Below are 56,000 nucleotides of genomic sequence, written 5' to 3'. Positions count from 1 at the left end.
GGGCCGCCGGTGGCCGGGTCCAGGGCGGCGGCGCGCAGCGCGGCGGCCAGCCGCAGGTCGTCGCGGAGCACGGGGAAGACGAAGCGGTGCCACACGTCGGGGGCGACGCCGGGGGGTACCCCGTCGAAGCCCTCGAGGATGCGCATCAGCTCGTCGTCGGTGGCGTCGGCCGCGAGGGCCGCCCCGCCGAAGACGTCGGGCGGCGGCACCGCGCCTATCACCAGCAGCGCGGGCAGCGGCAGTCCGGCCTCGTGCAGCGCGTGGGTGAGCGTGTAGGCGACGAGCCCGCCGAGGCTGTGCCCGTACAGGACGTACGGGCCGGGCGGCTGCTCCTTGAACAGTTCGCGCAGGTCGTCGAGGAGGGCCTCGCGGGTGGTCACGCGCGGTTCGCGGCGCCGGCCGTCACGGCCGGGCAGCAGCTGGGGCTCGGGGGTCACGCCGGGGCCGAGCAGATCGCCCCAGCGGTGGAAGGCCGAGGTACCGGCTCCCGCGTGCGCGAAGCACACCAGCCGCACGTCCTGTTCCCGTGCCATGCCCCGTCCTTCCTCGCCCACCGTAACCACCCCACCCTGAACAGCCCCGCTCGAGTCCGGCTCGAGCACGACCCGGATCCGGGTCACGCCACCGCGGACCGCGGCCCTCGGCCACCGCCCGCGGTCCCGGCGTTCCCGTGCCGCATCTCAGGCCGCGTACAGGTCGAACGTGGACCCGCGGCGCGGCCCGGCCGCCACGTCGAGCGCCGGATCCACCGTCAGCATCGCCTGGTGCAGGCGCTGGAGCTGCGGCGAGGGTTCCACCCCGAGGTCCTCGATGAGGCGCATCCGCAGCTTGCGGTAGACGTCCAGCGCCGTGGCCTGGCGGCCGGAGCGGTAGAGCGCCACCATCGCCTGCGAGTGCAGGCCCTCGTGCTGCGGGTGCCGGGCGATCAGCTCGGAGAGCTCGGCGATCAGCTCGGTGTGCCGGCCCAGACGCAGGTCCACGTCGATGCGCCGCTCGACGGTCACCAGGCGGCTCTCCTCCAGGCGCATGACCTCGATCTCGAGGATCGGCCCGACGCGCACGTCGACCAGCGCGGGCCCCTGCCACAGGGCCAGCGCCTGCCGCAGCTTGGCGGCGGTGCGCTCGTCGTCGCCCTCCTCGAAGGCGCTCTGCCCGTCGGCCACCAGCCTTTCGTACTCGTGGACGTCCACGCTCTCCGGGGCGATCTGGAGCAGGTAGCCGCCGTGCCGCGTGGCCAGGACCTCCTTGGCCCCGTTCGGGTCGCCCGGCCCCATGGCGGTGCCGAGCCTCCTGCGCAGCTGCAGTATGTAGGTCTGCAAGGTGGTGAGCGCGCTCTGGGGCAGGTCGGTGCCCCACACCTCCTCCATCAGAGTCGGTACGGGCATCACCCGCCCCGGGTAGAGCGCGAGCAGCGCCAGAATCTGGCGCGGCTTGCCGGCCGTCGGAACAATCGAGCCCCCGTTGACTTCGGCACTCAACGGACCCAGAACCTGAATCTTCACGGTTTCCTCCGCACGTCGTCGAGTTCCCATCGATTTCAAGCCTTCGACTGAGGCACAGTAGCGGGATCCAGGGCAACACCCCTCAATTTCTTGAGCGGCTGTCGACCACATCTCCAACTTCGACGTTTGCGCACTTCAGTCAAACTGTTAGATTCCCTTGCGGGACGACTCCCGGAACGTAATTCCACGTCCGGCCGTACAGGTCTTTCCGCGATTCCCACCGGATCGCTGGGAGGAGTGACCGATGGAATGGGCAGCAAGTCAGAGCGACGGCCTGGACTTCCGCGTCCTGGGCGCCGTCGAGGTGCACGACCACCGGTCGGGCGCCCGCATCGCGCCGTCCGGCGCCAAGCAGCGCGCCCTCCTCGCGGCCCTGGTCGTACGGGCCGGGGAGGTGCTCTCCGCCGACCGGCTCATCGACGAACTGTGGGGGGACCGCCCGCCCGCGGGCGCGGCCAACGCGCTGCAGGCCCATGTGGCCCGGCTGCGGCGGCTGCTGGCGCCCCTCGGCGGGGACGGCCCCGGCCGGGCCGCCATCACCACGCACCCCCTCGGCTACCTGCTGCGCCTCGGCTCCGCCCGGACGGACGCCCAGCGCTTCCACCGGCTCTCCGCCCAGGGCCGGGCGGCGGTCGTCGCCGATCCCGTGCACGCCGCCGAACTGCTGTACCGGGCCCTGGAACTGTGGCGCGGCCCCGCGCTGGAGGGCAGCGGACGGGGCCCGATCTGCGCGCGGGAGGCGGAGCGGCTGGAGGAGAGCCGGCTGACCGCCCTGGAGACGTACCACGAGGCGAAGCTGCGCGGCGCGCGGCACGAGGAGGTCACCGGGGAACTGGAGCGGCTCACGCAGTCCCACCCCACCCGGGAGCGCTTCTACGACCTGCTGATGCTCGCCCTGTACCGCTGCGGGCGCCGGTCCGAGGCCCTGGGCGTGTACGAGCGGGCCCGCCAGCGGCTGCTGAGCGAGGTCGGGATCGGGCCCGGGCCGGCCCTGCGGGACCGGATGGAGTCCATCCTGCTGCGCGAGCCGGGGCTGGACTCCGCCGCGCCGCCGGCCGCACCGGCCCCGCACACCGCCGTGCTGGACCTGGGCGGGGAAATAGCCCGCCTCCGGGAGCGCATCGACGCCATCGGCCGCGAGCAGGAAGAACTCGTACGCCGTTTCACGCTGCTGTCCGAGGGGATCGGAGAAGTTCCGGCCATACGGTGACCGAATAGCATCGGCGGCCGCCGCATAATCGGTGATCCGGCTCGAGATGTACTCCAGTGCTATTCCAGCAGCAGTGGATACGGGCCGGTCCGCAATAACTCCGGAAATACGGCGGCCGAATTCACGCACCCCGGTCACACTCCGGCGAGTTCCGGCAGCACCAGACGGCGCGGAGCGGCCCGACCCCACGGAAATCCGTGGTGCAGGTGGACCGCCGGCGGGCGGGCCGCGTCGACCTCGACCGCCACCGCCGCCAGCACCTCCGGCACCGGCTCCATCTCCAGGAACCGCCAGCGCCGCGCCGAGTCGTCGGCGGGCGGCCGGAAGGAGAGCACGCCCTGGTCCTCGGCCAGGGTGAACACGAACGAGTCGAAGGGCAGGGCGAGTCCGAGGCCCCGCGCCTTGGAGTACGCCTCCTTCAGCGTCCACAGGCGCAGGGCGCGCCGGTCGCGCGGCCGCCCGGGGGCGGCGCGGGCGATCCACTCCTGCTCCTGGGGGGCGAACGTCGCGATGATGTTCTCCAGGCCGCGCTCGCCGCGGTCCAGCCGCTCGACGTCGACGCCGATGCGGTGCTCGCGGGAGACGCCCAGCAGGTTGTAGGCGTGGGCGTGCGAGAGGTTGAAGTCGAGCGTGTCGGCGCCGCGCGGCAGCCCGCCCGCGGGCAGCTGCAGGAACGGGCGCCCGCGCGAGGAGCGCCAGATGATCGCCTCGGCCTCGGGGATGCCGGTCTCCAGCGCCAGCACCCGGCGGACCAGGGCGTGGGCGACGAGGTACTGGCGGCGGTCGCGTTCGAAGAGGAAGCGCCCGGCGACCTCCTGCTCGTGCTCGTCCAGCCAGTAGGAGGCCAGGGTGGCGGCGATCCCTGGGGCGAGGTCCTCGTTGGGACAGAACCACAGGTTCACCGGGCCGGGTCTCTGCTCGTCCGGGCCGTGGGCCCCGTCGAGGGCGACGGCCCCGGCGGGACCGGAAGTCGGCGTGGTCATGCCTGTTCCTCCTCGCCGCCCAGCCACAGCGGCGTGCGCAGGAACGCGGACGCGGGCAGCGGTACGGCCACGGCGCCCGCCCCGTGGGCCTGCTCCAGCGCGGCCCAGTCGACGTCCAGCCCGGACAGCCACAGGCTCCGCACCTGCTGCAGGTGCCCGGCCCGCCACAGTGCGGCGAGGTAGTCGGCCGTCTCGGGCACGGCGCCCATGTCCAGCGGGTCGGAGCCCCCGCCGCGCAGGTCGGCGTACGGGCCGCCGTCCGCCGCGAACCGCTCCAGGGCCGCCACGAGTTCGCCGGTGTCGCCGACGACCGCCGCGAAGCGGCAGTCCATGGCGGCGCGGCCGGTGCGCAGGGCGCGGGTGAGGACGCCCAGTGCCGGCACCGGGCCCGGCCCGGCCAGCAGCTCGGCGAACCGGCGTGCGGTGGCGGTGAGATGGGCGGGGGTGGGCGCGGACAGCACGAACAACTCGGCGGCCGGGGCGGGTGCGGCCTCTGCCGCGGGTCCGGCGGCCCCCGCGTCTGCGGCAGCCCCCACGGCTGCGGCGGCTCCCGCGGCCGGGAGGTACTCCTCCAGGATCACGTGCGCGGCGGAGCCGCCGGCGCCGTGCGCCCCGACGGACGCCCGGCGGGGCGCCGGCTCCCCGCCCTGCCAGGCCTGTGCCTCGGCGCGGCCCGGCCCGGGCACCAGCACCCGGTGGCTCAGCTGGAGCACGGCCCGCGTCAGCGCGGCCGCCGCGGTCACGGCCCCGGCCTCGCCCACGAACGCCCGTACGGAATCGGCGTCCTCGTGCACGGCGACGGTGGAGGCGTCCACCCCGGCCGCCCGCAGCGCCGCGCGCAGCACCCGCTGCCCGGGGGCGGCGGCGTCACCGGCGACGGCCCGGGATCCGCGGCCGGGACCGGCGGCCGGGCCGTCCGCCGCACTGTGGCCGACGGCGCTGCCCCGGATCACGCAGTGGACGGTGTCCCCGTCGGCCAGGGCCCGCGCCAGGGGCTTGAGCAGCAGCGCGCCGACGCCCTCCCCCGCGCCGGGGCGGCGGCTGGAGGGGTGCAGCAGCAGCTGGACGCCGCCCACGAGCGCGGCGGCGCATTCCCCCGCGCGCAGGGCGGCGGCCGCCAGGTGCAGGGCGACGAGCACGGAGGACTCCGCCGTGTCGACCGACTGGCTGGGGCCGGTGAGGCCGACCAGGGCCGAGAACCGGTTGGGCAGGCTCCAGTGGCCGCCGCGGGGCAGCCGGACGGGCCGCTCTCGGGTCCAGGTCCGGGCCGCGAGCAGTGCGTAGTCCGCGGTCCCCGCGCACGTGAACACCCCGACGCTGCGCGGGGTTCCGTCGGCGGAGGCCAGGGCGTCCAGGCGGCCGCCGGTGCAGCCGGCGTCCTCGAGGGCTTCCCACGCCGTCTCCAGGAACAGCCGTTCCTGGGGGTCCATCAGGGCCGCCTCGGCCGGGTCGATGCCGAAGAACTCCGCGTCGAAGTCCTGGACGCGCTCCAGGTAGTGGCCCGGCTCGTCGCCGGGCCGCCCGGCCGGCGGCGCTCCGGCGCTGCCGTGCCCCTCGCGCGCCTGCCGCCAGAACGCGCCGAGGTCGCCGGCGCCCGGGTAGCGTCCGGCGATCCCGACCACGGCGATCCGCTCGGTGGCAGAGGGCCGGTCCGCGGAGGCCCGCTCCCGTACGCTGTCCGGCCGCGGAAAGGCCACGGGCACCGGCACCGTGCCGGCGCCGAGACCACCGGTGCCGAGACCGCCGGCGAGGCCGGCTCCGGCGCCGAGTCCGACTGCGGGTCCGGCTCCGGGGCCCGCACTGCCGCCCGTACCGGGACGGGCGGCGATGCCGGCGCCGGAGCCGGTCAGCAGCGCGGCCGCCTGGGCCCGGTCCAGATGACCGTTCTTGAACCGGGTCAGGACTTCCTTCTCGTCCATCTGGACGCGCTCCTTCTGGAATGGGACGGCTCAGCCGCGACGGGCGAGCAGCACGAGTGCCTCGTCCACGCTGAGCCGGTCCTCGCGGACGGCGTCCAGCAGGACGTCGAGGTCGCCACGGGCCGCGGGACGGGAGGCGAGCTCGGGCGCCCGGACGGGGGCGGCCTCGTGCCCGGAGGCTCCGGTGCGCACGGCGATGTAGGCGGCCATGGCGGCGATGTTGGGGTGTTCGTAGAGCAGGACGGACCGTTCCCGCATACCGAAGGTGCGGTTGACGGAGGCGATGAACTCCGCGCCCACGATGGAGTCGACGCCCAGCGCGTTGAACGGGGCGGTGGCGTCGATGTCCCAGGCGTCGCAGCACAGGATCGCCGCGAGCTGCTCCCGCAGCACCTCGGCGATCCGCTGCGCCGCGGGCGCCGCCGCGAGGGCCGCGACGGGCTCGGCCGCCGCGGGTGCCGTCACCGCGGCCGGGGCGGTTCCCGCGGCGGGGGCGGGAGCGGCGGCGGCCAGGCCCGCACGGGAGGCGAAATCGGCTCCGGAGGCGAAGTCCGCGCCGGGGTCGGTGAACGCGCTCGCGGCCGGTCGGGCCTCCCCGCTGCTCATCGCCCGCTTGACCTCCCGGGCGAAGGACGCCGGCGTGGGGTAGTCGTACAGGTCGGTCGCCCGCACCCGCAGTCCGTACCGGCTGTTGACGACGGCCACGAACTCCACGACCAGCAGGGAGTCGAGCCCCAGGGTCCGGAAGGTCTGCTCGGGGTCGATCTTCTCCGCTTTGATCCGCAGGACGTCGCCGAGCACTCCGACGATGTCGTTCAGCACGTCAGCAGGATGGTCGTTCGTCATCGATTGCTCCTCCATGCCTTCAGTGGCACACGGTCCGGTATCGGTGGTCCGGCGCGCCGCCCGCGGGGCGGACCGGGAGATCGGGTGCCGGCTCCTCGGAGCGGAACTCCCGCACCGCGCCGTCGGGCACCAGCATCGGCAGCAGCAGCGACCACAGTCCGGAGACCCGGCGCTGGAGTTCGGCGTAGGGCATCGCGGTCCCGGCCATCGACTCGATGCCGCAGGCCGCCGCGGCCACCAGCGATTCGACGCTCTCCCAGCGGCTCCCGGTGCGCAGCTCGCCCGCGTCCCGTGCCTGCCGCAGCAGCCCGCAGACCGCCGCGAGCCAGATCTGGTGGAAGTCGGCGAAGGCCTGGGGGAGCCCCGCGCATTCCTTGGTGAGGCGGAAGCTCGCCGGGATCGCCGGCTCCTCCCGCAGCGTGCGGGCCATCCAGTGCGTGGTGTCGACCAGCGTCTGGAGCGGAGAGAGCCCGGCTTCGAGCCGTTCGCGCACCGACTCGTCCAGCAGCGCGCGGCCGCGCAGCTGGACCGCCTCCGCGAGTTCGTCCTTGGAGGCGAAGTGGAAGTACAGCGCCCCCTTCGTCACTCCGGCGAACGCCGCGATCCCCCCGAGCGTGGCGTTCGCGTAACCGTTGCGGTGGAACATCTCGGCCCCCGCGTGCACGAGCTTCCTGCGGGTCCGCTCCGACCTCTCCTGCACCGCGGTTCCTCCTCGGCCCCGACCTGTGGCTGTCCGGTCGCGCGGCCGCACCTCCGGGCCGTCCGCGGCGTGCCGGATGTCGTGTGCGGGCATCTCAGCCCACGCGTACGAGTCGTTCGTTGCCGCTCTCCGCCACCCCCGCCGGGCTTTCGGGGCCCGCCATGAGGATGGAGCGCTGCAGCCTGCGCAGCGAGGCCGACGGCTCGAGCCCGAGCTCGCGCACGAGCACTCCGCGCAGCCGCTGGTAGACGTCGAGCGCCTCGCCCCGGCGGCCGGAGCGGTGCAGCGCCAGCATGAACTGGCCGTGCAGGTTCTCGTGCGTGCGGTACCGGCTGGCGAGCACGGTCAGCTCGGCGAGCAGCTCCCGGTGGCGTCCGATCCGCAGATCGGCCTCGATCCGCTGGTCGAGCGCGCACAGCCGGGTCTCCTCCAGCCTGCGGGTCTCCATGTCGAGCTGGATGCCGCCGTGCACGTCGGCGAAGGCCGGCCCCGACCACAGGGCCAGCGCCTCGCGCAGCAGCCGGGCCGCGCCCGGGAAGTCCCCCGCGTCCATGGCCCGGTAGCCCATGCCGGCGAGCCGGTCGAACTCGCGGACGTCGCTGGTCCCGCCGCCGCTGTTGAGCAGATAGCCGCCGGGCAGCGTGACGAGCACGTCCTTGGCCGTACGCCGCCCTTCACCACCCTCGCCGCCCTCGCCCTGCTCCAGGGCCGTCGCGATGAGGGTCCGCAGCTGCAGCACGTAGGTCTGCAGCGTGGTGCGGGCGCTGCGCGGCGGCGTCCCCGCCCACAACTCCTCGATGAGGGCCGACACCGGGACGACCTGGTCTGCGTGCAGGGCCAGCAGTGCCAGCACCTGTCGCGGCTTGGGGGCGGTAGGCGTTACGGAGACTCCCTGCTCCCGCACCGCCAGTGTGCCCAGTACTTCGATGTCCACGCCGTACTCCCCTGTCCGTGGATAAGCCTGACTCAGTAAAAAACAGGACTGGCGGTTTGTCAATACGAAACCGACCGCGCTGTTTTTATTTCTTAGCCCACCTAACGAACCCTCAAACGCCCGCTTGACCTGCACAAACACACATCGTGCCACCGAGCGCCCACCTCGCAGCCCACTCCGCCTCCCCTCTAGAGCCAGCCTAGAGCGGGCCAAACAAACCAGCAGGTCTTGAACATGAAGAAGCCCCGGCCTTCATGCGGATGCACGAAGGCCGGGGCTCAGGGACTTCCTACAGGGGGCAGGTCCCCTCGGCGTCGAGGACCGCGTGGAGGGCCGCCGGCACGACGGTCGGCAGCAGCAGCCGCCAGAACCGGGTGACAGTGGAGGCGGAGAGCCACTCGGCCTCCCGCACCCCCAGCACCTCGAAGCCCACGGTGGCGGCCACGACAGCGCTCACCACATCGGAAGCGGTGACGTCCGGACGCAACTCCCCCTCCGAGTCGGCCTGTTTGAGCGTCTCCTCGACCCAGCGCCGCCACCACTCGCGCAGATCGGCGTGCGAGGGGCGGGACATCTCCCCGCTCAGCTCGAATCCGGCCCGCAGGACCACGTCCACCCTCAGTGCGCCCGCCAGCCGGTGGGTCACGTCGACCAGGAGCTGCATGCGGCTCGCCCCGAGCGGCAGGACCGCCTCGGTGAGGGCCAGCAGCCGGGCCAGCGCCGCCTCCTCGACCGCGTCGGTCAGCGCCGCCTTGCTGATGAAGTGATGGTGCAGCGCCCCGTTGCTCACCCCGGCCTGCGTACTGATCGCGGTAAGTGACGCCACCGCGAATCCCTCCCGGTCGAAGATCTCGGCCGCGGACCGGATCAGGGCGTCGCGCGTGCGCAGCGCGCGTTCCTGTTTGACCATCAACTGCTCCGTCACTGCGAGGGGTTGCCATGCCTGCGGAAAGGCAGGCAGGCCGGGGAGGCTTCCACGGAGCGGCCGAGGAAGGATCGCGATGGCGCCCCCGGCACCACTTCCCTCACAGTCACACCAGACGATCCCCCGCGAGGCGGCCGGCTCCGTTCTACCACTCTAACAAACCGCTTACGCGGTTTTTGATCGGTATGCCGTCGCTCTTCCGGGTTGGTCACAGGGTGGGCCAGTCCACGGCCACCCTCGACACCTGCACTAGAGAACGACTCGCGCCCCTCTCGACACACAGGCGAAATGAAGGATCCTGATACCACCCCTTGAGTGCACGGAGCGTTCCAGAGGCCCCTGAGCTGGGGGAATCGCAAAAAGGAACAGACCAGTCCGCTTCACCACTAGGCGGAGGCTCGTGTACCGCTAGAAATTAAACCGGTTGGTATGTATCTTTCGAGCCGGGGGGATGCACGCCCCCCACTCGTCAGCGGAGCCCAGGGGGAGCAATGTCTGCGAGCACGTTCCACATCGAACGCCCGGCAATAGCCGCCTACCAGGGGGCCTTCACGGCGGAGGCCCGGCCCTATCCGGCCGCACTCCGCTGTGCCACCCTAACGACCACCGTGCCCAAGGAACTGGTGCACCGGGCGGCCGTGGCCGAGGTCATGCTCACAGGCTGGCACCGAGAGGACGACACCCATTTCCGGGTGGAAGCACAGTGGCCGCGCAGCCACAGCTTCTTCGTCCCCATCGACGGCGAGTACCACGACCCCCTCATGATCACCGAGACGATCCGCCAGGCCGGCGTCCTCCTTTCCCACACCGAGTTCGGCGTGCCCCTGGGCTACCAGTTCCTGGTCCGGGAGATCGGCCTCACCGTGCATCCGGAGCACCTCGAGATCCACGACACCCCGGCCTCCCTGGACATCGAGGTCACCTGCTTCGACATGAAGTTCCGGGGAGAGCGCCTGTCGGGAATGAGCTACGACGCCGTCGTCCGCCGCGAAGGACTGACCGTGGCCACGGGGCGGATCACCTTCACCTGCGTCAGCCCGGCCGTCTACGAGAGGGTCCGCCCCCGGCGGGTCTTCAGCGCGGACCACCGCACGGTCGCGCTGACCGCGCCCACCGCGCCGCAGAACGTGGGCCGCACCTCGCCGGCCGACGTGGTCCTCTCGCCCATCGGCCACAGCAACCGCTGGCTGCTCCGGCTCAACACCCGCCACCCCGTGCTGTTCGACCACCCGGTCGACCACGTCCCCGGGATGCTGCTGCTCGAAGCCGCCCGGCAGGGCGCGGCCGCCGTACTGAACCGGTCCTCTTTCCTCCCGCTCAGCGTCAGAACCCAGTACAAGCAGTACACGGAGCTCGACGAGCCCTGCTACATCGAAGCCCACCGGATCGGCCCCGCCACCCCGGGAGGGGACGAAAGGGTACGCATCACCGGGTATCAGGGTGGAGAGCTCACCTTCAGCTCCCTCGTCACGGCAGCTTCGGACCCCGTCTGATCCAGCGCCGGGAGCTCGACGGGACCGCCACTCGTCGCACAGCCCCCGACCTGTATCTTCTTTGGATTTTTCACCGTCTGCGCCGCTCGCCGAGCTCGCGCTGCCACGGCACACCGCCCCAAAACCACCGGCACCGGCGCGACCTCGCGCACCGGATCGCGTGACGTCCGCCACAAAGGCCCTCTCGGGGGCCCTTGATCGGCAGGACATGCCCAAGTCGGGCATGTGTTGGTTGGCTCCGGGTAGGTCCGCGGTAAGATACGAACTAGACGGTTTGTATACGGAGCCTTTCCCGAGGGTTCGTCAACCATGTGGAGGGCACTATGGCGGAGCAGGAACGGGCCATCCGCACGCGTGGGGCCATCTTGCTGGCCGCGGCAAAGGTCTTCCAGGAGCGCGGCTACCAGACCGCGACGATCTCGGAGATCCTCTCCACCGCCGGGGTGACCAAGGGCGCCCTCTACTTCCACTTCCAGTCGAAGGAAGAGCTGGCGCAAGGGGTCCTCCACGCCCAGCACCAAGACCTCGTCATCCCCGACCGGACGACCAAGGTCCAGGAGATCGTGGACATGGTCGCGCTGCACACCTACCGGCTGCAGACCAATCCCATGGTCCGGGCCAGCGTGCGGCTGGCGATGGACCAGCGCGCGGCCGACCTCGACCGCAGCGGCCCTTGGCAGGACTGGGTCGACGGCGTCCAGGTCAAGCTGGAGCTCGCACAGGCCCAGGGCGAGCTGCTTCCCCAGGTCTCGCCCGCCGAGACCGCCGCCGTCATCGTCGGCGCCTACGGCGGTGTCCAGTCGATGTCACAGGCGGTCAGCGACTACGAGGACCTCGTGGTCAGGGTCTCCGCACTCCTGCGCCACCTGCTGCCCAGTATTTCCCAGCCCTCCGTTCTGCCGTCCCTGGACCTCTCCGAGAGCCGGGGAGAGCGCGTCTACGAAGAGGCCCTTGAGTATTCCAAGCAGCTGGCCGCCGCCGGCTAGGCGAGCGAGGCACGCGCGCACGTGCAACCCTGCCCGGCCAGGCGGAGGTTGACCCCCCGGCTGGACATAAAAATACCGCGTGTCCTGTTCTTTTTCAACAGTGGATCATGAACCGCGCTGTCACGGCATCAGCTCCCGCATCGCCGACGACATCGGGCCGCCCTCGGAGCGCTCCGTCTTGCGCCCTTTGCTGCCCGGTGCCAGGGTCCGCGCGTCCACCGCCTCCGCCGGCGCCCCCGTCGCGTACAGCCCGTCGGGGTCGGTGTCCCGGTCGTGCGGGAGCAGCCAGAACACCCGCCGCCGGAACGTGCCGGAGGAGCGGGAGGGCTTGGCGCCCGGTCCCAGCAGCGCGTACCCGACCATCCGACCGTCCCGGTGGTAGGCGGGCCTGCCGCGCCGGGTCGGCAGCCGGTCCAGGCTCTGCCGGACGTAGTCGAGCCCGCTGATGTCCTCGAGCCAGACGAGGTCCACTTCGTGGACGATCTCGTCCTCTGCGATGAGGGCGCTCATGCTGTCTCCTCGTCCGCGAGCAGGCCGATGCCCGGGTAGTACTTGCGCTGGTTGGACAGGATCATTTCCTTGGGCGAGGCCAGTCCCACCACCTCGCGGACCCGAGCCGCGAAGGCCCGGGACGAGATCGCCGGGGCGCCCTCATTGTGGCACCAGCCCCTGTAGGCCGCGTAGAGAGTGGCCTGCTCGGCCCGCAGCTCGGGGTCGAGCCGGCAGGCCTCCCCGATGAAGCGCCCGGTGTGGTCCTCGGTCTCGGCGTACGCCGTGGTCGCGATGCGGACCCGCTCGGGGCCGGTGAGGTCCTTGTCGCCACCCAGGTAGCGGCGGGCGCCCTCGATGAGCCAGTTGAGGATGCCGGGACCCTCCTGGGTGACGAGGACGTCCGCCAGGTTGTCGATCTTGCGGTCGTCGGAGACGACCCGCTCGAACGGGATCAGCCGCATGCGCCGCCAGAACGCGAACCCGCCCGTGCCCACCTCGGGACGGTGGTTGCCCAGCAGCCACAGCTTGTGCGTCGGCTCGAAGCTGAAGAAGTCCTGGCGCATCCGGCGGGCCTTGATCCGGTCGCCGCCGGTGAGCAGCTTGACCCGGGCCTCGTCGAAGCGGTCGCCCGGCTTCACCTCGCTGCACACGATCACCCGCCGGCCGTGCAGTTCGGCGAGGTCGGTCGGGTGGCCCTCGTAGGGCCGGGCCATCAGGAACCCGGGCGGCGCAGCGTCCGCGTAGTCGCCGAGCAGCTTCATCAGGACGTCCAGCAGGACGGACTTGCCGTTCTTGCCGGACCCGAACAGGAACGGCATCACCTGGGCGCCGACGTCCCCGGTCACGGAGTAGCCGAGCAGCAGCTGCAGGAAGTCGATCATCTGCGCGCCCTCCGGCCCCTCGCCGAAGGTGTCGGTCAGGAAGCGGTTCCAGCGCGGCGTGGGCATCGGCTGCGGCGCCGCCGAGGTGGAGCGGGAGTGGAAGTCGTGCGCGGGGTCGGAGGGACGGATGTGGCCGGTCCGCAGGTCCACCACACCGGCGGGCGTGCACAGCGCGTACGGGTCGGCGTCCAGCCGCGCCGCGTTGAGCACCATGCCGGGCGCGGACTTCGCCTGCGCGAGCATGGCGTTCATCCCGCTGGTGCTGAGCGCGCGCCGGCGGTGCTGCTGGAGCGCCGCCGGGGTGTACACGCCGCGGGGGTCGGTGGTGGCGATGGACTCCGCCAGGTCGCCCGCGGCCCACACCGCGGTGTCGTCCTCGTCGATCTGCCAGCGGGTGCAGTCCCAGCGGAACCAGCCGATCCCGGGGACGTGCCGGTAGTCGTTGGAGTAGAGCTTGACGAACAGCTTGGCGTTGCCGCGGTCGGTGAGCGTGTCGGGCAGCAGCCCGTCCGCCGTCGCCTCGCCGTCGGAACCCGCACCACCGGAGCCCAGCACGGCGGACCCCCGCGCCCCGGAAACCGCGACCGGTTCCCCGCCGGCGCCGGAGAACGCCACGGGCACAGCCGCGGCCACAGCCCCGGACAGGCCACCGGCCACAGCCCCGGTCACCGCCCCGGCCTCCCCCGCCTCCCGCGGCGCCGGAACGGCGGGCTGCGCGAGGATCTGCGCCGCCACCGCCTGCACGTCGAACTCGGAGAGCACCCCCTCCTGCTCCCGGCTCATGCCCTGCCCCCCGGCGCCAGCGGGCGCGCGAGCCCCGCCCGCAGCCCGCCGCGGATGATGGCCCCGCAGCGGCCCTCCTGCCCCGGCCGGGCCCGTTCGGCCTCTTCCCGCAGGGCCCGCGTGGCCGCGGCCTCGGTCAGGTGCCCGGAGGCGACCAGTCCGCCCGCGGTGTAGGCGGCCCGGTTCAGCTTCTCGGAGAAGGCGGCCCCCTCGGGGACGCCCGCGCACGCGGCGACCTCGGCGAGCACGCCCGCCAGGACCCGCTGCGCCGCACCCGAGCCGCCGCCGGCCGCGAGTACGGCCTGCCGGGCCCGGGGCGGCACGGCCCGGGGCCCGGTGGCGGCCGCGGGATCGGGCGCGGCCGCGGCCGCGGGATCGGGCGCCAGGTGCCCCGTGCGCTCCAACTCCCGCGCGAGCCAGTCCGGCAGCGGCGCGGGCTCCCGTACGGGCCCCACGGCGCGGTAGGCGCCCGCGCGGGTCACGGTCCCCGGAGCCACGATGTAGCCGCCGCGTGCCCGTACGTCGACCTGCCAGGCCAGGGCCCGGCCGGAGCCCGAACCGGTCGAGCACTGCCAGCGCCGTCCGCCGCCCTGGTACCAGACGTGCAGCCCGCCCGACGGCGTGCGCACGCGCAGCGTCGAGGCGTCCTGGGCCGGGCTGCAAGCACCGCGCAGGGCGGCCAGCACACCGAGCGTGTGGAAGCCGTTGGCGAGGCCCGTCAGATCGATCCCGGCGGAGATCCCGATGCCGGGCAGCAGCCGGTCGCGGCCGGGCAGTTCCCGCTGGTGCGCGTCGACGTCGATGACGACGAGGTCCGCGGGTCCGGTGGCCACGCCGACGCCGAGATCCGGCCGGGCACCCCACCACTGCTCGATCCGGTCCGCGTCGAGCGTGGCCGCGTGGAAGCCGTGGCACCAGCGGCCCGCCCGGAGGCAGCCGCATCCCGCGCGGTCGTGGCCCGGCGCGCGGCACGCCTCGCAGTTGCCCACGGGCGTCTTGCGGCCGGCGGCCAGCGGATGGACCGGCCACCCCTGCCGGGCACACCACTTGGCAGTCGTCACAGGGAGCCCAGCGACCGGCGCAGTTCTCGTGCACTGCGCTGGGTCGCTGCGGGAATCCCGCAGCTCAGCTGCCATTCACATCCCCCATCAGCGACTGAAGCGACTCAACGCCGAAAAATCAGATTAGCGAAACTCCTGGTAGGCGAGGGGCAGTTGAGCCAGAACAGATGTACGCCTCCCCCAGCCGGGCCAGCGACCGGCCGACCCCCCGCCCAGCGACCGGGTCTCCTCCGGTCGCTGGGCGGGTTGCTCACAGAACACCAGGTCACAGACGTACGCAAGCAACGACAGCGACCGAAGCGACCGAAGGTCCGTATATATGACGCACACACACGCACACACGCACGCGCAGGAATGTCCTCATATACCGAAGACTTGGGTCGCTTCAGTCGCTGAGAAGCCCACTCCACCCCTCTGACCTGGGGTTTCTTCCGTACGTACGGAGCGACCGAACGGGCCCCCGGTCGCTCGCTCCCGGTCGCTACCCACCCGTAGCCCCTCTCCGGGCCTGCCCTAGCCCTCCTGGTCCGGGCCTTGAGCGGACAGCGAGCCGCGGCGGCCGAGCGGGCCCGCCGCGACTCGTTTTCGGCCAAGTCCCCCGCCCGGCCTGCGCCCTGTCCCCGGCCTGCGCCCTGTCCCCGGCCGGAGGCCACCACCCGTGCCCCTCAGCCCGCCTGCGCCCCGGCTTCCCCCGTCAGCAGCAGCTTCTTCTGCGGCTTGCCCATCGCGTTGCGCGGCAGCGCCGCCACGAACCGGACCTCCCGCGGGCGCTTGTGCACGGACAGGTGCGCCGCCACGAAGTCGGTGAGCTCCGCGCCGGTGACTCCCTCGGCGACGACGAACGCGACGATGCGCTGGCCGAGGTCCGGGTCCGGGACGCCGACCACGGCCGCCTCGGTCACCTTGGGGTGGTCCAGCAGCGCGTTCTCGATCTCGCCCGCCCCGATCCGGTAGCCGCCCGACTTGATCAGGTCGATGGAGGCCCGGCCCACGATCCGGTGCACCCCGTCCGACTCGTCCACGGCCGCGATGTCACCCGTACGGAACCAGCCGTCCTCGGTGTACGCGGCCGCGGTCGCCTCCGGCCGCCCCAGGTAGCCGGCGAACAAGGTCGGCCCGGTGAGCTGGAGTTCCCCGATCTCGGCGCCCGGCTCGGCGACGATCCGGGTACGGATCCCGGGCAGCGGGGTGCCGACCGTGCCGGGGCGGACCTCCCCGCCCGCCCGGCCGCTGATGGTGATCAGCGTCTCGGTCATGCCGTAGCGCTCCACGGGCCGCAGCCCGGTCAGCCGCTCCAGGTCCCGGAAGACCGGCGCGGGCAGGGCGGCGCTGCCGGAGACCAGCAGCCGGGCCCCGGACAGCGCGGCGGCCGCCCGCGGCGCCCCCGCGATCCGGGACCACACGGTCGGCACCCCGAAATACAGACTGCCGCCCGCCGCCGCGTAGGCCTCGGGCGTGGGCCGCCCGGTGTGGACGAGCCGGCTGCCGGTGCGCAGGGCGCCGAGCACGCCGAGCACCAGGCCGTGTACGTGGAACAGCGGCAGCCCGTGCACCAGGGTGTCCTCGGCGGTCCACTGCCAGGCGCCGGCCAGCGCGTCCAGGTCGGCGGCGAGGGCCGCGCCGCTGAGCACCACGCCCTTGGGCGCGCCGGTGGTCCCCGAGGTGTAGAGGATCATCGCGGGGTCCTCGGGAGCCGGCTCCTTGCCCGACCAGCCGGGGGAGCGCCGGGCGAAGTCCACGTCGACGAGGGCCGCCCCGGAGTCGCGCAGGATGTGCTCGCGCTCGGCCGGCCCGGCGTCGGGCGGCAGCGGGACGAGCGGCACACCGGCCAGCAGCCCGCCGACCGCGGCGGCGACGGTCTCCAGCGAGGCCGTCGCGGTCACCGCGAACGCGGGGGCCCCGGCCACGTCGGCCGCGACCGCGCGGGCGGCGCCGAGGAGGTCCTCGTAGGAGGCGGAGCGGCCGGCGACGGTCACGGCGTCCGGCCGGTCCCCGTACGCCCCGTCGAGCGCGGTCAGCATGGTTGGCATGGTCGGCAACTCCCCTTCGTACCTGGCCTGCACGGCCTGCACGCCGCGCCCAGACTACGGCCGGGGATGCCCCTATGATCGGCGGGACTTGACCGTTCGACGACTGCTCGACGAGCGCTCCGGCGCGAGCCGGGCGGGTGCTTCGACGACTGTGGGGGAGACCGACGTGGAAACGGCACGGTTCGCGTCCTTGATCGCCGCGACGATCACGATGGGCCTCGTCAGCGGCCTGTTCTACGGGTTCTCGGTGTCCGTGATGCCGGGCCTGCGGCGCACCGACGACCGGACGGTCGTCGAGGTGATGCAGCGCATCAACGTGGCGATCCTCAACGGCTGGTTCCTGCTCGGCTACGTCGGCTCCCTCGTCTTCACCGGGCTGGCCCTCGCCCTCTGCCTCCCGGCCGGCGGCCGCGCGGTACTGCCCGCCGTGATCGGCGCGTTCGTCTGCTGCGTCCTGGCGATGGGCATCACGGCCCGGGTGAACATCCCGCTGAACAACGCCCTGGAACAGGCCGGCCCGGTCGACCGGATGGCCGACCCGTCCGCCGTCCGCCAGGCCTTCGAACAGCCGTGGGTACGGGCCAACGTGTGGCGGACGGTGCTGTCCACGGCGGCGTTCGGCCTGCTCGCCTGGGCGCTGGTCCTGCACGGGCAGAGCAGCTAGCCCGTCCCGGTGCCTCCAGGCTCGGGAGAAGTCTTACGCTGAACCCATGATCAGCATTTCAACCTGCCGCCTGGAGCCCGTGACCGCCGCGAACATCGACGCGGTGTGCGCGGTGCAGGTGCGCCCCGATCAGGCGCACCTCGTCTCCCCGGTGGTCAAGTCCCTGGCCGAGGCCTACGTGCACGGGGACGTCGCCTGGCCGCGTGCCGTCGTAGACGGCGATGAGGTGGTCGGCTTCGTCATGGCCTTCCTCGACATCCAGTGGAATCCGGCCGCCGACCCCGCCGACCGGCGCTCCGGCATCTGGCGCCTGAACATCTCCCCCGCCCACCAGGGCAAGGGCTACGGCAGCTTCGCGGTCTCCGCGGTCGTCGAGGAGCTCCGCCGCCGCGGCGCGGCCCGCGCCTACGTCACGTGGGACACGGGCCAGAACACCCCCGAGCCCTTCTACCTGGGCCTGGGCTTCCGCCCCACCGGCGAGCTCAGCGGCGAACAGCGCGTCGGCGAACTCCTCCTGTCCGGGGGCCCGTCCGCCTAAGCGGTCTCGGTGAGCACCACGGTGCGCGGCAGCCCGCACGCGGCGGCCGCCGTCGTGGCCGCCGCCCCCGACCGGAACTCCTGCGGGCTGACGCCCCGTACCCGCTTGAAGGCCGCCGACAGCGCGAACGCGCTGCCGTACCCGACCCGGCGGGCCACCGTCGCGACGGTGGCGTCCGGTTCGCGCAGCAGGTCCGCCGCGAGCGCGAGGCGCCAGCCGGTCAGATAGGCGACCGGCGGCTCGCCCACCACGTCGGTGAACCGCCGCGCCAGCGAAGCCCGGGAGACCCCGGTCCGGAGGGCGAGCTCCTCCACCGTCCACCCGTGCGCCGGGTTCTCGTGCAGCAGCCGCAGCGCCGGGCCGACCACCGGATCGCCCTGCGCCCGGTACCAGGACGGGGCGCCCGATCCCGGGGCCGCGAGCCAGGCCCGCAGCACACCGATCAGCAGCAGGTCGAGCAGCCGGTCCAGGACGATCTCCTGCCCCGGCTCGTCCCGGGAGATCTCCGAGGCGAGCAGGGCGATCAGCGTGGAGTCCGCGGCCCCCGCCGGACGGACCACGATCGTGGGCAGCGCGCCCAGCAGCCGGCGCCCGATCTCGCTCGGCGCCTGGTAGGTGCCGCTCAGCATCACCGCCGAGCCCTCGTCCGGGGGCCCCTCGCCCCAGGTCCGCACGCCCAGCAGCATCGATTCGCTGACGTCCTCGCCCGCCCGCGTACTGCACCGCTGGTCCGGCCCCACCAGGATCTGCACCGGGGTGCCCGGGGCGTCGGCCACCGTGTACGGCGCGGGCCCCCGGACGAGCGCCACGTCCCCGGGGCTGATCCGCACCCGCTCCCCCGCGTCGGGCAGCAGCCACGCCGAGCCGCGCACCATCGTCACCACCGACAGCGGGGCCTGGTCCTCGATGCGCATCGCCCACGGCGGGTTGAGGACGGACTTCTGCAGGAAGGCGCCGCGGGCGCTCGGACCTTCGAGGAGGCCGGTCAGCGTGTCCATATCAGGACCGTACGTCCCAGACCCCGGTCGCGGCCGCCTCCCGGGCGAAGTCGGCGAAGTCCCGGGGCTCGCGCCCCAGCACCTCCCGCACCCCGTCGGCCAGGTGCGCGTTGCGCCCGTCCAGGATCAGGGTGAACAGGTCGGCGAACTCCTCCGGCAGGCCGTTCTCGCGCAGCACCGCCCGGTAGTCCTCGTCGGAGACCGGCACGTAGGCGATCTCCCGCCCGGTCACCTTCGACAGCTCGGCGGCGACGTCGGAGAAGCCGAGCAGGCGCGGGCCCGACAGCTCGTACGTCCTGCCGATGTGCCGGTCGTCGCCCAGGGCGGCCACGACCACGTCGGCGATGTCGTCGGCGTCGACGAAGGGCTCGACGGCGTCCGCGGTCGGCAGCGCGATCTCACCGGCGAGTACGGGCTCCAGGAAGAAGCTCTCGTCGAAGTTCTGGTTGAACCAGCTGGCCCGTACGACGGTCCAGTCGGCGCCGGAGGCCTTCAGGGCCTCCTCGGCACGCTGCGCGGCCTCCTCCCCGCGCCCGGAGAGCAGCACCAGACGGCGCGCCCCGGCGGCCACCGCCGCCTCGGCGAACGCGCCGACCTGCTCGGCGGCGCCCGGGAACCCGAGGTCCGGGTAGTAGGTCACGTACACCCGGTCCACGCCCTCGAGCACGGCCGGCCAGCCGGCGGGCTCGTTCCAGTCGAAGGCCGGGGCCCCGCTCCGGGATCCGATCCGGACCGGCCGCCCCTGGGCGCCGAGCTTCTCGGCGACGCGCCGCCCGGTCTTGCCGGTGCCCCCGATGACGAGGGTGGTGTGCTGTGCGGAGCCCTGCGTGGGGTTGTTCGTCGTCTGCGTCATGAGCACAGTCAAGTCCAGCCACCCGAGACGGAACATAGGCGAAAAGCTCAACTCCATACGCGAGCGTCTCACCGCAGCCCGGACAGCGGCCCCGGCTGCTCCTGCTCCGCCACCACCGGTCGTGGACCTCAAGGTTGGTTGAGGTCAAGCAATATGATCATATGGTGGCATGACCACGAAGACTCTCTACCTGCTCTGCTCCGCGGCCCCGCCCGTCTTCGACGTAGCCCATGTGATCGAGGACGCCCAGGCCCGCGGCTGGGACGTCTGCCTGGGGCTCACCCCCACCGCGGCGCACTGGGTGGCCGGGAGCCTCGACGGACTGGCCGCCCTGACCGGCCACCCGGTGCGCTGGCAGTACAAGATGCCCGGGGAGGACGACGTATGGCCCGCGGCCGACGCCCTGCTCTTCGCCCCCGTCACCTTCAACTCGGTCAACTCCTGGGCCCTCGGCCTCACCGACCGCTTCGCCGTCGGCGTCGCCGCCGAGGCCATCGGCAAGGGCACCCCCGTCGTCGCCATGCCCTGCACGAACGCCGCCCTCGCCGCACACCCCCAGTTCGACCAGTCCCTGGCCGTCCTGCGCACCGCCGGAGTCGAACTCCTCTACGGCGAGACCGGCTTCACCCCCGGCCCGGCCGGCCCCGACGCCCCGCCCCACTTCCCGTGGCAGCTCGCCCTGGACGCCGTGACCCGCGCCGCCGCCGCGCCCCAGTCCTGACAGCGGAGCCCGGGCGCCCGCAGGCCTGTCGCCCCGGGACCTACTCCCCCGTCACCCCGTCGATCGCCTCGCGCAGCAGGTCCGCATGCCCGTTGTGCCGGGCGTACTCCTCGATCATGTGGGTCAGGATGTAGTGGAGCGAGTACGCCTGGTCGCCGAAGTGCCCCGTCACGTCCAGGGATTCGGCGGCCTCCACGATCTTCCGCGACCGCTCACAGGACTCCGCCCAGATCCGGAGCGACTCCGCCGGATCCGCGTCCTCGACGTGGAACTCCGTCCACTCCCCCGCCTCGGTCTTCGGGAAGTAGCCGCCCACGTCCTCCCCGGCCAGGACGTTGCGGAACCAGCCCCGCTCCACCTCCGCCAGATGCCGCACCAGCCCCAGCAGGCTCAGCCCGGACGGGGCCACCGCCTTGCGCCGCAACTGCTCGGCGGTGAGGCCCGCGCACTTCATCATCAAGGTGTCCCGCTGCCACTGCAGGACGCTGGTCAAGGTGGCCCGCTCGTCGCCGTCCAGTACCGGCCGGGTCCTCTGTTCGTCGATCATGGGGCGATCATGGCATCTGCCGGAAGAAGGCGCGCACGTCCCCCACGAGCAGCTCCGGAACCTCCATGGCGGGGAAGTGCCCGCCCCGGTCGTACGAGGTCCAGCGCACGATGTTGTCGGTCCGCGCGGCGATGTGGCGCAGCGGGATGAAGTTGTCCCGGGGGAAGTCGGCCAGCGCGGTCGGAGTCCGCGACACCTCGGGCGGCTGCCCGAAGTAGTCGGCGTGCGCCCGCTCGTAGTAGATCCGGGCGGCGGAGCCGGCGGTCCCGGTCAGCCAGTACAGCGCCACGTTGGTCAGCATCTGGTCCCGGTCGACCGGGCAGCGGGGATCGCTCCACTCGGCGAACTTCTCGCCGATCCAGGCGAGCAGCCCGACCGGCGAATCGTTCAGCCCGTACGCGAGGGTCTGCGGCCGGGTCGCCTGGATGTCGGCGTACCCCTGCCGCTCCCGCGCCCAGACCCGGTACCGCTCCCACGACGCGAGGGCCCGCTCCCGCTCGGCCGGACTCAGCGCGGCCAGCTCCGCCGCGCCCGGCGCCTCGGTCGCCCCGCCCCCCGGCAGCAGGTTCAGATGCACCCCGACCACGTTCCGCGGCCGGATCCGCCCCAGCTCCCGCGAGATCGCGGCTCCCCAGTCGCCGCCCTGCACCCCGTACGCCTCGTACCCGAGCCGCTCCATCAGCACCCCGAAGGCCCGCGCGACCCGCTTGAACTCCCAGCCCGGCTCGGTCGTCGGCCCGGACAGCCCGAAGCCGGGGATGCTCGGCAGCACGAGGTGGAAGGCATCGGCGGGATCCCCGCCGTGCGCCCGCGGATCGGTCAGCGGACCGGCGACCCGCTGGAACTCGACGAACGACCCCGGCCAACCGTGGGTCATCAGCAAGGGCCTGGCCCCCGGCTCGGGCGACCGCAGATGCGCGAAGTGCACCCGGGCCCCGTCGATGACGGTGGTGAACTGCGGCCACCGGTTCAGCCGCGCCTCGGCCGCCCGCCAGTCGTACTCCACGCGCCAGTACTCCACGAGCTCGCGCAGCTCGCCGAGCGGGTAGCCGTACGCCCACCCGACCCCGGGCAACTCGTCGGGCCACCGCACCCGCCCCAGCCGCTCGCCGAGGTCGTCCAGCTCCCCCTGCGGCACATCGAGGCGAAACTCCCGCAGCCCTTCCCCAAGATCGCTCATGCCCCTGATGCTAGGCCGCGCCCTCCCCACCCCGTTAACGCCGTTAACGCTCCGGACCGTTAACGCCGTTAACCCCCGTCGACCGCCCCGGACCGTTAACGCCGTTAACGCCGTTAACGCCGTTAACGGCGGGGCGGACAGCGGGGGCGCGCCTGCGGACCGTTAACGCCGTTAACGGTCCGCGCCCGCAAAAAAACCTGTCGACTGGTATTTTTAACGCCGCCCTGCCTACATTGGCCCCCACGGGGGCCGATCCCGCACAACCCTCAGGAGACGCACACGTGGCACGGGCCAGGCAGGAACGGGCGGAGATCACCCGGCAGGCGATCCTGCACGGCGCGGCCATCGCCTTCGACCGCGCCGGCTTCGACGGCACCAGCCTCAGCGACGTCGTCCGGCACGCCGGGGTCACCAAAGGCGCCCTGTACTTCCACTTCCAGTCCAAGGAAGCCCTCGCCCGCACCCTGATGGACGAGCAGTTCCGGGTCTCCCAGGACGTCCCCGCCATCGAGAACCCCGGGCTCCAGACGGTCATCGACCTGACCCACCAGATGGCGTTCGGGCTGCGCACCAACGTCCGCATCCGGGCCGGCATCCGGCTGGTCGTCGAGTTCGGCTCCTTCACCCGCCCCGACCCCGCCCCGTACGACACCTGGATCGACACCTGTGTCAGCTGCCTGACACCGGCCCAGGAACGCGGCGACGTCCTGCCCTCGCTGAATGTGCGCGTCGTCTCCACCTTCCTGGTCGGCGCGTTCACCGGCATCCAGGTCGCCTCGCACGTCCGCAGCGGCCGCGAAGACCTCCACGACCGCGTCCTCGATCTGTGGAACCTGGCGCTGCCCGGGATCGTCCCTGCGGACAGGATCCCCCAGTTCGATCCGGCGGGCTCGCCCGAGTGCCGGGCCGAACTCGCTCTGCCCGCCTGACGGCGACTCCAGGGCGGCCTCGCACACGCCGTGGTGAACCACGGGGGTGCTCGCTACGGCGTGTGCGAGGCCGCCCTGTCGCGCATCCGGAACCAGAAGCGCGCCATTTCGTTAGCAAAACCCAAGCGTGGCGCTCACGCGCACCCCTGAACGTTAGTAAAGTCCCTCCCATGACTTCGCCCTCGTCTCAGAGCGACCGAGAGAAGGTCGTCTCCAAACTTCCCCCGTGGCTGCGCCAGGAGTTGAAAATCCGCACCGCCCAACTGCGGGTGGACATCCAGGACGCCGTCCACCAGGGGATCAGCCACTGGAGCGCGCTCGCCTCCGCCCCCTCCCCCGTCGACACCTCCGGCGCCGAATCGTTCTCCACCTGGCTCCCCGCAGGCCAGTGGGAGTCCTTCCGCACCGACTCCAAGCACCGCGGCGTCTCCCTCATCCAGGGACTCGCCCAGGCCGTCAGCCTCTGGCTGGAGCTGAACCCGGCCCCCACGGTCAAGCGGCCCTCCGTCGTACGCCGCATCATCGTGTGCAACCAGAAGGGCGGGGTCGGCAAGACCGCCATCACCGCCGGCACGGCCGAGGCCCTCGCCGAGGACCCCTCGACCCTGCACCCGGTGCGCATCGCCCGCCAACTCGCCCGCCTCACCGCGGACGAGGAACAGCAGCCGGACCCGGCGCCCACCACCCCCCTGGACCTGGAAGACCTCCCGGGCCTGGGCATGCGCGTGCTGCTCATCGACTTCGACCCCCAGGGCCACCTCACCAAGCAGCTCGGCCAGCAGCCGCTCCCCATCGGCGGCGACAGCCTCACCTGCCACATGGCCGGCGAGGCCAAGGGCCCCCTGGCCGACCTGATCGTCCCCATCGCGGACGAGCGCTTCGGCGACCGGCTGCACATCCTCCCCGCCTGCACGGACGCCTTCCTCCTCGACGTCCGCCTCTCCACCGTCCGCGCCCGCGAGGCCGCCCTCGAACGGGCCCTGGCCCCCGTCGAGTCCGACTACGACGTCATCCTCGTCGACTGCCCCCCGAGCCTCGGCCTGAGCATGGACGCCGCCATCTACTACGGGCGCCGCCGCGACGCCGAACAGCCGGGCGCCTCCGGCGCGCTGATCGTCGTACAGGCGGAGGACTCCTCGGCGGACGCCTACGACCTCCTCACCTCCCAGATCAACGATCTGCGCGACGACCTCAGCCTCGACATCGACTACCTCGGCCTCGTCGTCAACCTCTACGACGGCCGCCGCGGCTACATCGCGACCTCCTCGCTCCAGGCCTGGATGGACATAAAGGATCCGCGGGTCGTCGCCATCGTCCCGGACCTCAAGGAACAGCGCGAAGCCGTCCGCGTGAAGCAGCCCCTCTTCGTCTACGCCCCCAAGGGCGACCAAGCGGTCGCCCTGCGCGCCCTCGCCCGGGAGATCTCATGAGCAGCAAGGCCGACAAACTCGGAGTCTCGGCATCCTTCGCCCGGGCCCAGCCGGTCGGCGTCAGCTCCCGCCGCGCGGCGATCGCGGAGGCCACCGGCGCACCCACCTCCGGCGTGGTCCCCCCGTCCGAGGTGCCCATCGAGGCCCTCGCCCACAACCCCTTCAACCTCCGCGAGGACCTCACGGAGATCGACGAGCTGGCCCAGTCCCTCATCGCCCGCGGCCAGCTCCAGCCCCTCGCCGTCGCCACCCGCATGGCCTTCATGGAGGCCCATCCGGGCGCCACCGACGGCCTGGGTCGCGCCCCGTACGTCGTGATCGACGGCAACCGCCGCCTGGCCGCGGCCCAGCTGGCCGGCCTCAAGACCCTGCACATCCACGTGAACGACGCCCTGTCCGCGTCAGCGGCGGACATCCTCGAGTCGGCCCTGATCGCCAACGTCCACCGGGTGGACGTGGCGCCGATGGACCAGGCCCGCGCCCTCCAGGAACTCGTCGACGTCCACGGCTCCCAGGCCCAGGTCGCCAAGCGCCTCGGCAAGACGGCGGCCTGGGTCTCCCAGCGCCTGACCCTCCTGAACCTCACCCCCACCCTCCAGGAGAAGGTGGAGACGGGCGAGCTCAAGGTCGAACCGGCCCGCCGCATCGGCCGCCTCCCCCAGGAGGCCCAGGAGGCCGCCGCGGAACAGACGATCAACACGGTCAATCCCCCCCGCCAGCGCACCCCCCACCCCGTTAACGGCGTTAACGCCGTTAACTCCCCACCCACCCCCTCCACTCCCCCCACCCCCGCCCCCACCCCCCGCATCACGATCTCCACGATCTCCCCGGAGACGATCGCGGACGCCCTCACGGCACACCTCACCCCGGACGACCTCAAGGCCGTCACGGAACTCCTCATGCAGCGCATCTGAGGGCACCACCCACGCCGGGGGCGCTGACGGCATTAACGCCGTTAACGCCCCCACGTGTGTTTCATGTGCGTTCAGCGGTGCGATTCGCATAGGCTGCCCTCCGGAGGTACCCATGCCGAACGAACAAGAGAGCCTCTTCGCAGCGGTCGACGCACTGCTCGAGGAAGCCGCCCAGGACCCGCTCCCGCACCCGGACGAACGCAAACGCCTCCGCGAGGCCGCGGGCCTGAGCCAGGACCAGATCGCCAAGGCCCTCCTCGTCCGCCGCGAAACGGTCACCTCCTGGGAAACGGGCCGCACCGCCCCCCGCCCCCCGAAGCGCGCGGCCTACGCCCGCCTCCTGGAGGGCCTCTCCACCCTCCACCCCGTTGACGCCGTTAACGCCGTCAACGGCGAAACACACCCGCACTCCCCCACCCCCATTAACGGCGTTAACGCCGTTAACACCGGGACACCCCCGCAGCCCTCCCCCGCCCTTAACGGCGTTAACGGCGTTAACGCCGTTAACGGTGAAGCCCCCCCGGCCCCGAGCACTGAAGCCGAGCCCCCCTCCCCCGCCCCCACGGGCGCCGGGGCGCAGCCCCCAGCCCCCACCCCCGGCCCGGAGGGCCAGCCCTCCCCCCCGGGGTCTGGGGCGGAGCCCCAGTTTCGGGAAGGGGCGGGTAGGGGAACAGCGCCGCAGGCCCCCGCCCCCCACCCAGCCCCAGCCCCGGTACCGGCACCAGCCCCGGCCAAGGCACCGGCCCCGGCCCCGGCCAAGGCCGCCAAGCCCCCCACCCCCCCGGGAGGCCACGGCCCCCTGGCCGTCCTCGACGGCACCGGCCAAGCCCACACCACCGGCGGCCTCATCCTCGACCACCCCGCCAAGGACCTCCCCGCCCTCATCACCTGGGCCCTCGGCCCCACCGCGGACCTCCGCTCCCCCCGACTCCACCGCAACGGCCGGGACGGCGACCCCCTCCTCGTCCTCACGGCCCCCGCCGTGGAACAGCTCGGCCTGCCCCTCGCCCTAGAGGACCGCCGCGGACTCCGCCTGCCCGACAACCACCCCGTCATCAAGCAGCTCACCAAGGCCAAGTGGCAGCTCACCCGCCGCGGCTTCGGCCCCTGGGCGCGCATCTACCGGCCGGCCACCCCCACCACCGGCCGCCAGTGCGTCCAGCTCGCCGTCCTCCCCTGGGGCGCCCTCGACCCGCGCGCCTGGGGCGAGGACACCGCCGACCTCCCTGCCCCCGAACTCGCCGCGCTCCTCACCACCTACGCCACCCGCGTCCTGACCCCCCGCGGCTCCACCGCCGTCACCGGCCTGGAGCTCATGACGGCGCTGCGTCCCCCCACCCGCGCCGCCCGCAACCCCGCGACCAACACCTGGGAATCGGCCCCCGTCGCCGGCTCCCTCACCCACCCCGTCGACCCCGCTCCCCCGGAGGCCCCCGACGAGCACCCGGTGGTCGCCGCCCTCTACCCGCGCTCCCACCAGCGCACCCCGGACCAGGTCCTCGACGAGGAGGCGTACGACTGGATCCGCGACCCGGAGCTCCTCACCGACGCCGAGTGCGCCCGCACCCACGCCGTCGGCATCGACGTGAACATGGCCTTCGCCGCCGCCGCGAACCGCCTCACCGTCGGCCTCGGCCCCGCAACGCACCGTACGAGCCCCCGCTTCGACCCGAAGACCCCCGGCTGCTGGCTCGCCGACCTCTCCTCCCTCCGCCTCGACCCCCGGCTGCCCAGCCCCTTCACCCCCCACGGCAAGCCCCCGACCGGCCCCGCCTGGTACGCCACCCCGACCCTCGCCTACGCGCAGGAGCTCGGCCACGAGGTCCACCCCGCCGAGGCCTGGCTCCGCCTCGACCACGGCCCGTACCTCGACGCCTGGTACACCCGCCTGCGCGACGCCTACATGGCGACGATGGCGGACCTCGGCATCACCCCGGCCCTCACCGAGGAGGCGTTCCTCCAGGCGATGGAGGCCCGCGCGGACCACCACAGCCCCGTCCCCGCAGCGGTCCTCTCGGCGATCAAGTCCACCGTCAAGGGCGGCATCGGCAAACTCCGCGAACGCCCCCAGGGCGCCGGCTACCGCCCCGGCGAGCGCTGGCCCGCCCTCGAACGCCCCACCTGGCGCCCCGACATCCGCGCCGCGGTCATCGCCACGGCCCGCGTCAACATGCACCGCAAGATGAACAAGCTCGCCACCACCGCGGGCCTGCACCCCATCGCGGTCCTCTCGGACTGCGCCGTCTACCTCTCCGACGGCCCCAGCCCCCTGGACTTCCTCCCCCGCACCCCCGAGGGCAAGCCCCTCCCCGGCGGCTTCCGCATCGGCGTCAGCCCCGGCATGGTCAAGCACGAGGGAACCCAGAGCCTGCTGTGGGCCGTGCAGATGCTCGACGAACACCTCAACCCCGCCCGCCACATCAAGGGCCACGACGCAGCGGCAGACGGCGAGTAACCCATGCCAGACGACATCTCCGACAGCCTGACCAAGGCCGACACCCTGCACTTCACCCGCCCGATCCCCAAGTCGGCGGGAGCCCAGGTGCGCTTCCTGCTGAAGCAGCTGAAGACCACGCGAGCGGTCGCCTCGGCCCTCGGCATCTCCCAGCGCACGGTCGAGCGGTACGTCAAGAACCAGATCAGGCAGCCCAAGCCCGAACTCGCCGCCCGCCTGGAGGCCGAGGTACGCAGGCGCTGGCAGCCCCTGGTCCGCAAGCGCGCCCGCGCCAGGGCCGCGTCCACCACCGGGCTGGTCATCGAGACCCGCGCCCGCTTCGGCTTCACCGCCGCCCCCGGCACCACCGACGACGGCCGCATGCGCCGCATCACCCAGCACCTGCCCCCGGAGTACGCGGCCCGCCTCTTCGCCGCCCAGGAAGCCGGCGCCGCCGAGCCCCGGCTGCGCCAGATCGCGGCCGAGGCCCTCCAGGAGATCTATTTCAAGGACAACGGCGCCCGCGCGTCGAACCTCCTGGTCGAGTTCACGGACATCGACTACGTCGACTTCGCCTTCTGAGGGACCGAAAGGGTCCGAAGGGACTCAAGGGACCGAACTTCGCCATTACCTTCGAACAATTCCGGCCACCCCGCCCACCTCAACCCGGAGGAACCCCGGCAACCACCGAAAAGCCCCCCACAGGGACCGAAGGGACCAGAGGGACCAAAAGCCCGAACTCAGGCAACAGTCGGCGTGGACAGCCCGCGCTGCGACCGCTCGGTCTTCCTGCCGACCTGCCTCGGCTCGATCGTCCGCGGGTCCACGGCCTCGCCCGGCGCGCCCTCCCGGTACAGCCCGTGCGGCTCGGCGTCCCGGTCGTGCGGCAGGAGGTAGAAGACGCGCCGCTTCTGCAGACCGCTGTCGGGGTCCGCCTCCGCGGTGTCACCGAGCTCGGTGAAGCCGATCATGCGGCCGTCGCGGTGGTAGCGCGGCTTCCCCCGACGGCGAGGAGTCTTGTCCAGGGCCTGGCGCACGTAGTCGAGCTCTGCGGGATCCTCCAGCCACACCACTTTGTCCTCGTGGGCGAGATCGCTTGCTGTCAGTAGCGAGCTCATGGCCTGGGTCCTTCCTCGTTCACGTCGGCCCTTTCGGGCCCCTGGTTCCTCCACGCCGCGAACGGCGCCGATTCCGGTATGCGACAGGGCCCTGCGGGCCACAGCCGGCTGGTGGGTCTGTTCATCGTCCTTGTCCATCGTAGGCGTGCCCGTCCCGGGGCGGGGGCACACGTCGGCCAGTCAGGTCGTGCCTGCCCTGTTCGCCTCGCGCGGCGTCGGCTCTTCGTCGGCGAGGAGGGCCAGGCCGGGATAGAACTTCTGCCCGTTCGAACGGAGCATCTCATTGGGCGAGGCGACACCGACCTCGGCGCGGATCCGGGTGGCGAACGCGCGGGTGGTCGCAGGACGCAGGCCCTCGCCGTCGAGACACCAGGCACTGTAGGCGCGGTACAGGGCCCCCTGCTCGACCTTGAGGTCACGGGGATCGGGAAGGTCCGCCCCCGTGGTGCAGCATTCGGCGAGGAACCGCCCGATGTGGTCCTCGGTCGTGGCGTACGCCTGGGTGGCCGTACGGACCACGCTGGGCCCGGTCAGAGCCGGCTTGCCGGCGAGATAGGCCTTCGCTCCCTGGATCATCCAGTGGAGGATGCCCGGACCCTCCTCCTGGACGAGCGCCTCCGCCAGGTTGTCGATCTTGCGGTGGTCGGGGACGACCTTCTCGAAGGGGATCAGCCTGATCCGCCGCCAGAAGGCGTGCCCGCCGGTGCCGACCTCCGGACGGTGGTTCCCCAGCAGCCACAGCTTGTGCGTCGGCTCGAAGCTGAAGAAGTCCTGCCGCATGCGGCGGGCCTTCAGCCGGTCACCACCCGTCAGGAGCTTGACGCGGGCCTCGTCGAACTTGTCGTGCGGCTTGAGCTCGCTGCAGACGAACAGGCGCCGGCCGTGGAGCTCCGTCAGCTCGGTGGAGTGCTCGTTGAACTTGCCGCGCTCCATGAGGAAGCCCGGCGGGGCCACGTCCGCGTAGTCGCCGAGGATCTTGATGACCACGTCCAGCAGGGCCGACTTGCCGTTGGCGCCGACCCCGTAGAGGAAGGGCAGGACCTGCCCGCCGACATCGCCGGTGATGGAGTAGCCGAGCAGGAGATGAAGAAAGTTGATCATCTCCTTGCCCTTGTCGTCGTCGCCGAACGTCTGGTCGAGGAAGAGGTGGAACCGGGGCGTCGGCATGGCCTCCGGCGCCAGATGGGTGGCGCGGGAGTGCAGGTCCCGGGTCGGGTCGGGCTTGTGCAGATCGCCCGTACGCAGGTCCACCACACCGGCCGGGGTGCACAGCGCGTACTTGTCGCCGTCCAGGGTGTCCGGGTCCAGCGCGAGTTCGGGGGACGCCTTCGCCTGGGTGAGCATGGCCTTCACCCCCGAGGTCGACATGGCGCGCTTGCGGTGGTGGGCCAGCTCCCGGTCGGTGAAGAACCCGCGCGGGTCATGGCCCGGCAGGTCCTCCGCCATGTCGCCGGCCGCCCAGATCGCGGCCTTCTCCCCGCCCGTGCGCTTCCAGCGGTACTCGTCCCACACGTACCAGCCCAGTCCCTCCACATGCCGGAACCGGTTGTGGTGGAGGTGGGCGAACAGCTTGGCGTTGCCGCGGTCGGTCAGGTTCTGCAGCAGCCCCGACGAGATGAAGTCGCTGCCCCCGCCCGCCGGCGGGGCCCCGCTCTGCTTCTGCTGCGCGGGCAGCCGCCTGCCGGGCGCGGCTTCCGTGGTGAACGCGGCGAGCTGTTCGGCCGCGGCCTGGGCGTTGAACCCCGTGCTTCCGGCGCTGCTCATGGGCGTTCCTTGGGGTGGATCGGTCGGTCTCTTCCGGCGCGGAGCCCTGCCTCGACGATGAGGACGTTCCGGCGCGGCTGGTGGGGTCGTGCGTGGTCCGCGGCTTCCAGGAGCAGGCCCCGGCACTCGTCGGCGGTGAGATGGCCCGCGGCGACCAGCCCCCCGGCGGTGAAGGCGGCCCGGTTGAGCTTCTCGCTGAACGCGGTCCCCTCGGGGCTGGCCCCGCAGGCCCGCACCTCGTCCAGCAGGGAGCCGAGGACGCGCTGTCCGCCCCTCCGGGGCCGCCGCCCCCGCGAACGCCCCTCAGAAGCCCTCTCAGGGCCGCTCACGGACGCCGTGGGGGCCGCGGGGGCCGTTTCCACCGTGTGGCCGGTACGGGAGAGTTCGGCGGCGAGCCACAACGGCAGGGCGGCGGGCAGCCTGGCCCCGGGCAGCGGCTCGTAGACACCCGCGGCGGTGCGCGTCGTCGGAGCCACGATGTAGCCGCCGACGGCACGGACGTCGACCTGCCAGGCGAGCGCCACCTTGGAACTCGAGCCGCTGGAACACCGGAACCCCGGGCCGCCCCGAGGCGCCCGGTACCAGATGTGCATGCCCCCGGACGGTGTGCGCACCCGCAGGGTCGAGGTGTCCTCGCAGGGATGGGGCCGGGAACGGTACGCGGCCAGGAGCGCCAAGGTGTCGAATCCGCTCTGCAGTCCGGTCAGGTCGACGCGGTCGTCGATGGGGATGCCGGGCAGCAGCCGCTGCCGGTCGGGCAGGGTCGCCGTGTGGGCGTCGACGTCGATGACCACGAGTCCGGCAGGGCCGCAGGACACCCCGATGCCGAAGCCCGGCTCGGTCTGCCACCACTGCCGCAGCGTACGGAGGTCCGTGGTGGCCGCGTGGAACCCGTGGCACCACCGGCCCTGGGCGGGGCACAAGCAGTCCTGCGGGGAGTGCAGGCTCCCCCGGCAGTCGGCACAGTTGGGGGCCGGCGTCTTGGTCCCCGGGGCCAGCGGGTGCACCGGATAGCCCCGCGCGGCCATCCACGTCGCCACGTCCAGTGCCGTCCCGCCACTCACACCTCGTGGCGGATGCTCGGAATAGACGGGCACTGGCTCTTCCTTGACGCGCGGTTAGGGACGGTTCCTCCCGTCCCGGACCCTGCACCTCAGGGACCAGAGGGACTGAAGATTCACTATCTCGGAGATTACCGCAGAGCTCCCGGCCACTCGGGCTCGACGTCCGCTGTATCGAGACTTGAGTCCCTTCAGTCCCTCGGTCCCTGAGCTTCTACGCCGCCATGTCCCCCCGGCTGCTCTCTTCCGTCGCCATCCCCTCCCGGGCGTGTCGCACTCCTGCCCCTCCCGCCCACTTCCGCAAGAGCGCGTCCCCACCCCCCACCGATGACCCGATATGCCCACATCTGCCCCCAGGTACTGAAGCTCCAGACCCTCGTTCAGTCCCTGCGCATTCAGTCCCTGGACAAAGATGCAGGTCAGGGCCTTGTAAGCCAAATCTCAGGGACTGAAGGGACTCAGAATCACTACTTCCAGTCCTCAGGTGTGTGCGTGTATGCGCGCGTATATAAGAAGACTGCATGTGCATATGTGGCTCATAACTACGAAGTTGAGTCCCTTCAGTCCCTGAGTCCCTGCCCGCACCACGCTGACCTGCAGGTTTATGCAGTGACTGAAGGGGCAGGGACCGAAGGGTCCGAACCGGCCTTCAGCCCCTAGCCGGGGAGGGAGCCCCGAGGGAGGGGCCGAACCCCCTACAACCACGCAGGGACTGAACGCTGACGGAGACCGCTGCACGGACCAGGGACTGAGAACCCCGCGCGCGACCCCCACCGCGCACAGAGACACCTGCCGACACCGCGCCCCCGGACGACCCCACCGGTATCCGTAAGCCCCTGACGGCATCCACCCGACCCCGGCCGATCACCGGAGCCGCATCCCTAGCGGCCACCGGACCTCAGGCGACGGCCATTCGCTTCCGGTACCACGGAGCCGCCTCGTCCAGGCAGTCGAGCGGCCCTGGTCCGGGCGGGCAGCCGGCCGCCTCCCAGATCCCCGAGCTGTCGTACCAGTGGTCCTGCGCGAGCATCCAGAACTGGCGCGGGCTCATCCGGCTGCCCGAGGCCGCCAACCGCTCCAGGCACTCGGCCTCGGAGAGGTCCTGGCCCACTGGAGGCAGGATCCCCCGCCTGGCCAGCGCCCCCACCAGAGCGGCCGTGCGCACCGGCTGAGGATGACTGGCGTGCCAGACGCTCCCGCCGCCCGGCCCGTGGCCGAGCGCGAGGCGGACGATGAGCCGGGCGAGGTCATGGACCGCCACCAAGGACAGCAGCGCCCGCCCACCGCCCCACATGGCCCCTGTGGCCTCCAGCAGCTGAGCCAGCCCGGGCACGACCCACCGGTCGCCGGGCCCGATCACCAGACTGGGACGGAGGACCAGTGCCCCCGCGGCCAACGCGGGCCCCTCCCCCGCGAGACGCGTCCGGCTGGTGGCTGAGACGGGTGCCGGAACGACTCCGTCCACCGGGATTCCCCGGTGGGGCCCGGGTCCGTAGACGGCTGCGGTGGACAGATGAACGATCCGCCCGACACCGGCGCTGCGCGCGTGCGCCATCAGCGCCGCGGTCCCCTCCGTGTTGACGGCGGCGCACTGCCGCTCGTCGGAGCCGATCGCCGAAGCCAGGTGGAGCAGGACGTCCGCTCCCTCACAGCTCTCGCGCAACGACCCGGGATCGGACAGGTCCGCCCGGACCCATTCGTCGGCAAAGCGGGCCTCCCGGGAGGCCCGACGGCCCGCCACCCGCAGGTGCAGCGGGCCGGAGCCCGGCTCCTCACCCCGGGCCCGGGTGAGTTCGGCCATCACGGCCGTACCGATGAACCCGGTTGCGCCGGTGATCACCACTCGGCGTGGCACTGCACGCTGCTGGCGCGGCTCGTTCATCGGTATACCGCTCATCTCGAAAAACCGGACGTCCGGGATTTTACTGCTGGAGGATCCGTAGGCTTAGTCGACAATCGGTCAGGCAATCGGCCACGAGCTCACGAGGCTCCGGTCCAGAACGGCGCTTACCTTGACGTACTCCCCCACACCGCCGCCCCCCGCCCTGCAGGCGCAGTCCGGGGCGCACACCGCCGGAGGCCCGCTGGCCGGCCGGACGGCGCTGGTCACCGGTGCCAGCCGCGGCATCGGCCGCGGCATCGCCGAACGCCTGGCCTCCGACGGCGCCCTCGTGGTCGTCCACTACGGGCAGAACACCGCCGCGGCCCACGACGTCGTGACCGCCATCCGGGCAGCCGGCGGCAACGCCTTCCCCCTCCAGACCCTCCTGGGAGCCACCGGCGACGCCCAGGCCCTCTACACCGCCCTCGACTCCGAGCTCGCACGGCGCGGCCTTGAGCCCGGGTTCGACATCCTTGTCAACAACGCCGGCGTCAGCGGCTCGGCGAGGATCCACGAGGTCACCCCGGAACTGATCGACAAGATCTTCTCGGTCAACGTCAAGGCGCTCCTCTTCGTCATCCAGGAAGGCCTTACCCGCATGCGCGACGGCGGGCGGATCATCAACATCTCCTCCGCCGCCACCCGCATCGCCTACCCGAAGTCCGTCGTGTACTCCATGAGCAAGGGCGCGATGGAAACGCTCACCCTCGCCCTCGCCAAGGAGCTCGGGCCCCGCGGCATCACCGTGAACACGGTCGCCCCGGGCTTCGTCGCGACCGACATGAACGCCAAACTCCGCACCACCCCGGAGGAAGTCGCGGACCTGGCCCGCCTGTCGGTCTTCGAGCGCATCGGCGCACCCGTGGACATCGCCGGCATCGTCGCCTTCCTCGCCTCGCCCGATTCCCAGTGGATCACCGGCCAACGCCTCGACGCGACGGGCGGCTCCCAACTCTGACGGTGCCCGGACGCAACCACGGGCCGGTAAGCGGCATCGCCGCGCATTCCTGCCCTAGGTCCCCGATCGACGTTCTAGGCTCCGGCCATGACAACTGCCCAGTGGTACGTCCTCGTCGAGGAGGACACCCGGACGACGAGAAGCGCCGAAGGCGTCGTCTTCAAACTGCACCGCTGGACCCTGGCCGCCGGCCACCCCGTGGACGGCCCGGAGGAACAGGCCCTCGCCATGGCCGAGGACGCCGCCCTGAACCACCTGCCGTCCTTCCTGGCCGCCTACGCGAACCCCGGAGACATCCCGGCCCGACAGGCCTTCCTCACCCCCGACGGCTCCTGGCTGGTCCACCTGAAGCAGCGGCACCGCGAGTGCCACATCCGCGTGAGCACCGCCCGCCTCGTCCACACCCGAGAAGAGACCCAGGCGGCGCCCCCGCCGGCAACCCTCAAGGACAAGCTCCGCCGCGCCCTGCAACGCCCCCCCCCCGCCACAAAGCCGCCCACAAAGCCGCCCACACCCCCGACCCCTCAACAGGACCGGGCGGAATGAGCCCCGACCGCCCCGCCCTGGACCAGCTCGACGCACACCTGGAAGCACTGTGGGACGGCACGCACCCCCCACCCCTCCCCCATGCGCCGGTCCGCCGTGCGGCGCAAGAAGAGGACGAGCTCGCCCCCTGGACCCTCGACCGGCTCCGGCACGTCCCCCGCGAGCCGAAGGACGCCTTCGCCCGTCAGATCGGCGATCTCCTGGCGGAGTTCCGCACCCGCCGCTGCCCCTGGAACGAGGCGGCCCTGCGGTTGCTCGACGACCCTTACACCTTCGTGGCCACCGGCCCCCGGCGGCACGAGGACTGGGCGCACGACGTCCACGCCGTGATGAACCGGTCGGTCCCCGACCCCAGGGGCTGGCTACGCCTGGACGGAGACCGCACCAACGCCGCCCGCCACACACTGCCCGCCTACCCCTTCGACCCCCCGGACCCCTCGGACCTGCCCCAACAGCTCTACCCCCTGGAGCCACAGGCAGCGGCCGCCGCGCTCGCCATCATGGCCGAGGAATGGCAGGCGGAACCGGCCCCCGTCCGCTCCCGCCCGAACCTGGACGCCGTGCTGACAGATGCCCGCACCCTCCTCGACCGGTACGGCCCCACCGCGCGCTACTGGACCAACGCCACGTCCGCCGCCACCACCCCGGCCCCGGACTTCATCACAGCGGGCCTCCAGGGAACCCGATCCCACCGCTTCCACACCCCGGCCTACCTCAACGGCCTCGACATCTTCGAGGACCTGGGCCTCATCGTGGTGACCGACGACGAGGTGGGCGTCTTCTGGTTGGTGGGCGTCGTGTGATTTTCAGTGGGTGGCGTCTGTTGTTTGCACCGGGTGTATGAGGCGTTTTTGCTGGTAGTTGGGTTGGGTGGGCTCGTGGGGATGTCGTTTTCTTGGTGAAGGTCGCTGTCGTTTTCCGGTGAAGGTTGCCTGTCGTTCGTGTAGCGCGTGAGGTCAGTCCTGCTGCAGGGCCTTGGCCTTGGCGCTGATGTGTTGTACCTGGGCGGAGGTCGGGTGCCGGATGTCCCAGATCAGCTCGGCCGCGTCGGCTGCCGCTGGGTTCTGTGGCGGGGTCTGGTCCGGCGGTTCGATACCGGTCAGGGCGGCCAGGTCACGAGTGGGGATGCCGAGCAGGGTCGCGAAGTCGGCCAGGAGGCCGGGGGTTGTTTCTTTGCGGCCGTGGCCTATTGCTCCGATGGTGGCTGCGGCGAGGAGCCGGCCCGTGAGGTGGTAGAGGGTTGTGGCGGAAGCTGTCCAGTTCAGGTTCCGGTTGCCGAGCATGTGTACGAGCAGCGCGGCGTGGCTTGGTTGGTACTGCTTGTGCGCAGGCGGTGGCGGAGTCGGCTGTATCTGGTTGTGGCGGGGCAGTGACTGGGCGAGCTGACTGAGTCGTCGTCTGCGGTCTGGCGGGAGGGCCGTGGCGTACCCAGCGAGCGAGGGGATCTGGCTGCTGGCCTTTCTGTCGAAGGGGGCCAGCTCGTCCGCTACCGCCATTCCTGCGATGACGAAGAGGTCCGCGGTGTGCCGATTCAGCGCGGGTGCAAGCCGTCGGAGCAGTGGCGGTCGGGGTACGGCGCCGTCGAGTACTGCCTGGAGCTCGGATTCGGTTACCCCGGCCCGTTCGGACAGGTCGCTGATGCCGAGTTTCCGGAGGTCTGACAGTCGCACTAGGAGTGCACCGAAGCCTGGATGTCCTGTCACGCCGCCGGCGTAGTGAGGTGATCACATTCGTACGGCAACTCCGATCCTCTCGTTTCGCTCGTTTGTGTTGGCCTGACCGGCGTGTCGGGATGGACAGCCTCGGGTGTGGACAGCCGCATGGCGCGGGGTTCCGGCTGGGGGGTGAGGGGTGTCCGATCAAGTTCCTGCCGGCGAGGACGTGTCGCGGTGGCGGTCGGGTGTGGGGCGTGAGGGGGCGATGGCGCGCCTGATGGAGCTGGATTTACGGGGTGAGCTGACCACGGCGCACGTGCGTTTGGTCGCCAGTGCCCTGGGGGTGTCGCTTCGGACGGTGTGGAGCTGGGTGGCGGTGGCCCGGCGTGAGGGCCGGCTCTCCGCACGGATTCCGTCACGGGTCGGTGTGAGTGCGGATCTGCGTGCACGTCTGGCGGTGTGGGGCGGGAACGTGGCCGCGGTGCACCGAGAACTGACCGCCGAGGCTGCTGAGGCGGCGGGTACCCCGGTCTCGGTTCCTTCTCTTCGGGCTCTGCAGCGTGTCGTGCGTCAGGATTTGTCGGCGGGGGAGCGTGCGGGGTTGAAGGGCGGGGAGGCGGCGCGTCGCCGGTTTGATGTGTACGGCAAGTGCCCGCCGACGCATCGCAACGCGTGTTGGGAGGGGGATCACAAGCGGATCCCGGTCCGGGTGAGCCTGGATGGGGTGGTGGTGTGTCCGTGGGTGACGTGGTTCATCGATGTCGCGTCGAAGGTGATCGTGGGGGTGGCCATCACCCCGCATCAGCCGGCCCGGGACGCGGTCCTGGCCGCGCTGCGCACCGGGATCAGCCGCACCGAGCCGTACGGGCCGTTCGGGGGTCTGCCGGGCCGGGTGCGGGTGGATCGGGGCAAGGACTTCCTGTCGAAGGCGGTGTCGCGGGCGTTGGGCGCTTTCGCTGTTCCGGTGGATGATCTGCCGGCCTACAAGCCCTATCGGAAGGGCACCATCGAGGCGCTCAACGGCGCGGTGGAGGAGATGCTGCTGGTCTCCTTGCCCGGGTACACCCGCCGCGCCCGGCCCGCACAGGCGTACCGGCCCGACCTGGTGGAGGACCTGCTGCCCTACCCCGACTTCGTGAAGGTTTTGCTGGACTGGGTGGCCTGGTGGAACACCGAGCACCGCCCGGCCGGCCTTACCAACGGCCGTACGCCCGCGCAGGCCTGGGAGGCGGACCCGGCACCCGTTGAGGACGTTCCGGAGGAGCGGTTGGCGTTCTTCGCGCTGGAGGACGACGGCCGGATCCGGAAGATCACCACGAACGGGGTCTCCTGGCGGCGCCGCGCCTACATCGCGGACTGGATGGCCGGCCATGTCGGTACGAGGGTGAGGCTGCGGTATCTGCCGCACTTTGACGGGCGGATCGAGGTGTTCTCTACCGAGGGCTGGGGCCGGCATCTGGGCAGCGCCTATCTCGCCGAGGCCGCGACGCCGGATCAGCGCCGCGCCCTGTCCCGGGTCCGTGAGAGCAGGGCCAGAGCGCTGAAAGCGGACCTGAAAGCGGCCGAGAAGCTGCGCCGCACCCGCTACACCGCCATCACAACTGCAGCTGTGCCGGGCCGGCGGCGCACGGAGACCTCGAGCGAGGCGCGGGCCGAGATCGTCCGGGCTCAGGCTGTGGATCTGGCGGCCCGCGCGCTGCCGGACCTGATCCCTCCGCGGGAGCCGCCAGCGGGCTGGGCACGGCCCCGTCCGCGTCCTGGTACCTCCTGCGCCCCGAAGCGCGGCCCCGGCACCGTGGTGCCGGCCGACACGACGGACACCGAGCCCGGTTCGGGCAGCAAGGAGTGACAGCAGATGGCTACCGCTGAACGCAGGGGACGCCTGCCCAGGGAGCGGGAGGACCACTTCATGCGCCTGCCGGGCGCCCAGGTGGTCTCCACTCGGGCGCTGCTCACGGCCCGGGAGAACATCCGGGCCGCGATCGAGGCCAAGGCGATGATCTGCATTTACGGGCAGGCGGGCAACGGCAAGTCCTTCGCGGTCAACGCCTCGCTTCGCGAGCTCGCGCCGAAGCTCACCCGCCGGATCCAGTTCCGCGCGCGCCCCTCCACCCGGGACCTGCGCCACGAGCTGTTCCACGCCCTGGGCCTGCAGGGCCGTCCGCCCTCTCATGCGATTGAGTTCGACCGCATGCTGCGCGGCGCTCTGGAGGAACCGCACGTCCTGGTCTGCGATGAGGCCCAGTGGCTGTCCAAGATGTGCTTCGAGTACCTGCGCTACCTCTGGGATGACGCCGACTCCGACCTCACCATCGTTTTCACCGGCGGCAACGGTTGCTTCGAGATGCTGCAGAGCGAGCCGATGCTGGAGTCGAGGGTGTACGCATGGCAGGAGATCGACCGGATGCCGCTGGACGAGGTCCTGGCCGTCGTCCCGGCCTTCCACCCGATCTGGGCCGACTCCGACCCGGATCTGATCGCCTTGTGCGACCAGGAAGCGGCCCACGGGAACTTCCGGGCCTGGGCGAAGATCACCCACCATCTCACCGCCGGGATGAAGGAGTCCGGACGCGGACGCGTGGACGAGGACTTGCTGCGCTGGGCCTACAGCAAGCTGAGCCACCGAGCGGCGGCCTGATGCTGCACTGCCCGAACCCGCCACCGGTCACCGTGGTCCTGGATCCCTACGACGACGTGATCCATACCCGCGCCGCCCTGGCGTCCCACGCCCCCGACGACGGACGCGTCACCGTACACCCCACCCCGGGCACCGACTCCGCCATCACGCTCGCCTACGACATCCTCGCCGCCCTGGGCAAGCCCGTCCCCCTGGACGGCTACCGCCAGCTCGATACCGCCCCGGCCTGGTCGATCGCCGCCGCCTGGATCCTCGCCACCCCCATCACCCACCTCACCCTCCTGCGCGCACATCTCCTGACCCCGCACCGGTTCAAAGACCTCCTCGCCCTGCGCCGACGCACGGGGGTACGGCTGGTCCTTGTCTGCCACCACCGCGCCCTGCGCGCCTTCCTGGAGCGCGAACTGCAGCAGGTGGAGCACACCATCACCGAGGCATCCGCGTTGCTTCCCGCGCCCGAGCCAGCCACCCCGGGCCGGCAGGCGCCTGGGCCGCTGCGCCCGCTGGCGAACCGCTGGATCGCACTGCCGGCCCTGACCACCCTCATCGCCGACGATGAGCCGGCCAACCCCTGCCAGTGCGCGCCCATGGCGGCCGAACGGGACTTCTTCCCGCCAGTGATGCCTTCCCTCACCGAGGCGGAGGTCGCCTGGCGGCTTCACCGGGCTACCGCGCATCCGTACCTGGCTGCCCAGCTCGCCACGGCGGTGTTCACCGCGGCCTGCACCACCCAGCTCGATACGGTCCACGTCCACGACTTGGCCCTGGACGGCTCGACCGTCACGCTTCACGACCGTGACCTCCGCCGGGGCTGCATGACCCACCCCGTCCCCACGTGGGCCCGCCCCCTGCTGCAAGCCGCAGCCCTTATCTGGAGGCTCAAGGCGGGCACCAACGGTCCGCTCTTCACCGATCCGCTGGGAAGCACCGGCCTACCGCCGCTGACCGCCTTCGCCGAGAGCTGCAAGCTGCGCCCGCCCCAGCCACCACGCCCCAAACGCCGGCGTCGTAAAGGCACGACGCCGGCACCGAAACCGCACCAGGAGACGGTCTGGCCTGTGTGCACCGTCCACTACCGACGGCCCTGGGCCGCGCCTGAACCTGAGCGGATGTGCGGCTGCCCCTACCCGCCTCCTCACACTCAGAGGACCATCGACAGGAGGAAGAAGGGATGGCTGCCCCCTGACTACGGCCTGCGCGAACTCCAGGCCCCACACTGGCTGATGGAGTCATCCCTGTAGCCCGGGACGAGAGCAGGAGAAGCCGAACCCTGCGGCCCCACTCGGTGTTCACCAGGGACTTCGCAGCTTCACCGAGTGTCGCCGGTCAGTGAATTTGGGCAGTTGTCTAGGTTCTGGTCTGGGGTTGTGCTCGGCGGGGGCGTGAGGGCCGTGGATCCGGTGGCGGTCCGGGGAGATCTTGGGGCGGCGTATGCGCAGCCCGTTGAGGAGCTCGGTCGTTGTGAGGTGGTGCGCTCTGGCGAGGCGTTCGACGAACGAGGCGTTGGTCTCGAAGGCCAGCGGGCTGATGGGAAACAGGGCCCGGTGGGACATCTGCGGCAGGGGGCGGGGCATGTCAGCGCCGCCTGGGGGGCCTGTGGGTGTGTTCGGCGAGTTCGTCGAGGTCGATGTCGTCGAGGAGCCGTTTGGTGATGTTCTCGCTGCCGTTGAGGATGGCGGCGATCGCTGCTTCCCGTACGAGGGCGGACAGGCTTCCGATGCGGCCGCCGGTGCGGTGGTGGAGGTAGGGGGCGTGGCGTACCAGTGCGCCTTTGCGGTGGGCTTCCAGTCGCAGCGCCTGGTCCATGCCCTGGATCAGTCCTTCCCAGGCGGTGCGCTGGGCGGGGCTGCCGTGGGGCAGGGGCGGGTTGGCGACGGTTTTGAACCGGCCGGCGATCTGGGCGCCGCGGACTCCGGTCAGCAGGGGTGAGGCGTCGAGGGCGACGCCCGCGTAGACGAACGTGGCAGGGATGCGTTCGCTGAGGTGTTTCATCTGGTCGGAGGTCTCGGCGCCGTTGCGGGTGCGGGTGTTGAGGAGGTGGACGTCGTCGACCAGGACCAGCCTGGTGCGCAGGTCGATAAGGGTGGCGCAGACGATGTCGGTGATGCGGGCCTGGTTCATGCTCGTGGTGATCGGCAGGTCGAGGAACCGGGCCAGCTCGGAGACGAGCATTTCGGGGTCGCTGCCGGGGGGACGGAAAGAAACACCACGGGCAGGCGCTCGTCGGGGCCGGTGTGGCGGGTCCGGTCGGCGAGGTGGAAGGACCGGCCGAGCTGCTGCAGGGTGGTGGTCTTCCCGGTGGTGGGCGGCCCGGAGATGAGCAGTCCTCGCCGGGCGGTGCCGTTGTGCCGCCGGTTGAGGATCATCAGCCGGCGCAGGGTGAGGGAGATCTTGGCCATGGTGGGGGTGGAGAGGATCACGAACCGGGAGTGGTAGTCCAGGCGTTCCTCGGCACTCCAGGGGCCGGTCCCGGGCAGGCACGGCGGGTCGCTGTCGACGAACCGTGTCCACTCGCGCCACGTGCTCGGTGACGCGTACGGATCGTCGGGCGTCTGGCGGCCGGCGTGTGTCACCACTGCTGTGCCTCCTGGTGCGCGTCGAAGATGTTCCAGGCCCCGGCCGATAGGTCGGCGGGATCCGAGTCCGAGGTGGGGAAGGTGCCCCCGTCCGCGCGTGGGAACTGCTCGGCGAGGCTGTTGGGCGGGTCTGCGTCCGCGTTCCGCTCTCGTGTGCGCTTGGCTTCCGCGTGCCGGTCCGGGACGCCGGCGAGATTGCCGGCGCTACTGGCCCTGCTGGGGTTCTTGGCGCCTGTTTGGCCGGTGTGGGCGCGGCGTAGGAGTTCGTCCAGGTGGCGGGCGAGGTGTTCTTCGTGTTCGGCCCGGTGTGTGCGCCGTGTGACCACGCTGCGGATGTGGCGCCAGGCGGTGTCGGTGAACGGCTTGGATACCAGACCCTGGTGGATCCAGTCGGCTGGCTCCCAGCCGTCAGGGAGCCTTACCCAGCACCGCCACGGCTCGTAGGGGTTGTGGTGGACTTCCCACTTGCCGTCCGCCGCGGTGGATCGGTGCCGGTGCTTGTTCAGCGCCCGGCTGTCGTAGGTGCGGTACTCGAAGCGGATGCCCTCGTCACCGATCGCGCACCGTCTGGAGGGCAGCAGTTCGATCCAGTCCGCTGCGGTCAGGGGCACGGGTACGTGTCCGGCGACGGCGGTCAGCGCGGCCCACATCTCGTTGGGGGTGAGTGTCAGGCGGGGCTTGAGCGGGTGCCGCAGCCGTTCGTGGCGTCGTTCCTGCCAGCCGCAGACGATCCATTCGTCCAGCAGGTCCTGCAGCTGGGGCAGCGTCCAGCACGCTTCGTTCTCCACTCTGCCGCCACGCGCCGCGAGGTGGTTTCCGGTGTATCCGGCGACGTACTGCGCGAACAGGGTGCCGATCGCCCCGAAGCCCCGTTCCACGTGCCCCTTGGCATACCCGGACGCGGGGCGGGCACGGCTGGAGGTGATTCCCAGATGTTCGGCGGCGGCGAGGAAGCAGCGGGAGACGAACACCTTGCCCTGGTCGATCACCACCGTCGCCGGCCGGATCACCGGCCTGGCCGCCGCTGCCTGCATGCGGGCGTCGATGGAGACGAGCCGGGTGTGGGGATGACGGAGGCGGCCATGGACAGGTAGTCCGGCCAGGTGGGCCGCATGGGATGCGGGACCAGTGTCTGGGCCAGGAGCACGGCCGCGTCCGCTGCCTTGGTGCCCTTGGGCCGCAGGACGGCCGCGGTGATGCTGCGGGTGGCCACGTCCACCGCCATCGTCAGCTCCGGCCGCCTTCCCCGCCCGTCCTCGCACACGACCATCACGTCCAGCAGGGTGCTGTCCAACATCACCAGTTCCCCGGGCAGCGTCGCGACGCTCGGCGTGAAAACCGGCAGGGGCCGGGACGCGCGCCGCCGCTCTTCGGCAGCTGTCAGCGCCAAGCCCTCCTGCTCGGCGACGGCCCGTACCAGCCGGTTGAACGTGGTCGCCGGCGGCACCAGCACGGTCCCGGTCCCGTGGGCGTCCTGCAGCAGCCAGTCCACCTGGCGCCGCAGTCGGCTCAACGTCCCACTCGAGCGCCCCCGCTGCTCCTCCAGCGCCTGCTTGACTGCGGCAATCACGCGCGGATCGGCACCCCCGAACACCGATCGTTTCCGCTTTCACCGGCCGTCGACGAGCCCCCAGACCCCCTGCTCGCGGTAGCGGGCACGCATCCGGCGCACGGTGGCCACGCTGACCGGTTCCCCGCGCGCGGTCAGCTCGGCGGCCTTGGCCGCCTCCCGTTCGGCGAGCCCGCACACCGCCGGGTCGTACCCGTTGCGGGGCGGACCCTTGGGGGCGGGGTCGGCGTGTCCGGTCTCGACTTCCCGGATGTGCCGCTCCCAGGCCACAGCCTTGTCGCGAACCGCTGGGCCCAGTCCGTCGAGCGGGCCCAAGGCCGGCACCCGCCGCGGCCCCGGCCGGGAGTGTTCCAGGACGGCGAAGCCTTGTGCACCGAGCACCTGGGTGAGCAGGAGCACCTGCACGTCCGCGCCTTCGTCGGCGATCAGCCGGCAGCGCGGTCCGTCCAGACCGGCCAGGACGTGGATTCGGCCCTCGAACCGGATCCGGTCCCCGACCTCGAGTACGCCCGCGGGCCGCTTCACCGCCCCGGTCGCTTCCGCCGCCCGCCCGGCACAGCGCTCACGAGGGTCTCCTCGCCGAGAGGACGCTCCCAACCCATGTTCAGCAGGCCGTGCCACAGTCCGTGGTAGACGGCCGGCAGCGTTGCGATGGGGTCCCCGAGCCGCAGCGCGCCCTCGCCCAGCGCGATGGGCGATGCGAACGTCTGGCGTAGCCGGGCGGGGGAGATACCCGCCGAGCACCGGGGATGCCGGTAGACCGACAGCCAGCGCCCGTTGGCCAGGACCACCGGGTCCGCGGCATCCGCGAACCGGTGCTCCCAGCCCGCCTCCTGCGCACAGGCCCCCACCACCCGCGCCCGGCCCGCCAGCCGCTCGGGCGGACCACCGGTCCCAGGGCAGTCCATCAGATGCATGCCCCCGCCGGAGACGTCACGGCCAGGTCGGGGGCGTGGGTGACGATCCGGCCCTGTTCCTCCCATACGAACTCCACCGGACGGCACACCATGCCTGTCACCCGCGGATCCTGATCCAGCATCTGACCGCGTCCCGCATCGCCGCGCTCCCGTACCCCACCAGACGGCCTGTGGTGGCCGACCACCACCACCCGGGGGCCAGCCGGCGCCCCCGCCGCAGCGGGAAACCGCGCACCATCGGGCATTCCATGAGGCGCAGCTCTGCGGCTGCCGTCCGCCACGGCCTTTGGACCACGGCCCCGTCCGGACCAACGAACCGCACGTCCACATGGCGCGGATGCACCAGGCCCCCTCTGCCGAACCCGGCAGCCCGCCGTCAGCAGGCCACCCTTGCGCCTAGTGAAACGGCTCGGTCTACCTGCGCACTGCGCAGATAGACCGGATCACACCCTGTGGTGAACACCGCCCGGCCTGGCCCGACCCACCTCCCGGCTCTGCTACCCCCCCACGGGGCTCGCTGCATCTCCATACCGAAGGCCACGACCGCTCGGTCCCGGCGCGGGGCCGGTGCTCCCCCAGGGCACCGGCCGCGCGCCTGCTGGTACTCACCGGGAGGGCAGTGACCGGTCGGCCGCACGGGGCTGTCGTACCCGGACTCGGCGGGAGGACAGCTTCAGGCGGCCATCACGCAACCACCTGCGCGTGCGCTCGTTGAATGACCGGGTGCACACCGCCCCTGGGAATGTTCCCCCGAGTCCCCAGGGGCCGGTCCCTGGCCCTGACACCCGACGCGTTCCGCCCCCCGCATCTGCCGCTACGGGGGCGGCCGCATCGCGCGCGGCGGTGCCAGCGCCAGGTGTCAGGGCCGCCCCTTTCGGCAGCACCGGGACTATTGGCTGCTCCACGCCGGTGAACGCCGCGACAGCCCGAGGCGTTGATCATCATGCCCGCATACAAGCGATGAACAGGCTGTCGCGGTGCCGGACAGGTCCCGGCTATGGTCGGGTCAGCCCGTGCCGATATGGCGTGCGCGGGTGAGGCCCGGTGCCCAGGAGCTCTGGGGGCAGCAGTACCACCGGGCCGCCCCAACTTATCCCTGGCCGACTGGGCCTATGTGCATCGGCCAACCAGTCCCGGTGTGTTCTGCGGCCGACGCACGTCAGTAGACCGCCTGCTGTTTTTCGGCTCGGGGGTGTGACGGGCGGCGGCTTCGGCTTGCGGCGGGGGCTGCTCGCGATGACGCTCAATGTGCGGGCCGGGCCCACCCTTCCCGTGGGCCCGGTTCGTTCCCCTTTGAGAGTCACCGCCTTCCTGCGGTACCCGGCGTCTTGCGGCCCCTTCCCGATGCCGCGGACGCCTTGGGTCGGGCCTGGGCAGCCTCAGCTGCCGCCTGCGGGGAAAAGCCCGCATCCTCGAGAAACTTCAGCGCGGCGAGGATGTCATTGCACGTCTTGACCAGCAGCATGACCGCCAGGTCGTTGTGCGCCTCGGGCGGCAGGTTGGCCAGGCAGCACCTGTAGATGCGGGTGGCCTGCTTCTCCAGACTGTGCAGCCGCAGGGATGCGTACAGCTTGCTCATGTCGGTGTTGTTGGTCGCGATGTAGCGGCCGTGCACCAGCACGAAACCCGTCTTCTTGTTGGCGCACTGGTGGTCGCGGATCCAGGCCTTACCGCGCTCGAACTGGGCCGGCGTGTTACGGCCGATGGCATCCGTCCTGGACAGGCCGTCGTCGTGTGCCTTGGCGACCCGGTTCCAGATGTCCTCTCCCGTGTCGTGCGCCGCCTGGCGGCGCTGTGTAGCCACGCTGCTCACCTTCCTCCTGCCGGCCGGTACGGGCTTTCCCTCCCGCGGAAGCGGTCGCGGATCCGCCATGGCGCGCCCGCAGGGGCGAATGGCGTTCCGGTCCCAGCTCCACCCGGGAAGGGGCTCGATCAGCCGCCTTCAACGGGCTGCCCGCTGACGGCCGCCACTCGGCGGCTTGCAGGCGGTCCTACTCACCTCCCTCGTTCTCCAGGAGCCTGGCCAGCCCCTTGTCCATGTCCGTACGGCCTGTTGTTATCGCGCTCTCGCACCAGTCGAGAAGCATCCGCGTCTTGTGGACGTTGTCGAGCACGGCGGCCTTGGTGTCCTCGTTGTAGTCCTGGGTGTGGATCTCGGGGATGATCCGCTGCAGGGAGACGAAGAACGATGCGAAGGCCCCGATCAGCCGCAGGATTTCCAGGGGAGCTTCCTTGCCGACCACCGGTGGCGCGGCCTCGACGATCTCCTCGATCTCGGCCGCGTCGTCGGCTGGAGCGAGCTCGGCCTCTGCCTCAGTTTCACGGTCGACCTGCCGCCAGTGCTCGTACTGCGCTTCCCGCAGCAGGTGCCGCGCACGAGGATCCGCGATGACCCGGCTGCGGACGTCGGGCCGACTGAGCATCTCCTTGACCGCGTCGGCCGCGTCCTCGTCACGGTGCAGCAGCCGCCGGGTCTTGGCCAGCCGCTCCTCTGCGTTGGTCGGAGTATGCGGCGCGCTCCGGCCGATCTTCTCGGCCTCGTTGACCGTCCAGCGGTTCTCCTTCGAGAACGGGTCGTACGGGTCCTTCTTGATCAGGATGTAGCGGCTGCGCACATAGGCGAGGCGCTCGTGGACGGTCCAGCAGACGTCCGGTCGCCGTTTGGCCTCCGGCCACTGCATCGCGACCTTGTAATAGGTCTGCAGGGTGTTGGCCGGGATGCCGATCTGGTGAGCGAGGATCTCGACGACCTGGGTCACTTCGCCGTGGCCCCGGGGGTGGCCGGTGAGTGCCTCGACCACGAGGTCACCCAAGGAGAACTGGTAGCTGGACTGCCCTTTGATCAGCTTCAGTCCCTTGCGGACGATGGGCTGCCATTCGGCCTTCGTGTAGCCGTCGGGGAGAGTCATGGTTGCCACGAGGAGCCTCCTCACTCGCGTGCCCGAACATTGCTGCCTAGGGGGCAGCGCAGTCCTTGACAGCCCGCAAAAGCTGCCTATAAATCACTTTACGCCCGATTGGGGGCCGGATTCCGTCGGGCCCTGGCCACCGGGATCGGGGTTGTCGGGAGCGGCGCACGGAGTTGCGGCATGGGACCTGTGCTTGCCCAAGCTTCTGCCCCGCAGGGGCCGGACCGGCAACGAGGAGCGCGGTGTCGCTGCTGACTTCATCCGCCGTCTGTGGGCGTCGGCGGCCTTGCCGGGCGGATAGGTCGAGCTGCTGGCACCGCTTCGGCGGTGTCTTTGTCGCTGCTCAGGAGTTGCTTGGCCTTGGCCAGATGTTCCTGTGGAGTGGCCGGTGTGCTGGGGGCTGCACGACCCACCTTCTCAGCCTCGTTGACCGTCCAGTGGTTCTCCTGGGAGATCGGGTCGTAGGGGTCTGTCTTGATCAGGGTGAAGCGGCTGGGGATGTAGGCGAGCCGTTCGTGGACGCTCCAGCAGACGTCCGGTCGCCGTTTGGCCGCCGGCCATTGCCTTGCAACGTCGTAGTACTTCCGGAGGGTACTGGCAGGTATACCGATCTGATGGGCGAGCGTCTCAATGGTTTGGCCGACTTCACCGTGGCCCCGGGGAAGCCTGGTGAGGACCTCGATCACGAGGTCCCCCAAGGCGAATCGCAAGCCGGACTGTTTCCGGACAGCTTCCGTCCCTCGCCGGCGAAGGGCTGCCGTTTCGTCCTTCGTGCAGCCGTCGGGGAATGGCCTGCCGTCCATGAGGAGCCTCCTCATCGGTGTGTCACCACACTGGTGCTGCTGGGCAGCAGGGTCCTGGACAGCACGCGAAGCCGGTATGTAAACCACTCTATGCCTCGTCCGTACCCTGACCTTCCGGTCTGCGGCCATCTCCTGAATCGGATGGGGGGCTCCTTCAGACAGCGATTCCTGCCGTGATCTGTTCCGGCTCTATGGGCTGCGAGTGCCCATGCGATTTTCCCGCCCAGACTTCACCCTGGACGACGGGCCGCTGCCCAGCGCGCTCTTTGACTGTCAGCTAGGGGCGGTTGTCGTGCTGGTGCTGGCGGCGCTGGAGCCAGTTGGGGTCGCGTGCGGGTACGGCCGCGGTCGCGGTCTCTTCCCCCAGGTCCGCGTCGGAGATGGCCATGATGTTGTCGAAGAGCCAGACGAACCGGGCGAAGCGCAGGGCGGCGAAGGCCATCGCGTATTCGAAGATGAAGCGGGCGGACAGGGGGTCTTTGTCCCGATCGAGTGAGAAAGCGGTCAGGATCAGGGCGCAGGCCAGTGCGGTGCCCTGCAGCAGGCTGCGCCAGATCCGCCTGAGATCTCCGGGATGCTGCCGGCGGACCGTTCGCAGCCGTCGGCCGGTGCCGGCGGTGTAGATGGCGATGGCGATGGTGCTGAGTCCGCCGAGGGCCGAGACGGCACCTGTGGCGGCGGCGTACATGTCCGTGCGCTGGGTGGCGCCGATCCAGGTGAGCCAGTCTCCCGATCCGGTTGCCCGGATGAGGAGAATGTGCAGGCCGACGGCCGCAACCGCGGCCAGGTGGTCGACCCAAGCGCGCACGGCCCACCTGTCGATGATGCTCGTGACGACACTCACACGATCCCCCGCCTAGGTCATGAAGGCCCCGCGTCCACCGCGAGCCGGAGCGCGTCCTGGTGCTCGGCCGCTGCTGCCAGGATGGCATCCACCGCTGACACGATCCGGATCGAGTTGCCCTCCGCGTCCGTGGCCGGCACCCGCTTCTTGGCCGTGATGCTGTGCTCGACCAGCTCGACGAGACGGGTCTGCTCCGGGCCGCCGGGGTCTGAGTACACAAGCCGTGCCCGTGCCCGTTCTGCGCCGGTGACGACATCGGAGATCTCTGCGAGGTCGGCCAGCAGGAGCTCGCGGTGCTCCTTGAGCTCTTTGCCTCTGGGCACGGAGATGACCATCGTGACGCTGATCTCTCCGTAGGTCTTCCCGGCGACGCGCAGGAGCTGGGCGAGACCGCCCGATTGCCCCTCGTGCAGTGCGCCCATTTTGTTGCCCATGACCTTCACCTCGACGCGGCTGGCCCCCACGGCGGTCTTGAGCTTCTTGATTTCGGAGTGCGCGACGACGGGGCGCAGCTGGAACTGGTGGTCCGGGAACATCTGGGTGCCGTTGAGCCAGGCCTCGAGGGTCTTGTGGCTGGGGGCCGATACACCGCCCTGCATGATGCCCACGACGTTGCCGAACGGCAGGAAGCAGACCACGGAGGTGTCGAGGTAGCCCTCGTGCGCCGACTGCTCGAGCTCGCGGAGGTCGCCGGTGTCGAAGTTGATGACCGACAGCCATTCACCGGCGTCCTTCACCCGGTGCAGGAGCAGGTGGTCCTCCATGTTGTAGGGGAAGGTGGTGCCCACGATCCGCGAATCGCCCTCGTAGGTCCGGCCTGCGACAGGGGCCAGTGCCAGGTCGGCGAGAGCCCCGTCCCAGTCCATGGGGCGGGGGATCCGCTGGGCCTCCCCCTCTTTGACGATCACGACCTCGTAGAAGCCGACCGTGCGTTCCTTCATGTGGTTCAGCGTGGCCAAGACCCACCCCCTCCAGTCCCACCGCCGGGCTGGCCCGCCTTTCAGCTGCCCGGCTGACATTTCTGGAAAAGATCGTAGGCGGACGCCGGAGGCTGCAGATCCGTGTCCCCTATAACAACCACTTTCCGAACTTATTCACGCTTTGCCCTCTATGACTGTTTGGTGACGAGTTGGGTGTGGACGGTGAGAAGGCCGGAGCGGACACGGTTGCGGCGTTGTTTCTGGTTGGCGGTCCACGCCGGTAACCCGGCGTTCTGGTCAGAGGCGGTCCGTTGAACCGGGTGGCGGCTGGTGGAGGTGTTCCTTCAGCCAGGCGATGCCTGCCGCGATCTGCCGGGGCTCGAGGTGTGTCTCCTGTTCCAGCTCGTCAGGACGCAGCTTCCACTGGTGGACCATGAGGGCTCGGACGATCTTGCCCGCCCATACTTCCCGGTCGTCGAACGGCCGTCGGCCAAGGCGTTCTTTGATCTTCCGCAGGCACTCGGCCGAGCAGACCATGACCATGCGCTTGCCGTCGTTTCGCGGGTTGTCCCGGTAGATCGCCGAGGAGTCGGGCAGCACCGTCAGCAAGGGGTCGTCGCCCTCGTACAGTCCCAGACGCAGGGCCCGGCCGCACTCGTCGCAGGTGTCCACGAACGGCTCGCCGCTCTCGTCGGCGTCCTCCTCGAACCCATCCGGCTCATCCGACTGCATACCTCAGCCCTGTCCGATCGGCAGCTCTCGTCCCCCGGCGGCGGTTCGCGACGCGGATCGCCCTGTCCAGCCTGACCTGGAACCCAGTCTCCACCCGGACCTCGTGGCGCTGCTGGTGACGCGCCGTCGGTCAGGTGCGAGGCGAGTCCGGCCACGCCGTGGAGAGGCCGGCCCCCAAGCGCGCCTTTGCCTCACCTGGCACTCCCGGTGGGGCTGCGACGGGAGGAAGGGCCCGACCGGATCCTTCAGCGCTCCTCGCCGGCTGCTTCTCCTCTGCACGCGCCGTTGGTCATGTGGGGGCCGCTGTGTGGCTGGTGTCTTGTGTGCCACCGGTGCCCGGGGGCGGTTCGGGTTGGGGGGCCGCTGTCGCCTGGCGGTAATTGATGATGGCTTGGATTCTCTTTTCGGGGTCGGATATTTCGTCCAGTGTGGCTGCGAACCTTTCATCGACGAGATCTCCCTTTCGTTGACGCGTGTGGTCGAGGATCATGCCGGTGAGGGGAACGGCGAGGTAAGCCGTGACGAGGACCGCTCCCACGGCCCACCAGGGGGCGCCGCCGCCGAGTGTCGCGAGGGCGGCGGGCAGCCCGGCGAGAAGGCCGGTCACGGGGCTCAGGGAGGGCGTGTTCATGGGCTGGATGCCTTTCTGGCATCCAGCGGCCGCGCCGCCTCATGCCTGAACAGGCCGGACGGCGCCGGCTTGGAGGGGGAGAGGCGGTGTACGTGTGCCCGGGTGTGCGGGCATGCCGAGGGCCGGCGCCGCCACGGGGCGGGCCGGTTGCGTTCTACGGCAGGGTTGTCTGACCCTTGGAGGGCGGAGTTTTGCCCGGGGCCCGTTTCAGAAGAATTGTCGTGCGGTTTTCGCGGGGGAGGTTTTCTTCGGCTTTTTGGGCAGGGCGGACTATATGCAGTCGCTAACAAAAAGAATGCTTGTAAATCCCCTGAGCCGATTCATCTGAACCTCTGCCGCACCGCCCTTCTCTGCTTGCTGGTCTGCCGGGCCCTGTTGTGGGCATGCCGGAGCTACAGCCAGTATCGCCCATCTGGGCGGCGTGCGGGGCTGCTTCGGCACTACGGCGCGGCGGACCGGACGGGCCGGCGGGCGGCCGGTGTGGGTGCCGACGGCCCGTGACGGACCAGCAGGGGGCCCGTGTGAGCCGTGAGCTCTTCAGCGGGAGAGGAGGGGCCAGACGGCCGCGACGGTGCCGATCAGGGTGGCCAGGCCCACGATTCCCGCGCCCAGGCGTCGTCCTGTGGTCCAGAAGGGGCCTTCGTTGTCCTGGGGCTGTCCGACGCTGCTGCTGGCGCTGCCCGAGGACTGCGCGGCTGTGACGTTGATGCGGGCACGGTCTCCGTGGACAACGACGTGGAGGGCATGGTCCATCTGGTCGGGCGTGGGGATCTGCTGGTCTTCCGGCATGGCTGCGCGCAGCTCTGCCACGAGCTCGACGACAGTCGTACGCACTTGGTCGACCAGTCCGTGTAGGGCGGCGGGGGAAACGGACCAGTAGATGTCGGTGATGCGCTGGAACGGGTTGCCCGAGGCGGAGTCCATGAGCCGGGTGAGTTCCAGCCCGCCCGGGATGCCCAGGCGGGCATGCTCCCCTTCGTCTCTGCATCGTTGAACGAGTGCTTCGATCTCGCCGATGCCATGGCGCAGGGCTACTTCCTCCCTCACCTCCCCGCGGGCGAACTCGGGCAGTTCGTTCGGGCTCACCCGCTGACCGCGGATCGAATTCGGTCCGGTGAGCGCGTTGATCTGGATCGGCGCGGGAATACGCCGGTAGCCGGGCAGGTCCTGCGTGGCTACCCCGTCGTACCCACGGAGCTCGCGGGTGGCCCACTCGCGGAGTCCGGCCGAGCTGCTGCGACCACCGAGCACGACACACTTGCGCAGTACGTGGGCAAGCGGCCTGGACTCGTCCAGGGCTCCCTGCTCGATCTCGGCCAGCAGTCCCCGCTCACGTCTGTCCATAACCTGATTGTCCACACGCCACTGACAACGCCCCGGTCTTCGCCGCCCGACGGGAGGGATGACTCTCCCGTCCTGTTCGTGCCCAGTCCACGCCCAGCTCAGCCAGGGCGGCGAGCTGGGCGGCGTTGAGCCGTCCGCGGCGGGCTTTCTGGTTCCCGATCCAGATCCCGGTGCGGTGCTCGGCCCCGTCGGCCAAGACCTGCACTACGCCGCGTCCCGGCAGCCGCCCCTCCCGCGCGACGTACTGCGCCAGGGCCTCCAGCCCCTTCTGGAACGCCCCGCCGCCCGCGCCGGACCCGGACGCCACGGCAGCCTTGCCGAGCGCCTTACGCCCCCGTACGGCCTTCTTCACGCCCAGCTTGCCGAGTCTGCGCTGCTGCTCCTTGTTGAGCTGGTTGAAGTCCCGGCGTTGGGTGGCGAGCCAGCGTCCGATGTCTTCGCCGTGCAGGGTGACCCCGGGCACGATGTCGGCGAGCTGGGCGCCGCTTGTGAGGAGCTGGGCGAGGTAGGCGTAGTGCCGTTGCCAGTCGACCGTCCACCCCAGCTCGCGGGGGTTCCAGTCCGGATCGACGGCCGTGAGCTCCTGGGTCCGCCGGCGGGCGCGGTCGGGGTCCTTTCCCAGCCCGCCGGGGCGCCGGACGTTGGTGAGCCACTGCCCCACGGCTTTGTCCAGGGCGGTCGCGTGTCGCGGGGCGGCGAGGGTCCCGTGGAGCTCGTAGTAGGCGCGCGCGGCGGCGAGGTTCTCGGCGAACGCGGCGTCGGCTGTGTCCCAGACGATGCCCAGCTTTTCCAGCTCGGCCGCCCGGTCCCCGGTCATCTGCCCCGCCCGGTATACGCGGCGCTGGTCGGAGAGCCACCGTCCCAGCGGGTACGCGCCCTCGGCGTGCTCGTACGGGACGTCCAGGTGCTCCTCGCGCTGCCGGTAGCGGTACGCGGCCTCGACGCCCCGATTCCAGTCCTGCCGCTCGGTGTTGATGACCTTGTAGCTGATCCACTTCGCGATCAGCTCGGGGTCGCGGGGGGTTGCGAACCGGAGCAGCAGCCGGTTATCCGGCTCGCCCTCGGCGGGCTCCGGACCGACCGGCAGCGACGGATCGACAACCCGTTTCTGGTTCTCCTGCGGGATGGCCAGCATTTCCACGGCCTTTTCATCGTGCGCCCGAAGACCTTCCAAAACCCGAATAAGAGGGTGATACGAGTTCGAGGTAAGCATGTCCTGCGGCTTCTCGTCCTCCGCCAAAAATACCGGAACGATCAGCGTCGCCATCTTGCCCTGACCCGGTTTCTGCCGAAGCGCCCGGCCGATCGCCTGGACGATGTCCACAGCCGATCCCTTCGGGTCGATCAGGGCAACCGAGTCGGTCGCTCGGATGTCGACTCCCTCACCCAGGACCCGGCAGTTCGACAGGACGGCGCGCCCGGCCCGGCGCCCGAAGTCGGCCAGCACCGACTGGCGGTGGGCGCCCTCGTGCTCCCCGCACAGCCACCCCGACCACACCCGCTCGGGGTGCCGCTCCGGATCCACGGCGTGGAGCCGGGCCGCGACCCGAGGCAGCCCGGCCGCGAAGGCCTCCGCCTCGACCGTGCGGTGGTGGAAGGTGATCGTCGTCTGGAGACCGTGGGCGGCCATGGTCTCCAGCAGGGCGGTCTGCGTCGCAGCCAGCCTCTGGCCCCGCAGCGGTTCCTCGTGCCGCTCCTCGCTGACCAGCCGCTTCGGCGTGACGACGGGGTCGGTCAGCTCGGCGACGACGATCTGATACCTCGCCAAAAGCCCCCGCGAGATCGCCGACGCCAGCGACAGCTCGTAGACGACGGGCCCGAACACGCTCTCGTCGTCCATCGAACACGCGAGCTCCTTCGGGAGCCGGTTCCACACCCGCCGCGTCCGACCAGGTGTCTCCTCGTCCACGACGGCCACCTGCGCCTCGTACAGCTCCTGCTCCGCCCGCGACCGCGGCGGCCGCTCCTTCCAGATCCGGGGCGTGGCCGTCATGTAGAGCCGGCGCATCGCCGGGATGACCTCCTGGTGGTGGATGTCCGCCCACGCCTTCCCCGCCGACCCCGAAGTCCGGTGCGCCTCGTCGACGACCACGAGGTCGAAGACGTCCATCGGCAACCCGTACGCGCCCTCGTGGGCTTCGGCGAGGACCGGGAGGGAGGCGTAGGTGGCGTAGACGGTGACGGGACCCCGGCCGTGCCACAGCCCGAGCTGCGGCGGCGACGTCGTGGCGCGCATGCCCAGGGCCCGCAGGGCGTGGTCGTCCTCCAGCGAGCACACCGCGACCGCGGGCCCGGTGTGGCCGGCGAGCCGCCATTCACGGGCCGTCTGCGTCAGCAGATCCAGCGTCGGCAGCAATACCAAGACCCGCCCGTTCCGGGCCAGACGGAGCGCTGCCGCAGCGGCGATGAACGTCTTCCCGGTCCCGCAGGCAGCTACCACTGTGGCCCGCAGACCGGTCTCCGTAATCCGTTTCCCGGGCGGAATATCCAGTCCCCGGACAATCGCCTCCACCGCTTCCTCCTGGTGAGGACGAAGGACGATGTCACCAGACTTCTGCATTCGGCACTCCACTGAAGCGAAGTGGCGGAAAAAACCCGCCAGCGGAGGGGGTCAAGGTTTTCTCGGGATCCTACACAGCTACACGCATCATATCCAGCCTGATGCATACTGATGACTGTACCGCGAACGGGCATGACACGAAGCCGATCCGGGCAGGATGGCTCTGACGGAAGCCCCCGGGGCCGCGCTCGACAGACCGCCCAGCCCCTCCGCTGCCGCCAGCCGGGACCGCGAAGCGGCCCTGGACCTGGAGGCGCAGCCGGAAGGGCCGGGGTGGAAGCGCAGCGGACACCCCAACGGGCCGAAGGCCCGAACCCCGTGAAACGGGGTCAGCTTCCGCGCTTGCGCGAAAGCCTCTCTGGCCCGCGAAGCGGGCCCGCCCGGGTGGAGCGCAGCGGAACCCGGGCAGTCCGAAGCGCAGCGCAGGACCCCCGGCCGAAGGCCGGCCCTGGCCCGGCGAAGCCGGGCCCCGCTGAGCGCAGCGAAGCGGTTCCGCTCCTACGCGCGCAGCGCGTAGGTACCCGCTCCGCGGGTCGGACGACTGGATCTGCTCGTGCCGATCCTGCTCGGCGTCATGGCGGTACGTTTCATCCGCCACCCCGAGCAGACCGACGCCAAC

Annotated in this window: 53 protein-coding genes (1 of these 53 running past the window's edge); 17 read left to right on the top strand and 36 right to left on the bottom strand. The window is 71.2% G+C overall.

Features of this window, described 5'->3' with window-relative positions:
• Together AB0D66_RS27220 and AB0D66_RS27215 are read right to left on the bottom strand one after the other, a co-directional pair.
• Window positions 1-533, bottom strand: partial view of an alpha/beta fold hydrolase gene (locus AB0D66_RS27220; protein WP_362308774.1) — the 5' portion only. Its footprint begins 199 nt before the window's first position; only the first 533 of its 732 coding nucleotides appear in the window; the start codon lies at window positions 531-533; the stop codon falls past the left edge of the window.
• A 147-nt stretch (window positions 534-680) separates the two neighbouring features.
• Window positions 681-1,502 (bottom strand): AfsR/SARP family transcriptional regulator, encoded by an 822-nt coding sequence (locus tag AB0D66_RS27215; protein WP_362308772.1) that lies wholly within the window; start codon window positions 1,500-1,502, stop codon window positions 681-683.
• A 244-nt stretch (window positions 1,503-1,746) separates the two neighbouring features.
• Between AB0D66_RS27215 and AB0D66_RS27210 the strand changes: the two genes are divergently transcribed.
• The gene (locus AB0D66_RS27210; RefSeq protein WP_362308769.1) at window positions 1,747-2,712 is read left to right on the top strand and encodes an AfsR/SARP family transcriptional regulator; all 966 of its coding nucleotides are present in this window, start codon (window positions 1,747-1,749) and stop codon (window positions 2,710-2,712) included.
• Window positions 2,713-2,846: 134 nt separating this feature from the next.
• Here the strand turns inward: AB0D66_RS27210 and AB0D66_RS27205 are convergent, their stop codons facing one another.
• The 6 genes from AB0D66_RS27205 to AB0D66_RS27180 form a co-directional block, all read right to left on the bottom strand.
• Window positions 2,847-3,695: a 4'-phosphopantetheinyl transferase superfamily protein gene (locus AB0D66_RS27205; protein ID WP_362308766.1), complete on the bottom strand. Its 849-nt coding sequence runs from the start codon at window positions 3,693-3,695 to the stop codon at window positions 2,847-2,849.
• Window positions 3,692-5,614: a polyketide synthase gene (locus AB0D66_RS27200; protein WP_362308763.1), complete on the bottom strand. Its 1,923-nt coding sequence runs from the start codon at window positions 5,612-5,614 to the stop codon at window positions 3,692-3,694. Before AB0D66_RS27200 ends, AB0D66_RS27205 begins: the two co-directional genes overlap by 4 nt.
• A gap of 30 nt (window positions 5,615-5,644) precedes the next feature.
• Window positions 5,645-6,460, bottom strand: coding sequence for a phosphopantetheine-binding protein (locus AB0D66_RS27195; protein ID WP_362308760.1), 816 nt, complete (start codon window positions 6,458-6,460; stop codon window positions 5,645-5,647).
• A gap of 19 nt (window positions 6,461-6,479) precedes the next feature.
• Window positions 6,480-7,160 carry a ScbR family autoregulator-binding transcription factor gene (locus tag AB0D66_RS27190; RefSeq protein WP_362308757.1) on the bottom strand — a complete coding sequence of 227 codons (681 nt, stop codon included), beginning with the start codon at window positions 7,158-7,160 and terminating at the stop codon, window positions 6,480-6,482.
• Window positions 7,161-7,254: 94 nt separating this feature from the next.
• Entirely contained in the window at window positions 7,255-8,094 is an 840-nt protein-coding gene (locus tag AB0D66_RS27185; protein ID WP_362308754.1) for an AfsR/SARP family transcriptional regulator, read from the bottom strand.
• Window positions 8,095-8,383: 289 nt separating this feature from the next.
• Entirely contained in the window at window positions 8,384-9,004 is a 621-nt protein-coding gene (locus tag AB0D66_RS27180; protein WP_362308751.1) for a ScbR family autoregulator-binding transcription factor, read from the bottom strand.
• Between the two features lie 506 nt (window positions 9,005-9,510).
• Between AB0D66_RS27180 and AB0D66_RS27175 the strand changes: the two genes are divergently transcribed.
• Both AB0D66_RS27175 and AB0D66_RS27170 read left to right on the top strand, forming a co-directional pair.
• Window positions 9,511-10,512, top strand: a complete 1,002-nt coding sequence (locus AB0D66_RS27175) for a ScbA/BarX family gamma-butyrolactone biosynthesis protein (protein WP_362308748.1) — start codon at window positions 9,511-9,513, stop codon at window positions 10,510-10,512.
• 323 nt (window positions 10,513-10,835) lie between these two features.
• The gene (locus AB0D66_RS27170; protein WP_362308745.1) at window positions 10,836-11,498 is read left to right on the top strand and encodes a ScbR family autoregulator-binding transcription factor; all 663 of its coding nucleotides are present in this window, start codon (window positions 10,836-10,838) and stop codon (window positions 11,496-11,498) included.
• Between the two features lie 120 nt (window positions 11,499-11,618).
• Here the strand turns inward: AB0D66_RS27170 and AB0D66_RS27165 are convergent, their stop codons facing one another.
• The 4 genes from AB0D66_RS27165 to AB0D66_RS27150 all read right to left on the bottom strand — a co-directional run bounded on the left by AB0D66_RS27165 (window position 11,619) and on the right by AB0D66_RS27150 (window position 16,736).
• On the bottom strand, window positions 11,619-12,008 hold the full coding sequence (locus AB0D66_RS27165) for a DUF6009 family protein (protein WP_069924478.1): 390 nt from the start codon (window positions 12,006-12,008) through the stop codon (window positions 11,619-11,621).
• Entirely contained in the window at window positions 12,005-13,654 is a 1,650-nt protein-coding gene (locus AB0D66_RS27160) for a phage/plasmid primase, P4 family (RefSeq protein WP_362308742.1), read from the bottom strand. The genes AB0D66_RS27165 and AB0D66_RS27160 overlap by 4 nt, the downstream gene beginning before the upstream one ends.
• Window positions 13,651-14,715 (bottom strand): bifunctional DNA primase/polymerase, encoded by a 1,065-nt coding sequence (locus AB0D66_RS27155; RefSeq protein ID WP_362308740.1) that lies wholly within the window; start codon window positions 14,713-14,715, stop codon window positions 13,651-13,653. Before AB0D66_RS27155 ends, AB0D66_RS27160 begins: the two co-directional genes overlap by 4 nt.
• A gap of 665 nt (window positions 14,716-15,380) precedes the next feature.
• The gene (locus tag AB0D66_RS27150; protein WP_362308828.1) at window positions 15,381-16,736 is read right to left on the bottom strand and encodes an AMP-binding protein; all 1,356 of its coding nucleotides are present in this window, start codon (window positions 16,734-16,736) and stop codon (window positions 15,381-15,383) included.
• A 97-nt stretch (window positions 16,737-16,833) separates the two neighbouring features.
• Here AB0D66_RS27150 and AB0D66_RS27145 point away from each other — a divergent pair, with 97 nt between their 5' ends.
• Together AB0D66_RS27145 and AB0D66_RS27140 are read left to right on the top strand one after the other, a co-directional pair.
• A complete protein-coding gene (locus AB0D66_RS27145) occupies window positions 16,834-17,409 on the top strand; it encodes a DUF1772 domain-containing protein (RefSeq protein WP_362308737.1) in 576 nt (191 codons plus the stop codon).
• 46 nt (window positions 17,410-17,455) lie between these two features.
• On the top strand, window positions 17,456-17,947 hold the full coding sequence (locus AB0D66_RS27140) for a GNAT family N-acetyltransferase (RefSeq protein WP_362308734.1): 492 nt from the start codon (window positions 17,456-17,458) through the stop codon (window positions 17,945-17,947).
• On the opposite strand, the gene AB0D66_RS27135 is transcribed toward AB0D66_RS27140, so the two are convergent.
• Both AB0D66_RS27135 and AB0D66_RS27130 read right to left on the bottom strand, forming a co-directional pair.
• Window positions 17,944-18,945, bottom strand: coding sequence for an AraC family transcriptional regulator (locus AB0D66_RS27135; RefSeq protein ID WP_362308731.1), 1,002 nt, complete (start codon window positions 18,943-18,945; stop codon window positions 17,944-17,946). The two genes, AB0D66_RS27140 and AB0D66_RS27135, sit on opposite strands and share 4 nt — an antisense overlap.
• Window position 18,946: 1 nt before the next feature.
• On the bottom strand, window positions 18,947-19,798 hold the full coding sequence (locus tag AB0D66_RS27130; RefSeq protein ID WP_362308728.1) for an NAD(P)H-binding protein: 852 nt from the start codon (window positions 19,796-19,798) through the stop codon (window positions 18,947-18,949).
• A gap of 169 nt (window positions 19,799-19,967) precedes the next feature.
• On the opposite strand from AB0D66_RS27130, the gene AB0D66_RS27125 reads away from it, so the two are divergent.
• The gene (locus AB0D66_RS27125) at window positions 19,968-20,519 is read left to right on the top strand and encodes a flavoprotein (RefSeq protein ID WP_362308725.1); all 552 of its coding nucleotides are present in this window, start codon (window positions 19,968-19,970) and stop codon (window positions 20,517-20,519) included.
• Window positions 20,520-20,559: 40 nt separating this feature from the next.
• Here the strand turns inward: AB0D66_RS27125 and AB0D66_RS27120 are convergent, their stop codons facing one another.
• Entirely contained in the window at window positions 20,560-21,066 is a 507-nt protein-coding gene (locus AB0D66_RS27120; RefSeq protein WP_362308722.1) for a DinB family protein, read from the bottom strand.
• A gap of 7 nt (window positions 21,067-21,073) precedes the next feature.
• Window positions 21,074-22,246, bottom strand: coding sequence for an epoxide hydrolase family protein (locus AB0D66_RS27115; RefSeq protein WP_362308719.1), 1,173 nt, complete (start codon window positions 22,244-22,246; stop codon window positions 21,074-21,076).
• 281 nt (window positions 22,247-22,527) lie between these two features.
• On the opposite strand from AB0D66_RS27115, the gene AB0D66_RS27110 reads away from it, so the two are divergent.
• The 5 genes from AB0D66_RS27110 (at window position 22,528) to AB0D66_RS27090 (ending at window position 28,535) form a co-directional block, all read left to right on the top strand.
• Window positions 22,528-23,175, top strand: coding sequence for a ScbR family autoregulator-binding transcription factor (locus AB0D66_RS27110; protein WP_362308716.1), 648 nt, complete (start codon window positions 22,528-22,530; stop codon window positions 23,173-23,175).
• 170 nt (window positions 23,176-23,345) lie between these two features.
• A complete protein-coding gene (locus tag AB0D66_RS27105; RefSeq protein ID WP_362308713.1) occupies window positions 23,346-24,605 on the top strand; it encodes a ParA family protein in 1,260 nt (419 codons plus the stop codon).
• Complete coding sequence (locus tag AB0D66_RS27100) at window positions 24,602-25,519, top strand: ParB/RepB/Spo0J family partition protein (protein WP_362308711.1); 918 nt, start codon at window positions 24,602-24,604, stop codon at window positions 25,517-25,519. The genes AB0D66_RS27105 and AB0D66_RS27100 overlap by 4 nt, the downstream gene beginning before the upstream one ends.
• 112 nt (window positions 25,520-25,631) lie before the next feature.
• Complete coding sequence (locus AB0D66_RS27095) at window positions 25,632-27,974, top strand: helix-turn-helix domain-containing protein (protein ID WP_362308708.1); 2,343 nt, start codon at window positions 25,632-25,634, stop codon at window positions 27,972-27,974.
• Between the two features lie 3 nt (window positions 27,975-27,977).
• The gene (locus AB0D66_RS27090) at window positions 27,978-28,535 is read left to right on the top strand and encodes an XRE family transcriptional regulator (RefSeq protein WP_362308705.1); all 558 of its coding nucleotides are present in this window, start codon (window positions 27,978-27,980) and stop codon (window positions 28,533-28,535) included.
• Window positions 28,536-28,693: 158 nt separating this feature from the next.
• On the opposite strand, the gene AB0D66_RS27085 is transcribed toward AB0D66_RS27090, so the two are convergent.
• The 4 genes from AB0D66_RS27085 to AB0D66_RS27070 form a co-directional block, all read right to left on the bottom strand.
• Window positions 28,694-29,071: a DUF6009 family protein gene (locus tag AB0D66_RS27085; RefSeq protein ID WP_069924491.1), complete on the bottom strand. Its 378-nt coding sequence runs from the start codon at window positions 29,069-29,071 to the stop codon at window positions 28,694-28,696.
• Window positions 29,072-29,251: 180 nt separating this feature from the next.
• Window positions 29,252-30,835, bottom strand: coding sequence for a phage/plasmid primase, P4 family (locus AB0D66_RS27080; RefSeq protein ID WP_362308701.1), 1,584 nt, complete (start codon window positions 30,833-30,835; stop codon window positions 29,252-29,254).
• On the bottom strand, window positions 30,832-31,875 hold the full coding sequence (locus tag AB0D66_RS27075) for a bifunctional DNA primase/polymerase (protein ID WP_362308825.1): 1,044 nt from the start codon (window positions 31,873-31,875) through the stop codon (window positions 30,832-30,834). The genes AB0D66_RS27080 and AB0D66_RS27075 overlap by 4 nt, the downstream gene beginning before the upstream one ends.
• A gap of 919 nt (window positions 31,876-32,794) precedes the next feature.
• Complete coding sequence (locus AB0D66_RS27070) at window positions 32,795-33,736, bottom strand: NAD(P)-dependent oxidoreductase (RefSeq protein WP_362308698.1); 942 nt, start codon at window positions 33,734-33,736, stop codon at window positions 32,795-32,797.
• A 205-nt stretch (window positions 33,737-33,941) separates the two neighbouring features.
• Between AB0D66_RS27070 and AB0D66_RS27065 the strand changes: the two genes are divergently transcribed.
• From AB0D66_RS27065 to AB0D66_RS27055, 3 genes are all read left to right on the top strand, one after another.
• Window positions 33,942-34,736: an SDR family oxidoreductase gene (locus tag AB0D66_RS27065; RefSeq protein ID WP_362308822.1), complete on the top strand. Its 795-nt coding sequence runs from the start codon at window positions 33,942-33,944 to the stop codon at window positions 34,734-34,736.
• Window positions 34,737-34,823: 87 nt separating this feature from the next.
• Window positions 34,824-35,282, top strand: coding sequence for a hypothetical protein (locus AB0D66_RS27060; RefSeq protein WP_362308695.1), 459 nt, complete (start codon window positions 34,824-34,826; stop codon window positions 35,280-35,282).
• Window positions 35,279-36,085, top strand: a complete 807-nt coding sequence (locus AB0D66_RS27055; protein ID WP_362308692.1) for a hypothetical protein — start codon at window positions 35,279-35,281, stop codon at window positions 36,083-36,085. Before AB0D66_RS27060 ends, AB0D66_RS27055 begins: the two co-directional genes overlap by 4 nt.
• A 153-nt stretch (window positions 36,086-36,238) precedes the next feature.
• Here the strand turns inward: AB0D66_RS27055 and AB0D66_RS27050 are convergent, their stop codons facing one another.
• Window positions 36,239-36,565, bottom strand: a complete 327-nt coding sequence (locus AB0D66_RS27050; protein WP_362308689.1) for a hypothetical protein — start codon at window positions 36,563-36,565, stop codon at window positions 36,239-36,241.
• Window positions 36,566-37,202: 637 nt separating this feature from the next.
• Here AB0D66_RS27050 and AB0D66_RS27045 point away from each other — a divergent pair.
• Genes AB0D66_RS27045 through AB0D66_RS27035 form a run of 3 tightly spaced genes read left to right on the top strand, consistent with a single transcriptional unit; the run spans window position 37,203 to window position 40,816 of the window.
• Window positions 37,203-38,786 (top strand): Mu transposase C-terminal domain-containing protein, encoded by a 1,584-nt coding sequence (locus AB0D66_RS27045; protein WP_362308686.1) that lies wholly within the window; start codon window positions 37,203-37,205, stop codon window positions 38,784-38,786.
• Window positions 38,787-38,792: 6 nt separating this feature from the next.
• On the top strand, window positions 38,793-39,575 hold the full coding sequence (locus tag AB0D66_RS27040; RefSeq protein WP_362308684.1) for an ATP-binding protein: 783 nt from the start codon (window positions 38,793-38,795) through the stop codon (window positions 39,573-39,575).
• On the top strand, window positions 39,575-40,816 hold the full coding sequence (locus tag AB0D66_RS27035; RefSeq protein ID WP_362308681.1) for a hypothetical protein: 1,242 nt from the start codon (window positions 39,575-39,577) through the stop codon (window positions 40,814-40,816). The genes AB0D66_RS27040 and AB0D66_RS27035 overlap by 1 nt, the downstream gene beginning before the upstream one ends.
• A gap of 334 nt (window positions 40,817-41,150) precedes the next feature.
• Here AB0D66_RS27035 and AB0D66_RS27030 read toward each other — a convergent pair whose 3' ends face one another.
• The 15 genes from AB0D66_RS27030 to AB0D66_RS26960 all read right to left on the bottom strand — a co-directional run bounded on the left by AB0D66_RS27030 (window position 41,151) and on the right by AB0D66_RS26960 (window position 55,381).
• Window positions 41,151-41,747 carry an ATP/GTP-binding protein gene (locus tag AB0D66_RS27030; RefSeq protein WP_362308678.1) on the bottom strand — a complete coding sequence of 199 codons (597 nt, stop codon included), beginning with the start codon at window positions 41,745-41,747 and terminating at the stop codon, window positions 41,151-41,153.
• Window positions 41,693-42,151, bottom strand: a complete 459-nt coding sequence (locus tag AB0D66_RS27025; protein WP_362308675.1) for a hypothetical protein — start codon at window positions 42,149-42,151, stop codon at window positions 41,693-41,695. The genes AB0D66_RS27030 and AB0D66_RS27025 overlap by 55 nt, the downstream gene beginning before the upstream one ends.
• Window positions 42,145-43,185, bottom strand: coding sequence for a hypothetical protein (locus AB0D66_RS27020; RefSeq protein WP_362308672.1), 1,041 nt, complete (start codon window positions 43,183-43,185; stop codon window positions 42,145-42,147). The genes AB0D66_RS27025 and AB0D66_RS27020 overlap by 7 nt, the downstream gene beginning before the upstream one ends.
• Window positions 43,158-43,721, bottom strand: a complete 564-nt coding sequence (locus AB0D66_RS27015; RefSeq protein ID WP_362308669.1) for a hypothetical protein — start codon at window positions 43,719-43,721, stop codon at window positions 43,158-43,160. The genes AB0D66_RS27020 and AB0D66_RS27015 overlap by 28 nt, the downstream gene beginning before the upstream one ends.
• Before the next feature lie 39 nt (window positions 43,722-43,760).
• A complete protein-coding gene (locus AB0D66_RS27010) occupies window positions 43,761-44,246 on the bottom strand; it encodes a hypothetical protein (RefSeq protein WP_362308667.1) in 486 nt (161 codons plus the stop codon).
• A complete protein-coding gene (locus tag AB0D66_RS27005; protein WP_362308664.1) occupies window positions 44,243-44,629 on the bottom strand; it encodes a hypothetical protein in 387 nt (128 codons plus the stop codon). The genes AB0D66_RS27010 and AB0D66_RS27005 overlap by 4 nt, the downstream gene beginning before the upstream one ends.
• A 1,309-nt stretch (window positions 44,630-45,938) precedes the next feature.
• Window positions 45,939-46,442: a hypothetical protein gene (locus AB0D66_RS27000; RefSeq protein WP_362308661.1), complete on the bottom strand. Its 504-nt coding sequence runs from the start codon at window positions 46,440-46,442 to the stop codon at window positions 45,939-45,941.
• Window positions 46,443-46,629: 187 nt separating this feature from the next.
• Window positions 46,630-47,547: a DUF6192 family protein gene (locus AB0D66_RS26995; protein WP_362308819.1), complete on the bottom strand. Its 918-nt coding sequence runs from the start codon at window positions 47,545-47,547 to the stop codon at window positions 46,630-46,632.
• A 257-nt stretch (window positions 47,548-47,804) separates the two neighbouring features.
• Window positions 47,805-48,350, bottom strand: coding sequence for a DUF6192 family protein (locus AB0D66_RS26990; RefSeq protein ID WP_362308658.1), 546 nt, complete (start codon window positions 48,348-48,350; stop codon window positions 47,805-47,807).
• 277 nt (window positions 48,351-48,627) lie between these two features.
• Window positions 48,628-49,194, bottom strand: coding sequence for a hypothetical protein (locus AB0D66_RS26985; protein ID WP_362308655.1), 567 nt, complete (start codon window positions 49,192-49,194; stop codon window positions 48,628-48,630).
• 17 nt (window positions 49,195-49,211) lie between these two features.
• Window positions 49,212-50,135, bottom strand: a complete 924-nt coding sequence (locus AB0D66_RS26980) for a hypothetical protein (RefSeq protein ID WP_362308652.1) — start codon at window positions 50,133-50,135, stop codon at window positions 49,212-49,214.
• Between the two features lie 276 nt (window positions 50,136-50,411).
• Entirely contained in the window at window positions 50,412-50,846 is a 435-nt protein-coding gene (locus tag AB0D66_RS26975; RefSeq protein ID WP_362308649.1) for a hypothetical protein, read from the bottom strand.
• Between the two features lie 289 nt (window positions 50,847-51,135).
• Window positions 51,136-51,477 carry a hypothetical protein gene (locus tag AB0D66_RS26970; RefSeq protein ID WP_362308646.1) on the bottom strand — a complete coding sequence of 114 codons (342 nt, stop codon included), beginning with the start codon at window positions 51,475-51,477 and terminating at the stop codon, window positions 51,136-51,138.
• 537 nt (window positions 51,478-52,014) lie between these two features.
• A complete protein-coding gene (locus AB0D66_RS26965) occupies window positions 52,015-52,821 on the bottom strand; it encodes a hypothetical protein (protein ID WP_362308643.1) in 807 nt (268 codons plus the stop codon).
• Window positions 52,808-55,381, bottom strand: coding sequence for a Helicase associated domain protein (locus tag AB0D66_RS26960; RefSeq protein ID WP_362308640.1), 2,574 nt, complete (start codon window positions 55,379-55,381; stop codon window positions 52,808-52,810). The genes AB0D66_RS26965 and AB0D66_RS26960 overlap by 14 nt, the downstream gene beginning before the upstream one ends.
• Between the last annotated feature and the right edge of the window lie 619 nt (window positions 55,382-56,000).

Source organism: Streptomyces sp. NPDC048270 (assembly GCF_040652335.1).
Classification (GTDB): domain Bacteria; phylum Actinomycetota; class Actinomycetes; order Streptomycetales; family Streptomycetaceae; genus Streptomyces.
The sequence above is the reverse complement of the archived record's forward strand: the minus strand, read 5'-3'. Positions and strand labels throughout refer to the sequence as shown.

Coding starts and splice junctions, on each gene's coding strand:
- AB0D66_RS27100 (WP_362308711.1), top strand. CDS start 24,602: ATGAGCAGCAAGGCCGACAAACTCGGAGTCTCGGCATCCTTCGCCCGG.
- AB0D66_RS27050 (WP_362308689.1), bottom strand. CDS start 36,565: ATGCTCGGCAACCGGAACCTGAACTGGACAGCTTCCGCCACAACCCTC.
- AB0D66_RS27140 (WP_362308734.1), top strand. CDS start 17,456: ATGATCAGCATTTCAACCTGCCGCCTGGAGCCCGTGACCGCCGCGAAC.
- AB0D66_RS26970 (WP_362308646.1), bottom strand. CDS start 51,477: ATGAACACGCCCTCCCTGAGCCCCGTGACCGGCCTTCTCGCCGGGCTG.
- AB0D66_RS27105 (WP_362308713.1), top strand. CDS start 23,346: ATGACTTCGCCCTCGTCTCAGAGCGACCGAGAGAAGGTCGTCTCCAAA.
- AB0D66_RS27180 (WP_362308751.1), bottom strand. CDS start 9,004: ATGGTCAAACAGGAACGCGCGCTGCGCACGCGCGACGCCCTGATCCGG.
- AB0D66_RS27045 (WP_362308686.1), top strand. CDS start 37,203: ATGGCGCGCCTGATGGAGCTGGATTTACGGGGTGAGCTGACCACGGCG.
- AB0D66_RS26975 (WP_362308649.1), bottom strand. CDS start 50,846: ATGCAGTCGGATGAGCCGGATGGGTTCGAGGAGGACGCCGACGAGAGC.
- AB0D66_RS27160 (WP_362308742.1), bottom strand. CDS start 13,654: ATGAGCCGGGAGCAGGAGGGGGTGCTCTCCGAGTTCGACGTGCAGGCG.
- AB0D66_RS27170 (WP_362308745.1), top strand. CDS start 10,836: ATGGCGGAGCAGGAACGGGCCATCCGCACGCGTGGGGCCATCTTGCTG.
- AB0D66_RS27200 (WP_362308763.1), bottom strand. CDS start 5,614: ATGGACGAGAAGGAAGTCCTGACCCGGTTCAAGAACGGTCATCTGGAC.
- AB0D66_RS27030 (WP_362308678.1), bottom strand. CDS start 41,747: ATGCTCGTCTCCGAGCTGGCCCGGTTCCTCGACCTGCCGATCACCACG.
- AB0D66_RS27035 (WP_362308681.1), top strand. CDS start 39,575: ATGCTGCACTGCCCGAACCCGCCACCGGTCACCGTGGTCCTGGATCCC.
- AB0D66_RS27175 (WP_362308748.1), top strand. CDS start 9,511: ATGTCTGCGAGCACGTTCCACATCGAACGCCCGGCAATAGCCGCCTAC.
- AB0D66_RS27120 (WP_362308722.1), bottom strand. CDS start 21,066: ATGATCGACGAACAGAGGACCCGGCCGGTACTGGACGGCGACGAGCGG.
- AB0D66_RS27150 (WP_362308828.1), bottom strand. CDS start 16,736: ATGCTGACCGCGCTCGACGGGGCGTACGGGGACCGGCCGGACGCCGTG.
- AB0D66_RS26980 (WP_362308652.1), bottom strand. CDS start 50,135: ATGAAGGAACGCACGGTCGGCTTCTACGAGGTCGTGATCGTCAAAGAG.
- AB0D66_RS27205 (WP_362308766.1), bottom strand. CDS start 3,695: ATGACCACGCCGACTTCCGGTCCCGCCGGGGCCGTCGCCCTCGACGGG.
- AB0D66_RS27080 (WP_362308701.1), bottom strand. CDS start 30,835: ATGAGCAGCGCCGGAAGCACGGGGTTCAACGCCCAGGCCGCGGCCGAA.
- AB0D66_RS27130 (WP_362308728.1), bottom strand. CDS start 19,798: ATGACGCAGACGACGAACAACCCCACGCAGGGCTCCGCACAGCACACC.
- AB0D66_RS27060 (WP_362308695.1), top strand. CDS start 34,824: ATGACAACTGCCCAGTGGTACGTCCTCGTCGAGGAGGACACCCGGACG.
- AB0D66_RS27195 (WP_362308760.1), bottom strand. CDS start 6,460: ATGACGAACGACCATCCTGCTGACGTGCTGAACGACATCGTCGGAGTG.
- AB0D66_RS27125 (WP_362308725.1), top strand. CDS start 19,968: ATGACCACGAAGACTCTCTACCTGCTCTGCTCCGCGGCCCCGCCCGTC.
- AB0D66_RS27210 (WP_362308769.1), top strand. CDS start 1,747: ATGGAATGGGCAGCAAGTCAGAGCGACGGCCTGGACTTCCGCGTCCTG.
- AB0D66_RS26995 (WP_362308819.1), bottom strand. CDS start 47,547: ATGACTCTCCCCGACGGCTACACGAAGGCCGAATGGCAGCCCATCGTC.
- AB0D66_RS27085 (WP_069924491.1), bottom strand. CDS start 29,071: ATGAGCTCGCTACTGACAGCAAGCGATCTCGCCCACGAGGACAAAGTG.
- AB0D66_RS27040 (WP_362308684.1), top strand. CDS start 38,793: ATGGCTACCGCTGAACGCAGGGGACGCCTGCCCAGGGAGCGGGAGGAC.
- AB0D66_RS26960 (WP_362308640.1), bottom strand. CDS start 55,381: ATGCAGAAGTCTGGTGACATCGTCCTTCGTCCTCACCAGGAGGAAGCG.
- AB0D66_RS27005 (WP_362308664.1), bottom strand. CDS start 44,629: ATGGACTGCCCTGGGACCGGTGGTCCGCCCGAGCGGCTGGCGGGCCGG.
- AB0D66_RS27165 (WP_069924478.1), bottom strand. CDS start 12,008: ATGAGCGCCCTCATCGCAGAGGACGAGATCGTCCACGAAGTGGACCTC.
- AB0D66_RS27020 (WP_362308672.1), bottom strand. CDS start 43,185: ATGCAGGCAGCGGCGGCCAGGCCGGTGATCCGGCCGGCGACGGTGGTG.
- AB0D66_RS27090 (WP_362308705.1), top strand. CDS start 27,978: ATGCCAGACGACATCTCCGACAGCCTGACCAAGGCCGACACCCTGCAC.
- AB0D66_RS26990 (WP_362308658.1), bottom strand. CDS start 48,350: ATGGACGGCAGGCCATTCCCCGACGGCTGCACGAAGGACGAAACGGCA.
- AB0D66_RS27135 (WP_362308731.1), bottom strand. CDS start 18,945: ATGGACACGCTGACCGGCCTCCTCGAAGGTCCGAGCGCCCGCGGCGCC.
- AB0D66_RS27095 (WP_362308708.1), top strand. CDS start 25,632: ATGCCGAACGAACAAGAGAGCCTCTTCGCAGCGGTCGACGCACTGCTC.
- AB0D66_RS27055 (WP_362308692.1), top strand. CDS start 35,279: ATGAGCCCCGACCGCCCCGCCCTGGACCAGCTCGACGCACACCTGGAA.
- AB0D66_RS27115 (WP_362308719.1), bottom strand. CDS start 22,246: ATGAGCGATCTTGGGGAAGGGCTGCGGGAGTTTCGCCTCGATGTGCCG.
- AB0D66_RS26965 (WP_362308643.1), bottom strand. CDS start 52,821: ATGGACAGACGTGAGCGGGGACTGCTGGCCGAGATCGAGCAGGGAGCC.